General features: G+C 65.4%; 45 protein-coding genes and 2 tRNA genes (1 of these 47 running past the window's edge). 31 read left to right on the top strand and 16 right to left on the bottom strand.

Going from position 1 to position 57,671, the window contains the following annotated elements; translation table 11 throughout:
• Together KIH79_RS05770 and KIH79_RS05765 are read left to right on the top strand one after the other, a co-directional pair.
• On the top strand, positions 1 to 241 hold the 3' end of the coding sequence (locus KIH79_RS05770; RefSeq protein ID WP_219058536.1) for an alpha-L-arabinofuranosidase C-terminal domain-containing protein. 2,147 nt of this gene lie to the left of the window's left edge; the window shows 241 of its 2,388 coding nt (coding positions 2,148-2,388); the start codon falls outside the window, past its left edge; its stop codon occupies positions 239 to 241.
• A gap of 187 nt (positions 242 to 428) precedes the next feature.
• Positions 429 to 2,114, top strand: coding sequence for an MFS transporter (locus KIH79_RS05765; RefSeq protein ID WP_236023644.1), 1,686 nt, complete (start codon positions 429 to 431; stop codon positions 2,112 to 2,114).
• Between the two features lie 605 nt (positions 2,115 to 2,719).
• Here KIH79_RS05765 and KIH79_RS05760 read toward each other — a convergent pair.
• The 4 genes from KIH79_RS05760 to KIH79_RS05745 form a co-directional block, all read right to left on the bottom strand.
• The gene (locus KIH79_RS05760) at positions 2,720 to 3,568 is read right to left on the bottom strand and encodes a hypothetical protein (protein ID WP_219058535.1); all 849 of its coding nucleotides are present in this window, start codon (positions 3,566 to 3,568) and stop codon (positions 2,720 to 2,722) included.
• A 235-nt stretch (positions 3,569 to 3,803) separates the two neighbouring features.
• Positions 3,804 to 4,760 (bottom strand): EamA family transporter, encoded by a 957-nt coding sequence (locus KIH79_RS05755; protein ID WP_219058534.1) that lies wholly within the window; start codon positions 4,758 to 4,760, stop codon positions 3,804 to 3,806.
• 46 nt (positions 4,761 to 4,806) lie between these two features.
• A complete protein-coding gene (locus tag KIH79_RS05750) occupies positions 4,807 to 6,666 on the bottom strand; it encodes a PH domain-containing protein (RefSeq protein WP_219058533.1) in 1,860 nt (619 codons plus the stop codon).
• Positions 6,666 to 7,364 (bottom strand): PH domain-containing protein, encoded by a 699-nt coding sequence (locus tag KIH79_RS05745; protein ID WP_219058532.1) that lies wholly within the window; start codon positions 7,362 to 7,364, stop codon positions 6,666 to 6,668. The genes KIH79_RS05750 and KIH79_RS05745 overlap by 1 nt, the downstream gene beginning before the upstream one ends.
• A gap of 179 nt (positions 7,365 to 7,543) precedes the next feature.
• On the opposite strand from KIH79_RS05745, the gene KIH79_RS12840 reads away from it, so the two are divergent.
• The 3 genes from KIH79_RS12840 to KIH79_RS05730 are packed head-to-tail and all read left to right on the top strand — an operon-like array spanning position 7,544 to position 9,802.
• The gene (locus KIH79_RS12840; protein WP_219058531.1) at positions 7,544 to 8,335 is read left to right on the top strand and encodes a DUF805 domain-containing protein; all 792 of its coding nucleotides are present in this window, start codon (positions 7,544 to 7,546) and stop codon (positions 8,333 to 8,335) included.
• Entirely contained in the window at positions 8,332 to 9,315 is a 984-nt protein-coding gene (locus KIH79_RS05735) for a hypothetical protein (RefSeq protein ID WP_219058530.1), read from the top strand. The genes KIH79_RS12840 and KIH79_RS05735 overlap by 4 nt, the downstream gene beginning before the upstream one ends.
• Positions 9,245 to 9,802, top strand: coding sequence for a hypothetical protein (locus tag KIH79_RS05730; RefSeq protein WP_219058529.1), 558 nt, complete (start codon positions 9,245 to 9,247; stop codon positions 9,800 to 9,802). Before KIH79_RS05735 ends, KIH79_RS05730 begins: the two co-directional genes overlap by 71 nt.
• On the opposite strand, the gene KIH79_RS05725 is transcribed toward KIH79_RS05730, so the two are convergent.
• Positions 9,799 to 10,530: a response regulator transcription factor gene (locus KIH79_RS05725; protein WP_219058528.1), complete on the bottom strand. Its 732-nt coding sequence runs from the start codon at positions 10,528 to 10,530 to the stop codon at positions 9,799 to 9,801. The two genes, KIH79_RS05730 and KIH79_RS05725, sit on opposite strands and share 4 nt — an antisense overlap.
• A gap of 126 nt (positions 10,531 to 10,656) precedes the next feature.
• On the opposite strand from KIH79_RS05725, the gene KIH79_RS05720 reads away from it, so the two are divergent.
• Together KIH79_RS05720 and KIH79_RS05715 are read left to right on the top strand one after the other, a co-directional pair.
• Entirely contained in the window at positions 10,657 to 11,892 is a 1,236-nt protein-coding gene (locus KIH79_RS05720; RefSeq protein ID WP_219058527.1) for a CPBP family intramembrane glutamic endopeptidase, read from the top strand.
• A gap of 102 nt (positions 11,893 to 11,994) precedes the next feature.
• Entirely contained in the window at positions 11,995 to 13,170 is a 1,176-nt protein-coding gene (locus KIH79_RS05715; RefSeq protein ID WP_219058526.1) for a beta/alpha barrel domain-containing protein, read from the top strand.
• 55 nt (positions 13,171 to 13,225) lie between these two features.
• On the opposite strand, the gene KIH79_RS05710 is transcribed toward KIH79_RS05715, so the two are convergent.
• The 5 genes from KIH79_RS05710 to KIH79_RS05690 form a co-directional block, all read right to left on the bottom strand.
• Entirely contained in the window at positions 13,226 to 14,998 is a 1,773-nt protein-coding gene (locus tag KIH79_RS05710) for a DUF2264 domain-containing protein (RefSeq protein ID WP_219058525.1), read from the bottom strand.
• A gap of 76 nt (positions 14,999 to 15,074) precedes the next feature.
• On the bottom strand, positions 15,075 to 17,864 hold the full coding sequence (locus KIH79_RS05705; RefSeq protein WP_219058524.1) for a glycoside hydrolase family 2 protein: 2,790 nt from the start codon (positions 17,862 to 17,864) through the stop codon (positions 15,075 to 15,077).
• 194 nt (positions 17,865 to 18,058) lie between these two features.
• Entirely contained in the window at positions 18,059 to 18,553 is a 495-nt protein-coding gene (locus KIH79_RS05700; protein ID WP_033493367.1) for an inorganic diphosphatase, read from the bottom strand.
• A 72-nt stretch (positions 18,554 to 18,625) separates the two neighbouring features.
• Positions 18,626 to 18,955, bottom strand: coding sequence for a hypothetical protein (locus tag KIH79_RS05695; protein WP_219058523.1), 330 nt, complete (start codon positions 18,953 to 18,955; stop codon positions 18,626 to 18,628).
• A gap of 153 nt (positions 18,956 to 19,108) precedes the next feature.
• The gene (locus tag KIH79_RS05690; protein WP_420829357.1) at positions 19,109 to 21,376 is read right to left on the bottom strand and encodes an alpha-1,4-glucan--maltose-1-phosphate maltosyltransferase; all 2,268 of its coding nucleotides are present in this window, start codon (positions 21,374 to 21,376) and stop codon (positions 19,109 to 19,111) included.
• A gap of 316 nt (positions 21,377 to 21,692) precedes the next feature.
• On the opposite strand from KIH79_RS05690, the gene KIH79_RS05685 reads away from it, so the two are divergent.
• Positions 21,693 to 24,215: a peptidase gene (locus KIH79_RS05685; protein ID WP_219058521.1), complete on the top strand. Its 2,523-nt coding sequence runs from the start codon at positions 21,693 to 21,695 to the stop codon at positions 24,213 to 24,215.
• Between the two features lie 152 nt (positions 24,216 to 24,367).
• On the opposite strand, the gene KIH79_RS05680 is transcribed toward KIH79_RS05685, so the two are convergent.
• Positions 24,368 to 24,444 (bottom strand) — tRNA-Met (locus tag KIH79_RS05680).
• A gap of 170 nt (positions 24,445 to 24,614) precedes the next feature.
• On the opposite strand from KIH79_RS05680, the gene KIH79_RS05675 reads away from it, so the two are divergent.
• The 10 genes from KIH79_RS05675 to nucS all read left to right on the top strand — a co-directional run bounded on the left by KIH79_RS05675 (position 24,615) and on the right by nucS (position 34,320).
• Entirely contained in the window at positions 24,615 to 25,649 is a 1,035-nt protein-coding gene (locus KIH79_RS05675; RefSeq protein ID WP_219058520.1) for a homoserine O-succinyltransferase, read from the top strand.
• Between the two features lie 510 nt (positions 25,650 to 26,159).
• Positions 26,160 to 26,972 (top strand): F0F1 ATP synthase subunit A, encoded by an 813-nt coding sequence (atpB, locus tag KIH79_RS05670; RefSeq protein ID WP_219058519.1) that lies wholly within the window; start codon positions 26,160 to 26,162, stop codon positions 26,970 to 26,972.
• 129 nt (positions 26,973 to 27,101) lie between these two features.
• A complete protein-coding gene (atpE, locus tag KIH79_RS05665; protein ID WP_033493409.1) occupies positions 27,102 to 27,332 on the top strand; it encodes an ATP synthase F0 subunit C in 231 nt (76 codons plus the stop codon).
• Positions 27,333 to 27,391: 59 nt separating this feature from the next.
• A complete protein-coding gene (locus KIH79_RS05660; RefSeq protein WP_219058550.1) occupies positions 27,392 to 27,913 on the top strand; it encodes a F0F1 ATP synthase subunit B in 522 nt (173 codons plus the stop codon).
• Positions 27,914 to 27,995: 82 nt separating this feature from the next.
• Positions 27,996 to 28,823 carry a F0F1 ATP synthase subunit delta gene (locus KIH79_RS05655; RefSeq protein WP_219058518.1) on the top strand — a complete coding sequence of 276 codons (828 nt, stop codon included), beginning with the start codon at positions 27,996 to 27,998 and terminating at the stop codon, positions 28,821 to 28,823.
• Between the two features lie 91 nt (positions 28,824 to 28,914).
• Entirely contained in the window at positions 28,915 to 30,594 is a 1,680-nt protein-coding gene (atpA, locus tag KIH79_RS05650; RefSeq protein WP_219058517.1) for a F0F1 ATP synthase subunit alpha, read from the top strand.
• 3 nt (positions 30,595 to 30,597) lie between these two features.
• Positions 30,598 to 31,524, top strand: coding sequence for a F0F1 ATP synthase subunit gamma (locus tag KIH79_RS05645; RefSeq protein ID WP_033493416.1), 927 nt, complete (start codon positions 30,598 to 30,600; stop codon positions 31,522 to 31,524).
• A gap of 4 nt (positions 31,525 to 31,528) precedes the next feature.
• A complete protein-coding gene (gene atpD / locus KIH79_RS05640; RefSeq protein WP_219058516.1) occupies positions 31,529 to 33,016 on the top strand; it encodes a F0F1 ATP synthase subunit beta in 1,488 nt (495 codons plus the stop codon).
• Positions 33,016 to 33,324, top strand: coding sequence for a F0F1 ATP synthase subunit epsilon (locus KIH79_RS05635; RefSeq protein ID WP_219058515.1), 309 nt, complete (start codon positions 33,016 to 33,018; stop codon positions 33,322 to 33,324). The genes atpD and KIH79_RS05635 overlap by 1 nt, the downstream gene beginning before the upstream one ends.
• Positions 33,325 to 33,525: 201 nt before the next feature.
• Positions 33,526 to 34,320 carry an endonuclease NucS gene (gene nucS / locus KIH79_RS05630; protein ID WP_219058514.1) on the top strand — a complete coding sequence of 265 codons (795 nt, stop codon included), beginning with the start codon at positions 33,526 to 33,528 and terminating at the stop codon, positions 34,318 to 34,320.
• Positions 34,321 to 34,462: 142 nt separating this feature from the next.
• On the opposite strand, the gene KIH79_RS05625 is transcribed toward nucS, so the two are convergent.
• Positions 34,463 to 35,491, bottom strand: coding sequence for an FKBP-type peptidyl-prolyl cis-trans isomerase (locus tag KIH79_RS05625; RefSeq protein WP_219058513.1), 1,029 nt, complete (start codon positions 35,489 to 35,491; stop codon positions 34,463 to 34,465).
• A 144-nt stretch (positions 35,492 to 35,635) separates the two neighbouring features.
• Between KIH79_RS05625 and KIH79_RS05620 the strand changes: the two genes are divergently transcribed.
• From KIH79_RS05620 to KIH79_RS05610, 3 genes are all read left to right on the top strand, one after another.
• On the top strand, positions 35,636 to 37,090 hold the full coding sequence (locus KIH79_RS05620; RefSeq protein ID WP_219058512.1) for a hypothetical protein: 1,455 nt from the start codon (positions 35,636 to 35,638) through the stop codon (positions 37,088 to 37,090).
• On the top strand, positions 37,087 to 38,103 hold the full coding sequence (locus KIH79_RS05615; RefSeq protein ID WP_420829356.1) for a DUF8094 domain-containing protein: 1,017 nt from the start codon (positions 37,087 to 37,089) through the stop codon (positions 38,101 to 38,103). The genes KIH79_RS05620 and KIH79_RS05615 overlap by 4 nt, the downstream gene beginning before the upstream one ends.
• A 221-nt stretch (positions 38,104 to 38,324) precedes the next feature.
• The gene (locus tag KIH79_RS05610) at positions 38,325 to 39,296 is read left to right on the top strand and encodes a tetratricopeptide repeat protein (RefSeq protein WP_219058510.1); all 972 of its coding nucleotides are present in this window, start codon (positions 38,325 to 38,327) and stop codon (positions 39,294 to 39,296) included.
• A 97-nt stretch (positions 39,297 to 39,393) separates the two neighbouring features.
• Here KIH79_RS05610 and KIH79_RS05605 read toward each other — a convergent pair whose 3' ends face one another.
• A complete protein-coding gene (locus KIH79_RS05605; RefSeq protein WP_219058509.1) occupies positions 39,394 to 40,008 on the bottom strand; it encodes a CYTH domain-containing protein in 615 nt (204 codons plus the stop codon).
• 87 nt (positions 40,009 to 40,095) lie between these two features.
• Between KIH79_RS05605 and KIH79_RS05600 the strand changes: the two genes are divergently transcribed.
• The 5 genes from KIH79_RS05600 (at position 40,096) to KIH79_RS05580 (ending at position 46,245) form a co-directional block, all read left to right on the top strand.
• Positions 40,096 to 40,171: transfer RNA gene (locus KIH79_RS05600), tRNA-Arg, on the top strand.
• 724 nt (positions 40,172 to 40,895) lie between these two features.
• Positions 40,896 to 41,285 carry a Rid family detoxifying hydrolase gene (locus tag KIH79_RS05595; protein ID WP_033493429.1) on the top strand — a complete coding sequence of 130 codons (390 nt, stop codon included), beginning with the start codon at positions 40,896 to 40,898 and terminating at the stop codon, positions 41,283 to 41,285.
• A gap of 270 nt (positions 41,286 to 41,555) precedes the next feature.
• The gene (locus KIH79_RS05590; RefSeq protein ID WP_219058508.1) at positions 41,556 to 42,581 is read left to right on the top strand and encodes a glycerophosphodiester phosphodiesterase family protein; all 1,026 of its coding nucleotides are present in this window, start codon (positions 41,556 to 41,558) and stop codon (positions 42,579 to 42,581) included.
• Between the two features lie 50 nt (positions 42,582 to 42,631).
• A complete protein-coding gene (argS, locus tag KIH79_RS05585) occupies positions 42,632 to 44,446 on the top strand; it encodes an arginine--tRNA ligase (RefSeq protein ID WP_219058507.1) in 1,815 nt (604 codons plus the stop codon).
• Positions 44,447 to 44,622: 176 nt separating this feature from the next.
• Entirely contained in the window at positions 44,623 to 46,245 is a 1,623-nt protein-coding gene (locus tag KIH79_RS05580; RefSeq protein WP_219058506.1) for a diaminopimelate decarboxylase family protein, read from the top strand.
• Between the two features lie 143 nt (positions 46,246 to 46,388).
• Here KIH79_RS05580 and KIH79_RS05575 read toward each other — a convergent pair whose 3' ends face one another.
• Together KIH79_RS05575 and nagE are read right to left on the bottom strand one after the other, a co-directional pair.
• Positions 46,389 to 46,829: a PTS sugar transporter subunit IIA gene (locus KIH79_RS05575; protein WP_219058549.1), complete on the bottom strand. Its 441-nt coding sequence runs from the start codon at positions 46,827 to 46,829 to the stop codon at positions 46,389 to 46,391.
• Between the two features lie 86 nt (positions 46,830 to 46,915).
• Complete coding sequence (gene nagE, locus KIH79_RS05570) at positions 46,916 to 48,427, bottom strand: N-acetylglucosamine-specific PTS transporter subunit IIBC (RefSeq protein ID WP_219058505.1); 1,512 nt, start codon at positions 48,425 to 48,427, stop codon at positions 46,916 to 46,918.
• Between the two features lie 377 nt (positions 48,428 to 48,804).
• Here nagE and KIH79_RS05565 point away from each other — a divergent pair, with 377 nt between their 5' ends.
• From KIH79_RS05565 to KIH79_RS05550, 4 genes are all read left to right on the top strand, one after another.
• Positions 48,805 to 50,118 carry a homoserine dehydrogenase gene (locus KIH79_RS05565; protein WP_219058504.1) on the top strand — a complete coding sequence of 438 codons (1,314 nt, stop codon included), beginning with the start codon at positions 48,805 to 48,807 and terminating at the stop codon, positions 50,116 to 50,118.
• A 202-nt stretch (positions 50,119 to 50,320) separates the two neighbouring features.
• Complete coding sequence (gene thrB / locus KIH79_RS05560) at positions 50,321 to 51,319, top strand: homoserine kinase (protein WP_219058503.1); 999 nt, start codon at positions 50,321 to 50,323, stop codon at positions 51,317 to 51,319.
• Positions 51,320 to 51,425: 106 nt separating this feature from the next.
• Positions 51,426 to 52,910 carry a Maf family protein gene (locus tag KIH79_RS05555; protein WP_219058502.1) on the top strand — a complete coding sequence of 495 codons (1,485 nt, stop codon included), beginning with the start codon at positions 51,426 to 51,428 and terminating at the stop codon, positions 52,908 to 52,910.
• A gap of 355 nt (positions 52,911 to 53,265) precedes the next feature.
• Positions 53,266 to 55,497 carry an alpha-galactosidase gene (locus KIH79_RS05550; RefSeq protein WP_219058501.1) on the top strand — a complete coding sequence of 744 codons (2,232 nt, stop codon included), beginning with the start codon at positions 53,266 to 53,268 and terminating at the stop codon, positions 55,495 to 55,497.
• Here the strand turns inward: KIH79_RS05550 and KIH79_RS05545 are convergent.
• Positions 55,476 to 56,687: an aldose epimerase family protein gene (locus KIH79_RS05545; protein ID WP_219058500.1), complete on the bottom strand. Its 1,212-nt coding sequence runs from the start codon at positions 56,685 to 56,687 to the stop codon at positions 55,476 to 55,478. The genes KIH79_RS05550 and KIH79_RS05545 overlap by 22 nt on opposite strands.
• Before the next feature lie 573 nt (positions 56,688 to 57,260).
• On the opposite strand from KIH79_RS05545, the gene KIH79_RS05540 reads away from it, so the two are divergent.
• Positions 57,261 to 57,521 (top strand): endonuclease domain-containing protein, encoded by a 261-nt coding sequence (locus tag KIH79_RS05540; RefSeq protein WP_219058499.1) that lies wholly within the window; start codon positions 57,261 to 57,263, stop codon positions 57,519 to 57,521.
• The last annotated feature ends 150 nt before the right edge of the window (positions 57,522 to 57,671 follow it).

Here is a 57,671-nt window from a genome sequence, read left to right as displayed (position 1 = left end):
CCGCATCGTCAACGCACTGCCGGAGGCGGCGGACGTCGACCTGACGCAGGTGCTCGACGAACTCGGCGTGAGCGAGGCTGCGCGCGCGAACGCGACCGCCAACGTGCTCACCGGCGACGATCCGTACGCGGGCGACAAGGGCGCCGAATCGCCGACCCGGCCGACGGCCCACGAGGCGGACCTCGCGTCCGGCACGTACACGGCGCCGGCCTGGTCGTTCACCACGCTCGTCATCCGCTGAATTCCTCCGCGGCATCAGCCGAGACTAGACTGAAGGGAGCGCATGCGCCGCCCACGCGATACATGGGTTGCGCATGCCTCCCTTTTGTCATGCCGAAGCCGGCATTCGGTCGAAGACGTCCAAACCGGACGTCTCTGGCCAACCGCATCCGACCAACCGCATCCGACCCGACCAAGGAGCACCACCGTTGTCCGCCCCGACCGACGCAGCCGACGTCTACGGCACAACCATCGACATCGCAATGGACACCAGCGCCGACGTCTTCGACGCGACCGTCAACGACAAGACGGGCGCTGGCAGCGGCGGCAGCAAGGCGCTCGCCGCCGCCGTCGCCACGCCCGGTCCGCGCAAAATCACCATGCGGCAGGCCATCGGTTTCGGCATCGGCGACTTCTACGGCGGCGGACAGCTCACCGTCTGCGCCACCTACCTGACGCTGTTCTGGACCCGCTTCTGCGGCATGGACATCGGCACCGCACAGACCGTGGTCGGCCTGAGCGCCATCATCAGCGCGTTCGCCGCACTCCTGTTCGGCGTCTTCGACGACAACCTCTACCGCTATCCGATCGGCCGGCGGTTCGGACGGCGCCGGCTCATGCTGCTCGTCACGTCGCCGCTCATCCTCACCGGCGTGCTGCTGTGGATCCCCGGACTGCCGGTCGGCGTGTACTTCGCGACCTACGCGCTGTGGGTCGTGCTCGGCCAGTCGTTCGCCACCGGATACAATCCGCTGCCCGGCGAAATGACGCCCGATTTCAACGGGCGCACCAAACTGTCCACCACGCGCCTGTTCATCTCCACCGGCGCGGGCACGCTCATCCCGCTCGCCGGCAGCGCCGTTCTGGCCGTATTCGGCGAAACCAAGCCCGACGGGTACATGGCATTCACCATCACCACCACCGTGCTGTTCGCGCTCGCCGTGTTCGGCGCATGGCGGTTCACGTGGGAAATGACGCCGGAGGAAGCCGGATTCGGGGCGTACGCGCGCGGTGAGATCCGCGACGGGCATATCGGGCTGGCCGGCTGGTGGCGGCGCGCGCTCAAGGTGCTGCGCGAATACGCGACCACGCTGCGCGTCTCCGTGTTCCGCAAGCATTTGGCGATCTACCTGCTCGTGCAGGTCTCGATGGACGTGTTCGGGCAGACGTTCGTGTTCTTCGTGGTCTACAACTGGAACCACACGGCCGCGTTCGCCTCGCTGCTGCTCGGATGCCTTGCGATCTCGCTGCCGCTCATGCCGTTGTTCGGGCTCGGCATGACCAAGCTCGGGCCACGCCGCATGTATGCGATCAACTTCGCCGGATGCCTGAGCGGGCTGGCGTGGCTGTTTGTCGCGTGGATGCTGGCTCCGGGGGCCGGCGCGGGATCGGGCGACGTGAGCTTGCCGGGAACGTGGTGGACCGTGTTCGCCGTGGCCGGCGCGGTGTGGTTCTTCGCGTTCAAATCGCTGTGCGGATACCTGCCGTGGGCCGTGTTCCCGTACATCGCCGACGTGGATCAGATCGTGACCGGACGGTACCGTTCCGCCACGTTCTCCGGCATTCAGTCCTCGTTCCGCCAGCTGTGCTCGGGACTGGCGACCATCGCGGTGGGCGCGGTGCTCTCGTTCGTGGGCTTTGATGCGACGCGCGCCGCCCAGACGCCGGCGGCCCGCATCGGCCTCGGTGCGGTGCTGCTCGGATGGTTCGCGTTCGCCATGATCGTGTGCTGGATCATTTCCTCGCGTCTGACCATCGACAAGCGCACCGACGGCATCGTGCTCGCCGAAATCACCCGTCTGCGCAACGGCGGCAGTAAGGCCGACGTGACGCCCGAAACCCGACGCGTCGTCGAATCGCTCACCGGCCTGCCCTACGAGCGGTGCTGGCGTTGAGCGGCGTGGGCGGCACGTGGGCGGTGCGAGTGACGTGCGGCAGAGCGGAAGGCGCAACCCTCATTCGACTGAATGGATGACGGCGCCCTCTTTCTGGCAGATGACGGCGTCCGGCGTATGGACTCGTGCATGACTCATCCTTAAATCCATCCATAATCCATCTATCTGGGTTGAGTGCGGTACTTTTTCGATCATGCGGACATCTATCTTCGTCGAGTGTGGTACGTCTGTGTACCATCAACGAATACAAAGGCCGAAAAATGGCGGATTGGCAGCGTCGGTACTCGTAATGTCCTTGATGACCCACCACACTCAACGAAGATGGATGTTCGCTCGACCGGAAAAGTACCGCAGTGAACGCAGATAGACGATAACAATGGGGCCGACAAAAGAACGTGATGGGCTCGCCGCCGTTTTTCGGAGGATATCGTTGCGGATCAACAAGCGCGGGCATGGCTGTCCATAGGCCTGTCCCATCTGCACAACGCAATGCTGTTTTGTCTCTCAGCCACGGCATCGCATGTCGGGTGGCTCCGGCGACACCATGATCAGCAATCGCCAATCGGTCTGCTCGATGAACCGGTTGAAACCCGTTGCCGAAGATTTCAGCCGGGAAGATAACGAAACGATCGGCCGTCAGCGCAGCGGGCGATCGACCGGCATGCGGATATCTTCAGCAAGTGGCCCGATTTGTCCGCAATGCGCGCTGCCACCCGTCGGGCGAGGGCCTCTTCGCTGTCTTTGGCGCCGAGATCAAGACTGGTGACTTGGACGTACGACCATCCAGCGTCTTCGATGCGTTTGCGACGATTGCTGTCGGTCAACCATTGGGAGGCATGATGCCTGCCATCATATTCAACCGCAACCCGCCATTGCGGGAACGCCATGTCAAGTAGCAGCGTCCTGCTGGTTTGCGGATCCTGAATGGCATGGTTGACTTCCGGGCATGGCAATCCGTACCGCATCAGCGTCAACCGTGTCCGCGTCTCCATGGACGAGTCCGTTCGTTCCCTCATCAGACGCAACGCTTTCACGCAGTTATTGAAGCCTCGGGGCAATCTTCGCTCGGCGGGATATTCGGCTTTCCATTCCCTGAATCGCTGCAGAGCCGATTCGAAGTCGTCCAAGCCTGCTCGTCGCAGCCGCAAATCCCTTCTCATCATGGAATCGCCGAGTACCACCAATTCCTCAAGAGCGAGGCGCGAGGCCATCATCATCCAGGTATGAACGGGATCCACGCAGGTGAGGCGTTCCACCTCTACCGTTGCCAAAGGGCCCTCCCACACCACAAAGCGCACGTCCCTCAGCCGTGGACGGTCTCCCGCTTTCCTCACGCAGGCGACGAGATCATCCGCGTTGATGCCGGACATGCGCGGCTGTTCCACGGACAGCAGATCCAATGCCGTTGACATCGCAAAAACGAGTTTGTTGCGCGTACGGCGTTGCGCCTGCATGCAGGTCCGCATACGTCGATACTTGAGTTCTGACAAGGATGTCAGTGCATAGGAACCGTTCCCGTTCATGATTTGACTGTAGAGGAACATGACTGGTGATGCCAGCGCTTGCCGGATGATTGTGGATATGTGGAGAAAAACGCGCTATCCACATGGTCTGTCTGGATTGTGCATAACTCGCTCCGGTTCCCATGGTCAGCGCCACGGCCTTGTTCCGATCCATGGACATGGCGGCCTATTTGCCCGAACGGGGCAGATGACGCTGCCGGGCGAGATCGAAGGTGTAGATCGCGAGCGCGAGCCAGATCACCGAGAATGAGACGAACCGGTGTGCGGGCACCCGTTCGCCCAACACCAGAATGCCGAGAATGAGCTGAATGGTCGGCGTGATGTATTGGGTGAAGCTCAGCAGCAGAAACGCCGCGTGCTTGACGCCGTACGACGTGAGCACGAGCGGGATCACGGTGAGCAGGCCACAGCCGGCGAGCAGCGCCCACACCCACCACGGTTCGCCCGCCGGCACGCCGAACCGCGGCTGCGCGGCGAGCGCCGCGAACGCGATCGGCGAGAGCACGCCGGTTTCGAACGTCAATGATTCGAACGGATCAAGCGGCACGAACCGTTTGATCAGGCAGTAGCCGCTGTAGCTGAACGTCATGAGCATGGCCACGCCCGGGACGTGCCCGGTGTCGACGACGTACAGCGCCGCGCCCGCCAGCGCGACGAGCATGGACACGATGCCGAGCCGCGTGGTGCGTTCCCGCAGCAGCACAAGCGCGAGCAGCATGTTGATGATCGGCAGGAGGAAGTTCGCGGCGCTCGCCTCCGACGTGCGTCCGATCGAGACGAGATAGATGTAGACCACCCAGTTCACCGTGACGAGCACGGCTGCAGCTGTTGCCATCCAGAAAATACGCTGCGTGCGCCACATGGCGCGTACGCTCCGCACGAACCTCGCCCACCGGCCGGACGCGAACATGAACAGCAGCATGACGATGGCCGCCGTGAGGATGCGGTACAGCATCACGTTCATGGACGGCACGCTTGCCAGCGCCGCCCAGTACAGCGGAAACATGCCGTAGAAGAAGGCCGCGAACAGTGTCGCCGCGACGCCCTTCGGGGTTTGCGTCACTTGGTCGCGGCCGGCGCCGATGGTGTTGCTTGCGTTCTGCTGATGCTGCTCGTTGCTCACCGGACGATGATACCGCGGCGGCGAGCTTGTCAATCGGCGTTGGCGTTCACGCCTCCGCCCACGCCGCCAGCCGATCGGCGTCGGCGGTACGCAGGAAGCGGAACCGCAGTTCGTCGATGTCATTGGTGACGAACAGCGGCATTCGCAGGGTTTCGATGCCGCGCGGCTCGCGCCACAGCGCCGATGTGCGCGACACGGACTGCACGCGTGACCGGCGGGTGACCATCATGTACCGGCTTAGACCGCGCGTTCCGGTCGCCACGATGCGGTGGGGAAGTGTCATGGCCGGGGCGCTCTCCAGCGTTTTCGCATCGGCGGTCCCGCCAGCGGAAACCGCGGAGGCCGCAGGATTCGCCGATCGGACGCAGTCGTTGATGAGGGGAATCGTCGTCTTGCCCTGCGGCTGTGCTGTGCCGCCGGTAACGTTGCCCGCAATGTCGCGCGCGTCGTTCGTCTTCCTGTCCGTCATCTCGCCCGGCAGCGCATACCCCTCGACCCGAGCGCGCAGCCAATCGCAGACCGTCCACAGCGCGGCGGCCAGCGTTACGATCGCCGTCACCGGCCATGCCCACCATCGGCCCGTCCAGCCGTACGTCAGCATCACCCCGACCGTCCCGGCGACGGTCAGCAGCCCGCACGTGATCGGTAATGTCACGTAATACCGCGTCAGGCCGCGGCCGGTGCGACGCATCGGCAGATCGTCGCGCACATCCCACTCCGGTAGCATCGCGCGCAGGATCGCGGTCACGCGGCGCGTGCCCACGACCGGCAGGATGTCCGACGCATCGGAACCGGACGCATCGTCGTCGCCGGAGTTCGTCGACGCGCTCAGGCCGAGACTGACCGAGCACAGCCGGAACGGCCGGCGCAGCAGTGACTGGCGGATCACGATCGTCTGAATGCGGCTGACCGGCAGCGTGGACGTGCGGCGTGTGAACAGACCGCGCACGATCACCAGGTCGTCGCCGCGACGCCACACTTCGAACCCGTAGAACCGCAGCATCGCCGCAACGACGCTCACGGCCATGACCACAACGACGCACGCCGCCGCGAACAGTGCGATCGACAGGGCCCCGCGCGCGACGATCGCGTCGACCGACCGCGTGGCCGAACGCATCCAGTCGCGCGGGATCAGGTCATGGATTTGGTCGAAGAACGCGTACATCGCCAGTGCGGCGGTGAGCGCGCCGATGTTGGTGACGGCAAACAGGATGATGTCGCGCACGGACGCGCGGAATACCGGCCGGTCGGAGAACGCTGAGATGCGAGGGATGCCGTCGCGCGCGGGGATGTCGTTGTCGGTCGGCTTACGTGACGCCGGGGTTTGCGATGCCGATGCCGTTGATGCCGATGCCGTTGATGGTGATGCCGTTGCTGCGGGTGCCGCCGATGCGGGCGACTGCGCGGCGGATGCCGGTGCCGATGCGCTGGCCGCGCGCAGCGACTCCAGCTCGAGCTGCAGCGCGACCGGCACCGCGTCGAGCGTGATGTTTGCGTCCGATCCGGCCGCCGTGATCGTCAGCCGCGTCACGCCGAACGGCTGCAGGTACATCGGCGACGCGCTGTCGATCGTGTGGATCGCGCCGTATCCGATCGTGCGGTGTTTGCGCGAGAACAGGCCCGTACGCAGCTCCAGCGCGTCCGCTCCCAGCCGGTAGCGCGTGGTCAGCCATTCGGTGACGGCCGGCACGACGAACAGCGCCAATGCCAGCACGACGGCGCCAGCGAAAATCCAGTCGGACCAGCCGTTGCGGATGATCCGGTAGCCGACGACGGCGAGCAGCACGCCGATCGCCGACTTGACCGAGCCGGCGACGCCCATGATCAGCGCAGCCGGATGCAGCATGCGCCATCCGTCATCGTGACGGCCGGGATGTGCTGGATCGTTCGTCTCAGTCGTGCACATCACAAGTCCTCCTTCGCGACGGCGACGCGTTCGGCGATAAGCGCCGTCACACGTTCCGCCTCGGCCGTTTCGAGCGATTCGATCTTGTGCTCGCCGACGGCGGTGTGCACGCTGATGGTCGTCAGACCGAACCGGCGCAGGATCGGGCCTTGCTCGGTGTCCACGTGCTGCACGCGGTTGTACGGGATCGTCGTGGTTGTGCGGAACAGCCAGCCGTCTCGGATGCGCAGATAGCGGTCGCCGATCATGAAGCGGTTGAACGCGTAGCGGTAGCGCGTCTGCAGCGGCTGCGACGCGAGACTGAGGATCGCGCCCGCGCCGACCAAACCGATGACGAGCGGCTGCCAGAAATGCCACCAGCCGTTGAACCAGCAGATCGCCGCCGCGACCGCGCATCCGGCGAGCCAGCATGCGCAGCTGACCGCCTCGCCGATCATCCAGACCTGGTCCATGCGTTCGGGCAGCTTGCGCCACTCGTTCGTGTGGTTCCACGGGACGGACTGTGAGGGATCGTGCCTCGGCGGTTCGGGCGTTGCCGGTTCGGATGGCATCGGTATGGGCGCCGTTGATGCGGGCCTCGCCGGTTCGGCGACGGGCGGAGCCGCGGTTGCCGGGATGTTGGATGCTGCGGATAGGGCGGTCGTTTGCGGTGGTGCGCCGGTGTCGATGATTGGTTTCGGCGATGCGGTGTCGTCCATGAGTTCCCCTTCTGCGGATGCGCGTGCGCACGGTTGACGTACGGTTACGATGCCTTCACTCTAGACGAAGCGGATGCGGCTGCGACGATTGGGTACACGCTTGTTGACTAGGGGACGAGGTGGACTGGACAAATCGGCGGGAATGCGGTTGAGTGGAGACCGTGAGCAAGGGAGATCCCGTGACCGAGTCCAACATGTTCCCGCCGGAGAAACGTTCGCCGGCGTCGTTATCTGCATCGTCGACGTCGTCTGAGTCGTCGACGGCACTGTCCGGCGATCCGGTGTCCGGCGATTCGGTGTCCGGCGATCCGTACGGCACTGGTCCGTACGCGGCGAATCCGTACGTGACGTACGCCCAGTCGCAACGGGTCGGGGCAACGGCGTCGGACGCGCGTCGTCCCGCGCTGTGGGAGCCGTGGTACGGGATCGGTTTCCGCGCGGCGACCGTGCGGATGTTCCGCAAGACGTTCGTGTTCCACGGGCGCGCGTCGCGCGGCGAATACTGGTGGGCGTGGCTGTTCGGCATGCTCGTGCAGGCGGTCTGCATCGCGATCGCAAGCGTCGCCATGCTGTGGGCCGGCGTCGGGACCGCGGTCTGGGACGACGCGGGAACCGTGGCGCAGCTCGTCTGCTGGCTGCTGCTGTTTCTGCCTGACCTGTCGCTGTCCGTGCGCCGGCTGCACGACGAGAACCTGCGCGGATGGTGGGTGATTCTGCCCACCGCGCTGCAGCTCGGCGCGTTCGCGGCGTTTTTCGCGGTGCTGTTCGTCGGCGGCATGATCGACGGATACGCCGGGGGTGACGACGGTTCGCTGCAGGTGACCGTCGTGGCCACGCTGACCATGCTCGGCATGCTGTTGCTGGCCTTGCTCGCGTCGGTGCTGCTCATGATTCTGCCCAGCGACTCGCGCGGCGCGCGATTCGACCGGCCGCCAGCGGTGTCCGATACGGCCCGCGAGGAGGCGCGATGACCGGTCCGGCTGACTGCAACCGTCCGCATGACGACGATTTGCGCGACGGCAATCCGCTCGTCGGTTGGCGCGCGTGGTGGCGCGAGCCGCACTTTCTGGAGAAAAACACGATGTTCGGCTGCGTGCTGATCGTGCTCGAACTGATCGTCATGCCGCCCGATTCGCCGGTGCAGATGCTGCTCGCGCTCGCGTGGCTGGGACTCATCGCGGCGATCCCGTTCATGCGCGGCGTGCCGTGCGCGCTCGTGCTGCTGGCCGCTGTCGTGGGATGCTCGTTTTTGCCAGGACAGGGCTGGTGGACCAGCGGTGGCACGGCGATCATGACCGCGTTCCTCGCCGTCGGCTATCTGCTGCCGCGGTGGGGTGCGGTCGCGGCGGTATTCGGCTACGCGATGATCGACGCGATCGGTTTCTCGTTCGCCGGCACCAATTCGATCGGCGGCCGCGCGATCCGCGGCGTCATCGGCGCGATCAACGACATCGTCGCCGACGATGCAGCGACGGGCGGCGCCGCGGCTCGCAAACAAGCCATTGCAGCCGCGCTGCCGCAGTATTCGGTCATCGTGCTCGTGTTCACGTTCGTGCTCGACCTGATGATCGTCGGGTTTCTCGTCACGTTCGGCGCGGCGTTCCGGCGCACCGCCGACGCGAACGAGCGGGCCGCGCGCAGCGAACGGCTGTTGCGCCGCATCACGCGCGAACAGGAGCTCGCGCACATGATCCACGATTCGGTGGCCAACGACATGTCCACCATCGCCATGCTCGCGTGGCGGGCGAAGGCCGCGGTTGCGGCAGACTTCGATGACATCCGAAAACCGCGCCAAGGCGACGGACGATTCCGCGGATTCGTCGGGCGTCCCAGCCGTTCCAGCCGTTTCGGGCATTGCCGGCTCCGGGGATCTCGACGCGATGCTCGACACCATCTACGAACGGTCGCACCATGCGCTCGACCGCGTGCACGAGGTGATCGACGTGCTTAACGGCACGCGGGAACCGGTGACTAATCCGGATTTGTCCGAAGGAATTGCCGCGCATGAAGAGGGCATGGAATCTCCGTTCGAAGCGCAACTGGAAAAGTACGTCGAAGATCAGGATCGCACGATGGCCATGCTGGGCATTCGGGGTACGTCCCAAGTGCGGTGTACGGGCTCGAAGACGGTGTCGCCAGCCGTGAGAAGAGCGACGATGAACCTTCTGGAGGAAATCTATGCGAATCTGGTGCGGCACTGCGCGATGCGGGCGGATCCGGCATACCACTTGTTCGTCACTATCGACGATCGGCGTATTCGCATCAACGAGGTCAACGTGCTCGCGGACGAATCCGATTCCTTGACCCATGGTCACCGGCATGGCAGCGGTCTTAGTCTTCATCGCGCGTCCATCGAGGCGTTTGGCGGCACGTTGCATGCCAGTGCGCAGGATGGCGCGTGGACGATCGACGCTGAAATTCCGATTGTGGCCAACTAGCGACTTAACCAGATCGCGATGGCGTGGGCGAGGGAATGGGCGCCGAGCTTGTCGACCGCCCGGTGCGCGTGCGTGCGCACGGTCGAAGCGGCCACGCCCCAACGCGAGGCGATCTCGTCGTAGCTGAGGCCCTGCGACAGCAAATGCAGGGTTTCGGACTCTTTGGCGCCAAGCTTGGGGCGGTTCCCGGTGTTGGCATCGACATCGGTCTCGGTGCCGGGCGTGATGGCCGCTTCGGGCACGGTTGAAGCGGCCGCGGTTCCCGTCACGACGACCGCCGCATCGGCGGCGCGGAACATGCCTGCGAACTGCGGCGGGGCAAAGGTTCCGCCGGTCGCCACCGTACGCAGCGCCTTCGCCAACTGCGGAATGTCCGCCTTCGATACGATGCCCTGCGCACCCGCCTTGGCAGCGCGACGTGCATACGCGTCCGTCGGAAACGCGGTGATGGCGAGCAGCGCCACCCGGTTGGTGCGCTGCCGGATCATACGGCATACGCTCACGCCGGTCGCGTCTCCAAGCGACATGTCCACCAACAGCACCTGCGGCCGCGTATCCGGATCGAGCGTCCTGTGCACCGCCTCGTCCGCGGTTTCCACGCCCCACAGCCATCTCGATTCCGGCAGCAGCTGCGGCATGATCCCCTTCAATGCCAGCAGCGCCATGCGATCGTTGTCCACCGCTGCCACCGTCACCGGCACGCGTGCGGACCCTTGTGTTTCGACCATGAATCCCATCCTAATTGTTCGGGGTTCGTCTTGCCGTCATTGCTTGGACGGGTCATGAACGTTCGCTGGTAGACATGTGTGGATATCGTCACGATTCGTTCAGCAACGACGGGTAGCCTGAACGGCATGAGCACCAACGAACCTCAGCCCCAGCATCAGCCGGATTCCGGCGCACCGTCGCAGCCGACGCGGTCGCAACCGTCCGCACAATCCCAGCAGTCGCAGCAACCGCAATCGTATCCGCCGTATCCGCAACAGCCGCAGTATCAACAGCCGCAATACCAAGCTCAGTCGTCGTATCAGCAGTACCAGCCATACCCCTACGCCTACCCGCCGCAGCCGCCGGTCGACCCGGAAACGGTCCGCCGCCGCACCCTGCGCAAAACCGTCGGCCGCGTCGCCGGCCTCGCGCTCGCGTATCAGGCCATATTCACCGCCACAAGCCTGATCGCGGGCATGGTGATCGGCCTCGCCGCCGCCACGTCCCGTTACGGTTCGCAAGCTATGTCCGGCATGTTCTCCGAGCAGGAACTGTCCCAGTTCGAGCAGGAGATCGCCCGGCAGACCGTGCAATGGACCGGCGCGCTGTACATTCTGGCCGTCGCGGTCGGCTTCGCGTTCATGCTGCTCATGCGTCATCGCACGATCCTCACGCGCGCGTTCTGGACCGGCGACCCGCGCGAGCCGCATGCCGCGATGCGCCCCGCGTGGCTGCTTGCGTTCGCCGCGATGCTGGTCGGCGTGCAGGGCGTGTCCATTGTGATCCAGGTCGCGTTTGCCGCGCTCGACACGCCGCTCGCGTCACCCACGTCGGAGGGCATCGAGGAGTCGGCCGTCACGGTGAGCATGTGGCTGTACATCGGCCTGATCGGGCCGGTCATCGAGGAACTCGTGTTCCGCGGAGTGGTGATGAAGGAGCTCAAGCCGCTCGGCAGGAATTTCGCGATCCTCACCTCGTCGCTCATGTTCGCGCTGTTCCACGACGACGTGGTGCAGGGCTTGTTCGCGTTCGCGTGCGGTCTGATCTTCGCGTTCGTCGCGATGGAGTATTCGCTGGTGTGGTCGATCGTGTTGCACGTGTTCAACAATGCGGTCATCGGCGGCGTGTTCAGTGCGATCGCCGACCGGTTCGGAGATACGGGCAACGTCGTGTACGCGGTGTGTTTGGTGATCGTCGGCGTGGGCGGCCTGATCTGGGTGCTGCTCAAGTACGGCTGGGGATTGCGCGAGTACGTGCGCGTCAACCGGTCCGCGCCCGGCACGTACTGGGGCTGGACGTCCGGCCTGTTCCTCACGCTGGTGATCCTGAACGTGCTGATTGCGCTTGTTTCGTTCGCGATGGCGATGGCCGGCGCGGCATGATCGCGTGATCGGCGGCCGGTCTGGGCGTGTGCGGAGGACGGCTTGTCTTACAGTGGAATGGACCGATTTTCCGCATGCTGTTTGCCTGACGTTGGGAGTGCCATGAGCGATTTCGAACCGTTCTACGATGTGAACCTGAGCTACGACGACAATTACGCGAAGGGCCCGTTCGGCGCGTTCGCCGCGGCGCTTGCGGCGGACGCGGACGGGACCGCCGCCAGTGCGGACGCCGCCGGTGCGGTTGCCGACGAGTCGGCCGTCGACTTCCTCGGTCACCAGGTCAACCTGCCGTTCGGCATCCCCGCCGGCCCGCTGCTCAACGAGCGGTTCACCACGGCCGCGTTCCGCGCCGGCTTCGACCTTGCCACCTACAAGACCGTGCGCTCGCGCGCGTGGGGCTGCAACCCGTTCCCGAACGTGCTCGCCGTGCATCCGCAATCCGCCGACGGCTCGCTCATCCCCGGCAGTGCCGAACTCGACGAGGGCGTGCTCGCCGACACCCGCTACGAGCAGCCGATCTCCATTTCCAACTCGTTCGGCGTGCCCTCGCGCGACCCGGACGAATGGCAGCCCGACATGAAGCGCGCCATCGCCGCCGCAGGTCCGGGCCAGCTGCTCATCCCGAGCTTCCAGGGCTCGCGTACGGAAGGCATGACCACCGACGACTACATCGCCGACCATGTCGCCACCGCGCGGCTTGTCACCGAAACCGGCGCCGACCTGATGGTCATGAACACGAGCTGCCCGAACGAGGGCCACAACCGTCTGCTGTGCCACGATCCGGCGCTGGTCGGGCGCATCACCGAGGCCGTGAAGAACGAGATCGGCGACCGCGCGCTCGCGATCAAGCTCGCCTACATCCCGCCGACCGAAGTGACCGGCGGCTGGGGTCCGGAGCGCACGATCGTCGACGATTCCGCGCTCGAGTTCATGGTGAAGGAAACCGCCGAGCGTGGCACGGTGCAGGCGTTCTCCGCGATCAACACGATTTCCGCACGACTGGTCGACGCGAACGGCGAACAGGCGCTGCCGGGCGCGGGCCGCGACCGCAGCGGCGTGTGCGGCCGTGCGATCCGCCGCGCCGGCCTCGACATGGTGGCCCGTCTGGCCGCGATCCGCGAGAAGCTCGGACTGGACTACACGATCATCGGTTTGGGTGGCGTGGTCTCGCCCGAGGATTATGCCGCGTACCGCGCGGCCGGTGCCGACGCGGTGATGAGCGCCACCGGTGCCATGTGGGACGCCGACCTCGCCCGCAAGATCAAGGCCGCCCGCTGAATCCCGATGCGTGACGTGCGCCGCGGCGGCAGCGGCGCATCGGAGCGTTATGGCGTTACGGCAGGTAGTCGAAGGCCGTGCGGACGGTGACCGGCTTTCCTGCCGTGATGACGTATTCGATCGCCGGGATGGCGGTTTTCGGATGCACCAGATTCGTGTTCGGATCCGCTTCGATGATCAGCGGTTTCGGCTGCGGATCCGCGTTGTCCGCGCCGTCACGGTCGTCCGGACCGTCCGTCAGCGCGGCGGCGCTGCAGAACAGCCCGTCGCAATCGCACCGCGCATTCAATCCCCCAACCGCCCGCGTCGGCCGCCGCAGATCGTCGTTGTTCACCGCAAAACCGCAGTCGTATGCGGTGCAGTCCACGTCCGACATGATCCGATGCGTGCGCACGTGACCGTGTTCGGTCGCTTCCACCGTCGTTTCGACCCGCACGCCGCGGCACGGCGACCAGCGAATCGCAAACCCGCGGGAATCCGCGCGCAGCAGCTCGGCGACGCCCTTGCAGTACACGAATCCGTCGATGCGGAATGCAAGCATGCTGTCGGGCGCGTTCTCGCGCACGTTCATCATCGAATGCGCCACCGAGAACCCGAACGCGCTCGAATACGCGAACTTCGAATACTTGTCGATATCGTGCGCGCGACGGTCCGCGCCGACCAGCCCCGGCGTCAGCAGCACCACGTCGCCGTCCGACCCGCGTTGGACGATCGTGTGCGTCGCCTCACTGTAATGACGCGGCTCCAGCTGCGGCATCGGCGCGGCCGGCACCCGCCAGAACTCGTGATCGGCCGGCAGCGCGAGGAACAGGAACGCCTCGAGCCCCCAATACGGCGAGCCCGGCGCGTTGTACGACTCCTGCATGCGCAGGTTCGGGTATCCGTAGCCGATGGTGAGTACGCCCGCATTGTCGAAAATCGGGCGGTTCAGCCAATCCGCCAGATGCCGGGCGATGATGCCCTTGAGCACCGGCAGCGGGAACACGTCGATGCCGGCGACAGCGCACGCGGAGAAGAACGCGACTTGCGCGAACCGGTAGGTCTGCGAACGGCCGAATGCGGGGGCGGGGCCGTCGGGCGAGAACCAGTGGATGTAGTCGCGGCCGAACTCGTAGGCGCGTTCGCGGAACCGGCGCGCGTTGTCCGGATCCTCGTCGGCCATGAACAGCGCATAGAGCACGCCGAACGTCACCAATACGAACGGATTGTAGTAGTCCTTGTCGCCGTTCGCGCCGTCCGAATACCAACCGCCGCGGTCGTACAGACTGTTGATGAACTCGACTCCGGCCTTGAGTTTCGCGGCATCATACGGCATGCCACGCTTGAGCAGCGCCACGTTGGCGATGATGCGGAAGAACGTCCAGTTGCTGGACAGGCAACGGTGACGGTTGATCTCGTTGAGCCAGTCGGCGAGGTTGCGTTTCGCCTCGTCGCCGAGCGGATCCCACACCTGCGCGGGCGCGAACAGCATGCCGAACGCGATCGACGCCATTTCGCAGAACTTCTGGTCGTAGTCGTGGCAGGGATGCCAGTAGTCGGGATGGTTCGGGTCGGTGCCGGCGGTCAGGCCGTCGCGCACGATGCGCTCGAAGTCGGCGTCGCGGCCGCCGCCGGCCCAGAACGGGGTGAGCCCCCACAGTACGCGCGAGAACGCCTCCATGGGAATGGTGTCGTTCTCGTACCAGGTGCTGGTCGAACCGATGTCGAGACGTGCGCCGGAAGGCGAGTAGAACGGTTTGACCGGGTCGATGATGCGTTTGAGCACGGCGCACGCACGATCGCGGGTGCTGAAATCGTCGACGGTGATGCGCAGTTGGCGGGGACTCATTGGTATGCCTGATTTCTGGATGATGGTGTTGCGGATGATGTGGATGGGAGCTGCGGTCCGCGTTCAGTCGGCGTGTTCAGTCGGCGTGTTCTTCGACGGTGAACACGGTCTGCGTGCCGTCCGGCGCGGTGACGACGGCCTTGTCGGCCGGGGTCAGGCCGGTCGGCAGCGTCGCGTAGAAGTCGATCGTGCCGGAGCCGTTGAAGGAGAATGCGGCGCGCCACTGTTCGGGCGTGATGTCGTGCAGCGGACGCTCGGCGATCATGCGGCGGTTCTCGCGGTCGAGCGCGAAACCGCTGTCCGGGCGGGCCCACAGCGACCACGGGATCACCGTGCCGGTGACGCGCGCACGGCCGTCGGCGCCGGCCGCGTCGCCGTCGACGGCACCGCTGTCGGCCGCGTCGATCAGCGTCTTGGCCGACTGCCCGCCGTTCACGCGATCGTCGTCCGCCAGCCGCGTCCAGATCACCTGATCGGCCCAGACCGTCGCGTCGTCGGGCGCACCGGCTGCGTCATCGTGCGTGTCAGTTGCGCCGGCTGCATCGTGCGCGCCGGTCGTGACGGCAGTGCCGTCGTCGTACGCGCCGTACGCCCAGATCGTGTACGTGCCCGGCTCGTCCAGCAGCCCGTCCACGGTGAACACGCCGTTGCCCTGCGCGACCGCATCGTACGCGACCTGCGCGCCGCCGTCATGCGCGACGCGCAGCCACACGCGGTCGAGATTCGAATACACGCGCACCGTGCTCGGTCCCTCCGCGCGCGCCGTGTACCGCCGCGACGCGATGTACACGAACGGATCGAGCCGGTTCCAGTTCGCCTTGTGCAGGTAGAACGCGTCCTTCTTCACCCGCCGGTTCCACGTCACAAGACCCTTGTTGTTGATTTCGAACCGTCCCGCCTCGCTCGGCCGGTGATCTACGCCGAAATCGAACATGTTCCACAGCGACGTCGACCACAGCCAGTTGTGTGTGTTGATGTACGCCAGCGCCTCCTCGTGCTGCAGTGACTGGTATTCCTCGGGCTGCCAGTAGCTGTTCGGACGCGTCTTATGCGCGTTCGGATGCAGCTCGTGCTGGTCGACGCTCGCGCCCGTGCCGTACTCCGACAGGCCCAGCGGGCGGCGTTCGATCGAACGCTTCTGCTCGATGAGCGCGCCGAAACCGGGCTGCGAATACCAGCCGGGATACATGTTCCACGAGATGATGTCGCTCGCCCAGTCGTCGCGCTCGCTGGCGGTCTCGTCCTGATCGGCGGCCTGCGTGGTGTAGCGGGTCGCGTCCTCCGCGTGCGCGAGATCGTTCAATTCGCGCGACAGCTGCGGCATCGCGATCCACTGGTTCGCGGTGTTGTGGTTGCCGACCTCGTTCTGCAGTCCCCAGAAGCAGATCGACGGGCGGTTGCCCTGCTGGCGGATCAGTTCGACCAGCTGCTCCTTGGTCACGTCCGCGAAGCGCTCGTCCTCGCCCACCCAGTCGATGAACGGGATCTCCGCCCACACGATCACGCCATTCGCGTCGCACAGGTCGTAGAAGTAGTTCGCGTGCGGGTAGTGCGCGAGGCGCAGGTAGTTCACGCCCATCTCGAGTATGAGCGTGAAATCCTCGAGATGTTGCGCGTCGTGCAGCGCGTTGCCGAGCCCCTCGCGGTCCTGATGCCGCGTGACGCCGCGCAGCGGGTGCGACCGGCCGTTGATGAAGAACCCGTCGTTCTGACTCACGTGGAACCAGCGGTAGCCGACCTTCTCGCTGACCGAGTCGAGCGTGGGCGTGTCGGTCGTGCCGGTGTCGGCTGCGCTGGGGTGGGGTGCGGCGTCCGCATCGATGAGCGTCATGCGAACGTTGTACTGGTAGGCGATGTCGCTGTTGTCGGCGTTGTGCGAGTAGTCGATCGGCTCCCACAGGTGGGGATTCACGATCTCGACCGCACGATCGACGGGCGTGCTTGCGTGCGGTGCGATTTCGACGTTCGTCGTGTCGCCGGCCACGATGCGTCCGTCCCGGTCAACGATGGACGTGGCCACGAGCATGCGACGCAATCGGTCGGAATCATTGACGACGTTCGCATGGACTTCGGTCAGGCCGAGGTGCTCGGGCCGTTCGATCGACTCGCTGCGACCCGCGTTCGGCGTGACGACGCGCAGTCCGGACGCGCCGTGGTCGTCGAGCGCGAGATGCACGTCGGCGGTCTGGATGAGTCTCGCCGGGCGATAGATGCCGCCGTAGAAGTTGAAGTCGGCGAACAGCGGGGCGACGCGCAGGTCGCGGCGGTTGTCGACGCGCACGGCGATCACGTTGTCGCCCTCGTGCAGCACGTCGGTCAGGTCGAAGCGGAACATCGCGTAGCCGCCGAGGTGTGCCGGGTCTCCGGTGTCGCGGGTCGTGTCCTGCGGATCGGAGCCGAGCGGGGCGAGCGCGCGGCCGTTCACGTACAGCGAGGTGATTGAGTTCACGCCGTCGAACTCGAGATATGTGCGGCGGTCAGGGGAGGCGGCGATCGTTGTGGGCTTGATGACGGTGGCCCGGCCAGCGTCCGTGGTGGCGGCAATGACGTGTAGATGCGCGCGATACCAGCCGACCGTGCGGTTCATGTTGCCGCGCACGCCGTCGTTGGTATCGAGTGCGTTCCAGGTGTGGGGGAGGGTGACGGGCTCCCAGCCGGCCGCGTCCGAATCGTCGCAGTCAGGTGCGGCGGCGATGGATGGTTCAAGGATGTCGTCGTTGCCGTGCCCGCAGGTGAATCGCCAGCCGAGGTCGGCGAGGTCGACGACCGTGCGTTCCGGCCCGTGGTTGAGCGTCGCGGTTTTTCCCGCGTCATGAACCCGATAACGGCTGGTTTCGGTCTGCGCGAGCGGAATGATGTGCGTCATTGAATGAACCCCTTCGTTATATGTATCGATATACATCCGATTATTGTACGCGGGTCGCCTTGCGGATGACGGGCTCTTCACATGTTGTTCAGATGACAGACTGAAGGCAATAAAAAAAGGATTCTTCCGTGCTACGGAAGAATCCCCTGAATGCTATCGGCGAACCGCCGGACGGCGATTCATCGAGTCGCGGCTCACTTCTGCGAAGCGGCGAGACGCTCGCGCGCTTCCTTGATTTCCTTTTCGGCCACGTCCGCACCGGTCCAGTAGTCGCCCGGCTTGACTTCCTTGCCCGGCTCGAGAGCCTTGTACTGCTCGAAGAAGTGCTTGATCTCGGCGAGGTGGTACTCGTTGACGTCCTTGACGTCCTTGATGCCGTCGTAGCGGACGTCGGCCGGCACGCACAGCACCTTGTCGTCGCCGCCCTCTTCGTCCTCCATGTGGTACAGGCCGACGGCGCGGCACTCGATGACGCAGCCCGGGAACACGGAGTTCTTGACCATCACGAGCGCGTCCAGCGGATCGCCGTCCTCGCCCAGCGTGCCCTCGATGTAGCCGTAGTCATCCGGGTAGCCCATCGCGGTGAACAGCTCGCGGTCGAGGAAGACGCGGCCGGTCTCCTGATCCACTTCGTACTTGTTCTTGGAACCGCGCGGAATCTCGACCACGACGTTGAAGGTTTCTGCCATGTTGTTCTCCTTGAGAATCGACAGTTATATTGACATGCACCACAATACCGCGTTTGCTGGATGCGGCGCGAGTCATTTCAGCTTGATTTCGGTGCCGTCCGTGCCGATGAAAGTGACGGACATGGGCGGATCGTCAAGATTCGGACCGCTGATGAGCAGGTGGGTGTCGTCGGGCAGGTCGTATCGATAAACGTAGTTGCCGCTACCCACGTCCTGATGCGGATACTGGCTGAAATCGTCCCACGATACGTTGTCGATGCCCTTGGATGAGACCACGTCGTTCACGTATCCCTCCGGCAGAGAGGGAGTGTGCGGGGCATGAAAAAAAGTGGAGACGCAGATCGCCCAGATGATCAGCACTGCCGCCGATGCCAGTGCCAGGATGGTTTTCTTATGCTTCATGGGAGGTCCTTTCCTCGGTGATTCCAGTGTATCGGTTGGAGGGGGAGGCGACTGGCCGGGCGTGGCGGAAGGAGCCGAAGAGACGGAAAAGGGCTTCCTGCATCTGCAGGAAGCCCTTTCATGTTGCCGGGGTATGCCGCTTGATGAAACCGGCTAGCGCACGACGGTGAAGATGTGCGCCACGTCGGCCCACGGGGCCAGCGAGACGAAGTTGTCCCACTTCCAGTCGAACTCGCGGCCGGTCAGCTCGTCGCGCAGATGCGCGCCTTTTGCCGGATCGACGTCGAAGTCGGTCATTTCGAAGTGCACCTCGTCCTGATGCGCGTTGTGACCGTCGAGGTTCACAACGACGATCAGCGTCTCGGCCTTGCCGGTGCCGGTCAGCTCGGCCGGCGTGTGGCGTGCGAACGCGAGGATGTTCTCGTCGTGCGTGCGCAGCAGGCTCAGATTGTGGTAGCCGAACGCGGCCTTGTGCTCGCGACGGATGCGGTTCAGGGACGTGAGCAGCTCGGCGATGCCGTACTTGTCGGCCTTGGCCCAGTCACGGACCTTGACCTCGTACTTCTCGTTGTCGATCTGCTCCTCGAATCCCGGGCGCTGCTTGTTCTCGATGAGCTCGTAGCCGTTGTAGATGCCCCAGCTCGGGGAGCCCATGGCGGCGAGTACCGCGCGCACCGCGTGGCCGGCGATGCCGTTGTCGCGGATGTAGGCGGTGAGGATGTCCGGCGTGGTCGGCCAGAACGTGTTGTGCTGGTAGTAGCCGTCGTCGCCGTTCGTCTCGAGCAGGTACTCGGACAGCTCCTCCTTGGTGTTGCGCCACGGGAAGTAGCAGTGCGACTGCGTGAAGCCCACGTAGCTGAGCGCGCGCATCATGCCCGGGCGGGTGAACGCCTCGGCGAGGAACAGCACCTCCGGATGCTTCTTGGTCACGGCCGCGATCACGTCCTGCCAGAAGCGCACCGGCTTGGTGTGCGGGTTGTCGACGCGGAAGATCGTGACTCCCGCCTCGATCCACAGGTTCATGATCCGCTCGACTTCCTTCTCGATGCCGGGCATGTCGGCGTTGAAGTCGATCGGATAGATGTCCTGATACTTCTTCGGCGGGTTCTCGGCGAACGCGATCGTGCCGTCCGGCTTGGTGCGGAACCAGTTCGGATGCGCCTTGACCCACGGGTGGTCGGGCGAGCACTGCAGCGCGAAGTCGAGCGCGATTTCGAGGCCCAGCTCGTGCGCCTTGGCGACGAGCGCCTTGAAGTCGTCCATCGTGCCGAGCAGCGGGTCGACGGTGTCGTGGCCGCCGAACGACGAGCCGATGCCGAACGGCGAGCCTGGATCGTCAGGGCCTGCGACGAGCGAGTTGTTGCGGCCCTTGCGGTTCGTCACGCCGATCGGGAAGATCGGCGGCAGGTACACGACGTCGAAGCCCTCGGCCTTCGCGCGTTCAAGACCGGACACGGCCGTCTTGAGCGTGCCCTGCACGATCTTGCCGGTCGCCTGATCGACGTACGCGCCCTCGGAACGCGGGAAGAACTGATACCATGCGGCGAAGCTGGAGGTCGGACGCTCGACCTTGAAGCGCTGCGGTTCGCTCGGCGAAATGCCGTCACGCAGCGGGTTGGTCTCGTGCAGCGCCTCGATGGCGGCGTTGTCGGCGGCGGCAAGGCGCTCCTCGGGGCTGAGCGTGCGGTCGGCGGCCGTCTTGGCGGCCTCCTTGAGCGTCTTGCGCTCCTCCGCGTTCAGCTTCGCATCCTTGTCGACGGCCCAGCGGGCGAGCAGTTCGGCGCCGGAATCCAGCGCGTTCTCCACGTCGTCGTTGACCTTGACCTTGATACGCGCGTCGTGCAGCCACGAGGCGTACGTGTCCTCCCAGCCCTCGACGGTGACCGTCCACTCGCCGAGCTGACGCTTGACGGCCGCGAATTCGGGATCCCACGGTTTGACGTCGGAACGTTCGCCGCACTTGAGTTCGGCGGACCAACGGTCGAGGCCCTTGTTCACGCAGGTCATCGGCACGCGTTCCATCTCCTTGCCGCGCGGGTTGCGCACGATCAGAGTGGCGCCGACCTTGGTGCGGCCTTCGATGAAGACCTGGGCCGTGACCTTGAACGGCTCTCCGAGCTCGACGCGGGCCGGATAGATGCCGCGCTCCTCGCCCGGGGTGATGTCCAGCACGTTGACGCGGCCGAACTGGCCGGGCTCGGTGACGGGCAGGGTCTGCGCCGGCATTTCGCCGACCGCCGTGGTGGAGGGAAGCTTGGCCGCCGCCTTGCGGGTGCGCGTGGTCTTGCCTGCGGTCGTCTTGCGGGTGCGGGTGGTTTTGGCTGCCTTCTCGGCGGAGTCAGACTTCTTCGTCGCGGGGGCGGAGGTCGTGGAGGTGCTGCTGGTGCGCTCAACTTCAGCGCTAGTCTGTGCATTTTCCATACGGCCCATTCTAGGGTGGTGCGTGTGACGTGGAACAGCGAATTTGTGCATAAAATCGCCGTTTCTGAGCTTGAATCGGTTAAATGTGGATAACTTTTCTGTGAATTTGCCGAAAGTTGTCCACAACACGCCGGCAAAGCGACCTTTCGACCACATGGTCCGGAATTCGGACGGTCGGCGGCGGGATTATGGCATGCTACTCGAACCGGCGTCCGCGTGGCTGCGGACGCGACGGCGAACGGCCGGCAACGTAGGGTCATTCGCACGACATCGCATGCCGGCGGCGGATGCGAAGCCGGCGGGAAAGGGGAGAGACATGACGGTACGCAACGGGGCACCCAAACTGATCTGCATCATCGTCGCGGCGGTGCTGGCCATGCTCGCGTTCGGTCTGACGAACCGGACGGCGCTGGCGGAACAGTCGCTCGACGATTCGCCGAGCGGCATGTACATGACCTATCCGTCGCCGGAAACCGGCAAGCCGACGGCCGTCGGCGTAATCGCGCTCGACAAGAACGGCAACTATTACTACTGCAGCGAAATCGGCGAAAACGTCGACTATGTGATCTCCGACACCACGATCGTCGACGACAGCGACGCCGCGCGCAGAGTCGCCTGGCTGATGGACCGGTATTCGACGACGGTCGGCACCGGACGGCTCGTGTTCGCCTCGATCGGCATGTTCGTGCACGATTACTTCGACGTGAACCAGGAACGGTGGCAGGCGCATCGCGCGGAGATGGTGAAGAAATACCCGCACATCGAGGAGCGGATGGAACGCCTGTGGGAGGAGGCTGGGCGCAACACGGTGTCCTCGGCGGTCGTCGAACAAACCTACGCCAAGGGCATACGTGAGGGCGACGTCATCGCGCGCATCGTCAACGGCTACGACGAGCCGGTGGCCGGCATCTCCTACACGATCACGCTGAACGGTCCGGCGGTGTTCGTGGACAACGGCGAGGCGACGATATCGGGAGTCACGGGAGACGGTCCGATAACGCACGCATGGCGCGCGACGGCCGTCGGCGAGGTGAGCGTGACCCCGACTTACGACGTGCCTGCGCTGGAGTACATGCCGGGAGCTCAGGACCTGATCAGTCTGTCCGACGAGACGACCACACGCGGCGGCGATGTGGTCCGGTTCGCCGTGCGCAGGGATTTCGAGCCGACGATCGTCACCACGACGGCGCAGGGCGCGGTCGAAGCCGGCGACTACGTGCACGATGATGTGACCGTGCTGCTCGACGGCGAACGCGGCCAATGGCTCGACGGCGAGGCGGTCAACGCGACCGGCTGGTATTTCGACGGCATTCCCGCCGCGCGCGTGGACGACGATCTTGCGCCGGATGCGGGAGAGCGCGCAGAAGCGTTCGTCAAGCGGATCGGCGAGTCCGGGTATGCCCCGGCGGGCTATGGCACGGCGACGTTCACCGGTTCCGGACAGACCGTGCGCGTGCGGGCGATGACCGAATTCGGCGGCGACGAACCGTACCGCGCCGCGGGCGACGGTCTGTTCGGCACGTGGGTGTGGGCCATCGAACGGGACGAGCAAAGCGACGCGATGCGCGAGTATCTGGAGCATGACATCGTCACGCCGTTCCTTGATCCGGCGGAAACCAATGTGAACCGGCCTGAGATCGCCGTCGAATCGACCGTCGCCGAGTCCCGGGCGACGGTGGGCGACGAGCTGAGCGACACGATCACGATCGGCGGATTCCCCGACGACCATGGATCGTTCACAGGCGACGCGGCGCTTGGATTGGGTGCGGACCGCACCCATGCGCAGGTGAGCGTATGGTGGGCCGGCGATGCGGACGATCCGTCGAAGGACGACGACTGGCGACCGTCCGGGACGCAGGTTCCGACCGAGGACGAGCATCATCGTCTGATCGGCACGTGGGACTATCCGGCCGTGAACGGACGCATCGTCGTGGGCGGCGGCCAGCCGGACGCGCACGGCGATCCGGTGCATATCGTGGCCGAAACGCACGGCTGGTACGTGTTCGTATGGAGCTTTGCCGGCGATGACCGGGTGCCGGCCGCGTCCAGCGCATACGACGACGCGTGGGAGCGCACGCGAGTCACGCCTCCCGAAGAACCCGAGACGCCTCCGGAGACGCCACCGGACGAGCCCGGGGAAGAGACTCCCCCGCCGGACGAGGAGACGCCGCCGGATGAGCCGGAGGACGACGAGCTGGTGCTGAACACGCAGGTCGATCCCGAACATGCGACGGTGGGGGAGTCGTTCCGTGATGTGGCGACGATCCGCGGCGCGCTGCCGGACGGTGCGTACGTGACGTTCAGCGCGTGGGAGGCGATTGGGGACGGCGAGTTGCCCGGACTGAACGGCAAACTGCTCGATGAGGCGAAGGTCGAGCCGATCGCGGTGTGCGCGGACGGTGCCACCGCGGACGGTGCCGATGATGCTGTCGGCGAGGCTGCGGGAGACGCCGCCGACGGTTCCGTGACGGGAGACGAAGCGACAGGCGAGAACGGACTCGATTCGTCTGACTCGTTCGGCCTTGTGGACTGCGATCGGTCGACCGTGTGGTCGGCGACCAGCCCCGCGGTCAGCTCGTCGGCCGCCGGACTCGTGCACTGGCGTGCCACCGTGTTCTCCAAGGACGGCGACGTGCTCGTCACCCATGCGCTCGGCGTCGAGGGGGAGGTCGTGACCGTGACGGAGGAACCGGAAGAGCCGGTGGAAACCGTCGAAGAGACGCCGGAGGAGCCATTGCCCTTCACCGGATCCGATTTCGGCGTCGTGCTGTCCGTGGCCTGCATCGCGTTGCTTGCCGGGCTGTCCCTGCTCGCGGCCGCCCATCGGCATCCTGCCTGATCGTGCGCCGTGGTCTGCCCGATTGCGGCGGCGGGTGGTATTCCTATGAACCCCGTTTTTTGGCCGATAATCCCTATGATCCGGTTTCCGGGCCGCTGGATGGCGAAGATAACGAAAAAGGCTGGGAACCTTGCGATTCCCAGCCTTTCGGTTGGTAGCGGGGCATGGATTTGAACCATGGACCTCTGGGTTATGAGCCCAGCGAGCTACCGAGCTGCTCCACCCCGCGACGGCTTGTCATTCAGACAGCTCAATCTAATTTACCGGTGAATGAGCATATGTCAAATCGGCGTGTCGCGATCGGAGAACGGGGAGAGAACGTGGATTGATAGCCTGTCATAACGCGGAAGAATAACGCGCCCGGCATCCCGTCGGCGGGATGTTGCCATAATAATGGGTATGCCTATCAAGATCCCCAGCGGCCTGCCGGCCCGTGCCATCCTCGAATCGGAGCGCATCTTCGCGCTCGAGAAGCCCGAAGCGGAGCGCCAGCGCGTGCGTCCGCTCAAGCTGGTGATCCTGAACCTCATGCCCAAGAAGATCGAGACGGAGACGCAGCTGCTGCGACTCATCTCGAAGTCCCCGCTGCAGGTCGAGATCGACTTCATGAAGACCTCCACGCACGAGGCCACGCATGTCTCCGCCGACCATCTGCTCAAGTTCTACGAGACGCTCGACGCGTTCAAGGACAACTACTACGACGGCTTCGTCGTCACCGGCGCGCCGGTCGAGCACATGCCGTTCGAGGAGGTCGACTACTGGGACGAGTTCAAGCGCATCCTCGACTGGGCGTCCACGCACGTGTTCTCGACCATGTACCTGTGCTGGGGCGCGATGGGCGCGCTCAACTACCGCTACGGCGTGCGCAAGATCGACTATCCGCAGAAGATCTTCGGCGTGTTCCCGCAGTACCTGCAGGACGAGTACTGTTTCCTGACGAACGGCTTCGACGAGATCGCGCTGCAGCCGCACTCGCGCCTCGCCGGCGTGAACGAGGACGACGTGCGCGCGAACCGCGACCTGCAGATCCTCACGTGGGGTCCGCAGTCCGGCCCCGGCCTGATCGCCACGCGCGATTTCTCCGAGGTGTTCGCGCTCGGCCACTGGGAGTACGGCAAGTACACGCTCGCCGAGGAGTACGAGCGCGACATGAACAAGGGCATGACGAACGTGCCGTTCCCGAAGAACTACTTCCCGCACGACGACCCGTCGCTCGAACCGCTGTTCAGCTGGCGCGCGCACGGCAACCTGCTGTGGCGCAACTGGCTGAACTGGGTGTACCAGACCACGCCGTACGACCTGACCGAAGTGCCGCAGCTGCGTCGCGAGAAGCGTCTCGGCACGGACCGTTCGATCCGTCACGAGCCGGGTTCCCCGCGCAAGGACGGGTTCGCGCCGTTCGTGCACGACGGCTACGGCGTGATCGCCAGCTGACTGCGTGCGATTGCCGCGCGTGGGCGCCGTGCGGCGGCTGCGCTGCCGGCGAGTGCGCGGCTGATGCATGCACGGCGTGAAACACGGGCCGGCTGCCGCACGTTCCGGTGTTCGTACGTGCGGATGTCCGCGGAATGGACGCATGTGTGTCCGCGGGGCGGACGTCCCGTATGTCCACGAAGTGGACGGGCGGATGACCGAGTGGCGAACTGCGGCGGCCATGCTCCATTGCCTTGACTGTGAGCGTTAACAAGACATATGACAGGCGGATGTCCGATAATCGTGCCGATGCGAAACGCCGGCGGAATGGCAGGTTTCCAACAATCGCCGGATTTGTCCGAACACGGGCTAATAATCACACACAGCCATTCGGAGTCGAATGCACAACGTCGACTCCAAGCCGCGCTGCGCAGACCCTGAAATCGGGGAGACGGAGGTAACCGGAGCGTCACATTCGCCCCACCCCTTGGGCTAAACTGACACCGGAATCAAGAAGCAGGAGGCGTGATTATGGTCGGTTCATTCGGCACCGGTATGCTGTTGGCGGCCGAGACGGGCGCGCATCTTCCGTCGGTCGATGACTTCCTTCCTCCGGAGATCCTGTTCCAGGGCACTCCGTTCGCGATCAATCGCATCATTCTCATCCGCATCGTCGCCACGATCGTGCTGCTCGCCGTGCTCGGCGTGACCGCCAGCCGCGCCAAGCTGATCCCCGGCCGCTGGCAGGGCGTCGTCGAAATGGGCCTCGACTTCGTGCGCGACAAGATCGTCTATGACATCATGGGCGAGACCCGCGGCAAGCGCTACGTGCCGATGATCACCACGCTGTTCTTCACGATCTTCGTGTTCAACCTGTGCGGCATCGTGCCGGGCATGAACATGGCCGCCACCGCGACCGTCGTCATGCCGCTCGTGTTCGCGCTGTGGACGATGGCGCAGTACTGGATCGCCGCCGCCCGCTCGCAGGGCCTCGGCCATTACCTGCGCCACGAGCTGTTCACGCCGGGCGTGCCGTGGCCTGTCTACATCCTGCTCGCGCCGATCAACATCCTCGAGCTGCTCGTCATCCGTCCGGCCTCGCTGACGATCCGACTCTTCGCGAACATGGTCTCCGGCCACCTCATGGTCGCCACCTGCCTCGCGTTCGCGCAGTACTGGATGGTCGACGCGGCCAGCAAGCTGCAGGGCGTCCCGGTGGGCGCGCTGTGGTTCGCCGGCGGCTTCGCGATGACCTGCTTCGAGGCCTTCGTCGCGTTCCTCCAGGCGTACGTGTTCGCGATCCTGTCGACCGTGTACATCAACCTGAGCTTCCCGGAGGAGTGACCCCAGCGGTCCTTCCGGGCATTCCGCACGTTCCGCGACGCGTCTCGCCAAACCGCAGTCGCAATCCGCGGAACGCAGGCGGAACCCAAGATTTATAACGTCACCTCGTACGTTAGAAAGGAAACAGAAATGGATATCATCACCCTCGCTGAGGTCGCCGGCAACCTGTCCGTCATCGGCTACGGCATCGGTACTCTGGGCCCCGGCATCGGTCTGGGCATCCTCTTCGGTAAGGCCATGGAATCCACCGCCCGCCAGCCCGAGATGTCCGGCAAGATCCAGACCATCATGTTCATCGGCCTGGCTCTGGTCGAGGTGCTGGCCCTGATCGGCTTCGTCGCCGCCCTGATCATCAAGTAAGCATCGGGCGAACGCACGAAACAACGATCCATGTCCAACAATGAAAGGAGGGCTTCATGATGACACTGGCAGAAGGCGGAATCGATCTGTTCATCCCCGAGACCTATGACATTGTGTGGTCCCTGATCATCCTTGTCATCGTTGCGCTGTTCTTCTACAAGTTCTTCCTGCCGAAGTTCAATGCGATCTTCGACGAGCGTGCGGCAAAGATCGAAGGCAACATCGCCAAGGCCGAACAGGCCAAGAAGGACGCTGACGAAGCGAAGGCCAAGTATGAGGCCCAGCTGAGCAACGCCCGCGTGGAAGCCTCCAAGATCCGCGACGACGCCCGCGCCGAAGCCTCGCACATCATCGCCGACGCCCGCTCCCGCGCCGAATCCGACGCGGCGCAGATCACCGCCAACGCGCAGCGCTCCATCGAGTCGCAGCACCGTCAGGCCATGGTCAGCCTCAAGGGCGAAGTCGGCACGCTCGCCGCTGCCCTTGCGGGCAAGATCCTCGGCTCCAAGCTCGAGGACGCGGACGTGCAGTCGAGCATGATCGACAATCTGCTCGACGAGATGGACTCCGACAAGAAGTGACGCGGTGACCGTCCGTCACGTCAGTAACGCACGTCACATACGTCACGCAACAACGCAAACGTCAAGGAAAGGGAGGTGACCAATGCGAGGAGAAGCATCGCGCATCGCCGATCGCGTCTCACGTGACTCGCTGGCACCCAAGCTGCGCGAGTCCGGTCTGGACGCATGGCGCATCGGGAACGAACTGTTCTCGCTGACCAACGTGCTCGATCACAACGTCCAGCTTGAACGCGCGCTCACCGACCCGTCGCGCCCGGTGGCGGACAAGGTCGCCGTGCTGAACACCCTGATCGGTGGTCAGGCGCATCCGATGACGATGGAGATCATGACCGATCTGGTCGGTCGCCGTTGGAGCCGCGTGTCCGACATCGCCAACGCCGTGGAGGACTTCGGCGTGGACGGCATGATGTACTACGCGGACGCCACCGGCACCACCCTGCAGGTGTCGATCGAACTGGCCGAACTGCATTCGGCGCTGATCGGCATGCCGGTCCTGCGCTCCGAGCTGTCCGACGACAGCGCGCCCGCCGAGGCCCGCACCAAGCTGCTCAACAGCCTGATCGGCTCCAGCGATCTCAACAAGGTCACCAAGCGCCTCGCCGAACACGCGACCTGCAACCTGCGCAACCGTCGCTACCTGCAGACCGTGCAGTGGCTGATCAACAAGTTCTCGCGCCACATGGGCGAGTCGATGGTCACCGTGACCACCGCCACGCCGCTCAAGCTCGAGCAGATCAAGAAGCTCACCGCGATCTACACGAAGAAGGTCGGCCGCCCGGTGCACATCAATTCGGTCGTCGATCCGTCCGTGATCGGCGGCATGCGCGTCCAGGTGGGCGACGAGGTCACCGACAACACGGTGGTCGCGCAGCTCCAGCATTTGAACCGCACCGTTCAGGCCAGCGCCTGACGACGAATATCCCGTCGAATCCGAACGTGCCCGAACACCACGGACGGCCGGCAGGATCCCACAGATTTACCAATAACAACAAGGAGTGATCATGGCAGAACTTACCATTGATCCCACCACGATACGCAAGGCGCTCGATGAGTTCGTCGAGTCGTACAAGCCGTCGGACACGCCCACCCAGGAAGTGGGCTACGTGGCCACGGCCGGCGACGGCATTGCGCACGTGACGGGACTGCCTGGTTGCATGGCCAATGAGCTGCTGACCTTCGAGGACGGCACGCTCGGCCTGGCGTTCAACCTTGACGCCCGCGAGATCGGCGTGGTTATCCTCGGCGACTTCGCAGGCATCGAGGAAGGCCAGGAGGTCCGTCGCACCGGCGAAGTGCTCTCCGTGCCTGTTGGTGACGGCTATCTCGGCCGCACCGTCGACCCGCTGGGCAACCCGATCGACGGTCTGGGCGAGATCAAGGACATCGAGGGTCGTCGTATCCTCGAGGCTCAGGCCCCCGACGTGATGCACCGTCACCCGGTCGACGAGCCTATGTCCACCGGTCTGAAGGCCATCGACGCGATGACGCCGATCGGCCGCGGCCAGCGCCAGCTCATCATCGGCGATCGTCAGACCGGCAAGACGGCCATCGCGATCGACACCATCATCAACCAGAAGAAGAACTGGGAATCCGGCGATCCGAAGAAGCAGGTCCGCTGCATCTACGTCGCCATCGGCCAGAAGGGCTCGACCATCGCTTCGGTGCGTCAGAGTCTCGAAGAGGCCGGCGCGATGGAGTACACCACCATCGTCGCCTCCCCGGCTTCCGATTCCGCCGGTTTCAAGTACATTGCCCCCTACACCGGTTCCGCCATCGGACAGCACTGGATGTACCACGGCAAGCACGTCCTCATCGTCTTCGACGATCTGTCGAAGCAGGCCGAGGCGTACCGCTCGATCTCGCTGCTGCTGCGTCGCCCGCCGGGGCGCGAGGCGTACCCGGGCGATGTGTTCTACCTGCACTCCCGTCTGCTCGAACGCTGCGCGAAGGTTTCCGATGACCTCGGCGGCGGCTCGATGACCGGCCTGCCGATCGTCGAGACCAAGGCGAACGACGTGTCCGCCTACATTCCGACCAACGTGATCTCCATCACCGACGGTCAGATCTTCCTGCAGTCCGACCTGTTCAACGCGAACCAGCGTCCGGCCGTGGACGTCGGCATCTCCGTGTCCCGAGTCGGCGGCGCGGCGCAGACCAAGGCCTTAAAGAAGGTCTCCGGCACGCTGAAGATCTCGCTGGCGCAGTACCGCTCGCTGGAGTCCTTCGCGATGTTCGCGTCCGATCTGGACGCCGCGTCCAAGGCCCAGCTGAACCGCGGCGCGCACCTGACCGAGCTCCTCAAGCAGCCGCAGTTCTCGCCGTATTCGATGGAACAGGAAGTCGTGTCCGTGTGGGCCGGCACCCATGGCAAGATGGACGATCTGCCGCTGGGTGACGTGCTGCCGTTCGAGCATGCGCTGCTCGACTGGCTCGACCACAACACCGACATCCTCACCACCATCCGTGACACCGAGAACTTCACGCCCGACACCGAAGCGGCCCTCGACAAGGCCGTGGACGAGTTCCGCGCGACCTACGTGACCAAGGCCGGCAAGCCGCTGGTCGAGAAGAAGAAGGTCTCGAAGAACCCGACGCCGGTCGAGCAGGAGAAGATCGTGGCCAAGGCCGAAAAGCCGGAGCACGATCCGAACAAGCACCCGATGGCCGGAGAAAAGAAGTAGCCCATGGGATCGCAACTCGCATTGAAGAGCAGGATCGCCTCCACGGGTTCGTTGGAGAAGATCTTCAACGCCCAGGAGATGATCGCGTCTTCGCACATTGCCAAGGCACGTGACGTTGCCCTGAACGCGAAGCCCTATGCCGATGCGATTTTCGATGCCGTGCAGGCTGTGGTAGCCCATTCGCATATCACGCATCCGATCGTCAAGAAGGAGGAGGACAACCCGAAGGTTGCCGTCCTCGCCTTGACGTCGGATCGTGGTATGGCCGGCGCGTACACGTCGTCGATCATCCGCGAGACGGAGGATCTGCTCAACCGTCTCGAAGCGGACGGCAAGCAGCCGGAGCTGTACGTATACGGCCGCCGCGGTGTCACGTACTACAAGTACCGCAACCGCGACATCGCCGATACGTGGGAGGGCGATACCGACAAGCCTGGCGTCGAAGTCGCCGAGGCGATCTCCACGGCACTGATGAACGCCTACATGAAGCCGGCCGCCGAGGGTGGAGTCTCCGAACTCTACATCGTCTACACCGAGTTCATCAACATGGTGGTTCAGAAGGTGCGCGTGCTGCGCATGCTGCCGGTCGAGGTCATCGAGGCCGAGCACGAGGCCGCTCAGCCCGGATTCGACGCGCCGAGCGATGCCGGCAAGGCCACGCCGCTGTATTCGTTCGAGCCGAGCCTTGAGGAAGTGCTGGACGCCGTGCTGCCGAAGTACATCCAGTCGCGCATCCACGAGTGCCTGCTGGAGGCCGCCGCGTCCGAGACCGCAAGCCGTCAGAACGCCATGCACACGGCCACGGAGAACGCCCGCAACCTGATCGACGATCTGACCCGCAAGCTCAATGCTTCGCGCCAGGCCTCGATCACCCAGGAACTTACCGAAATCATCGGCAGCGCCGACGCGCTGAACAACAAGGAAGAGTAGGAACATGGCTGAGAATCTTCAGACCACAGCACCTGCCGAGACGGCCGCAGAGCCGATCAATGGTCGCGTCACGCGTATCCAGGGTTCGGTCATCGACGTCGAATTCCCGGTGGGCCACCTGCCTGACATCTACAATGCACTGACCGTGCAGCTGACCAACACCGGCGCGCATGAGGAAGGCGAAACCTCCCATTCGATCACGCTGGAAGTCGAACAGCACCTCGGCGATTCGACCGTGCGTTGCGTCGCGCTCAAGCCGACCGACGGTCTGGTCCGCGGCGCGACCGTCGTCGACACGGGCGGCCCGATCTCCGTGCCGGTCGGCGACGTGACCCTCGGCCACGTGTTCGACGTGACCGGCCACGTGCTCAACAAGAAGCCCGACGAGACCATCAAGGTCACCGAGCGTTGGCCCATCCACCGCAAGCCGCCGGCATTCGACCAGCTGGAGTCCAAGACCCAGATGTTCGAGACCGGCATCAAGGTCATCGATCTGCTGACCCCGTATGTGCAGGGTGGCAAGATCGGTCTGTTCGGTGGCGCCGGCGTCGGCAAGACCGTGCTGATTCAGGAGATGATCCAGCGAGTCGCGCAGAACCACGGCGGTGTGTCCGTGTTCGCCGGCGTCGGCGAGCGTACCCGTGAGGGCAACGATCTGATCGGCGAGATGGGCGAGGCCGGCGTGCTCGAGAAGACCGCACTGGTCTTCGGCCAGATGGATGAGCAGCCGGGCACCCGTCTGCGCGTCCCGCTGACCGCACTGACGATGGCCGAGTACTTCCGCGACGTGCAGAATCAGGACGTGCTGCTGTTCATCGACAACATCTTCCGCTTCACGCAGGCCGGTTCTGAGGTGTCCACGCTGCTGGGCCGTATGCCTTCCGCCGTGGGTTACCAGCCGAACCTGGCCGACGAGATGGGTGCCCTGCAGGAGCGCATCACCTCGACGCGCGGCCACTCGATCACCTCGCTGCAGGCCATCTACGTGCCGGCCGATGATTACACCGACCCGGCCCCGGCCACGACCTTCGCCCACCTCGACGCGACCACCGAGCTTTCCCGTGACATCGCCTCGAAGGGTATTTACCCGGCCGTGGACCCGCTTTCGTCGACGTCTCGTATTCTTGACCCGCGTTACGTCGGTCAGGCCCACTACGAGTGCGCCAACCGCGTCAAGGCGATCCTGCAGCGTAACAAGGAGCTGCAGGACATCATCGCCCTGATCGGTATCGACGAGCTCTCGGAAGAGGACAAGACCACCGTCAACCGCGCCCGCCGCATCGAGCAGTTCCTCGGCCAGAACTTCTACGTGGCCGAGAAGTTCACCGGTCGCCCGGGCTCGTACGTGCCGGCCGACGAGACCATCGAAGCCTTCACGCGCATCTGCGATGGCGTGTACGACGACGTTCCGGAGCAGGCGTTCTCCGGCATCGGCGGCATCGACGACCTCGAGAAGAAGTGGCACGACATGCAGAAGGAGCTTGGTGAGTGATGGCCGGATCCTCAAAGACCTTGATGCAGGTGAATATCGTCGCCGCTGACCACCCGGTGTGGCACGGCGAGGCGAAGTCGGTGACCATCCCCGCCTCCGAAGGCGAGATGGGCATTCTGGCCGACCACGAGCCGGTGCTGACCGTCATCAAGGGCGGTTCGCTCACCGTGGTCGACCCGGCCGGCGAACGCCACGTGTTCGAGGTCACTGACGGATTCATCTCCTTCGACTCGAACAAGCTCACCGTCGCGGTCGAACGCGGTCGCGACGTGGTCCGCACCTCCGGTACGGACGTCGCCGCCGAGTAGTTTTCGCTCGGCTCGCGTATGTTGACAGCCTCCTTCGCATAATGCGGGGAGGCTGTTTTCGTCATGCGTACCGTGCAGGTGTGCAGTCGATTCGGGCGGCGGGGCGCGCCGTATGGCAGGGGACGCAGTGGCGGTTTTCGCTTGGTGGCGTGGTCTCAGGGAGCGGTATCTGCCACGCGGGTCATGCTACAGTGTTGCGACGTGCGAATTATTGTTGCTGACTGCTCCGCCGAATACTCCGGTCGTCTGACCGCCTCGCTGCCGCCGGCCAAGCGCGTGCTGCTGATCAAGGCCGACAACAGCCTGCTGATTTTCTCCGAACTCGGTTCGTACAAGCCGCTCAACTGGATGGCCGCGCCGTGCACGATCCGCGAAATCGTGCCGGATGCCGTTGCCGACGACGAGAGCGCCTCGGACGGAGCCATTGCGAGCGTTTCGGACGATGCCGATACCACGGATGCAGACGACGTCGCCCCGGTAGTCGGCAAGGACCCGTCCGAGCTCACGCCGACCAAGCTCCTGCGCGTGTCCGCGGACAAGTCGAGTGACATCCTCGAAGTCGCGCTGTACCGCGTGTATTCGGACGACACGTACGATCTGGGCGAGGATCCGGGACTCGTCAAGGACGGCGTCGAGGATCACCTGCAGCGCTATCTCGCGCAGCAGATCACGCGTATCGGCGAGGGCGCAAAGCTCGTGCGCCGCGAGTATCCGACCGCGATCGGCCCGGTCGACATCATGGCCACCGACGCGAGCGGCATGCACGTGGCGATCGAGATCAAGCGGCACGGCGGCATCGACGGCGTGGAGCAGCTGACGCGCTACTGCAAGCTGCTCAATCGCGACCCGTTGCTCGCCCCGGTGCGCGGCATCTTCGCCGCGCAGACCATCACGCCGCAGGCGCGCGTGCTGGCCGAGGACCGCGGCTTCGAGTGCCTGATCCTCGACTACGACGAGATGCGCGGCGTCGAGGACGATTCGCTGCGCCTGTTCTGAGCGTGGGCGTGCGCGGCAACCGCGCGCGAGCCCACACGAACAACCGCATCAAAAAAGGGAACCGGCCGCAAGCCGATTCCCTTTTTGCCGTTGTGCCCTCTAGCGATTGCCCGCCGGCCAGTGCCTGCCGGCCAGACACCGATCAGTACGCGGCGAGAATGTCCACCACGAACACGAGCGTCGAATTCGCCGGGATCGAGCCGGTGGCGGTGGAACCGTAGCCGAGGTCCGGAGGGATCACGATCAGCACCTGCGAGCCGACCGTCTGGCCGATCAGGCCATCCTTCCAGCCTTGGATGATCTGGCCGCTGTCGGACAGGTCCGCGTCGAAGGTCGTGTCCTTGTCCCACGAGGAGTCGAACTGGGTGCCGTCGAGCAGCCAGCCCGTGTACTTGACCTTCGCGGTCATGCTGTTGGTGAGCTTCTTGCCGGAGCCCTTGATGAGCGTCTGCGCGAGCAGCTTCTTGCCGTTGCCCTTGTACCCGTTCATCGTGATCGACGGCTTGCCGTCCTTGGCGCGCGTCACCTTCGGCAGGTTCGACGGCACGTCCGTGACCTCGTCGCCGGTGGCCTTCGTGTAGTCCTTCGACGTGGAGACGATCGTGAGCGCCATGATGTACGACGTGCCCGACGAGTTGGAGTCGTTCACGCCGAACGCGACGGTCGAGTTGACCTTCTGCTTGAGGAACAGCTCCTTGTACGCCGCGGCGAGGCTCGAGCTGGTCATGTCCCACGAGCAGTCGGGCGTGTTCTTCTCCCACGTGCTCATGAGCTGGGAGCCGTCCTTGACGTTGATCGCGATGCCTTGCACGCACACGCGGTCGTCGGCCTCGACGGTCTTGCCGTTGCCCTCCTGCAGCACCGCATAGGAGTTGTTCGCGACGGTCATCGGCGTGCTCGCGAGCTTGATGGTCGGCTTCTTGCCGAGCTCGCCCGTGGCCGTGACGCCGGAGATCTGGTCGAGGTCCTTGAGCGAGGACGTGTCGCCGGACGACGAAGACGACGAGTCCTTGGAGGACGAATCGGAGGAGGAAGACGAGGACGAGCCGTTCGAGGAGTCCTTGGACGACGAGTTGGACGAGCCGCACGCGCCGAACGCCAGGCACAGGCCCAGCGCGCACACGCCGGCCAGAACGTTGCGGAAATGCTTGGATGTTGTCGTATTGCGCATAGGCACCACCCTAGCGCCAAACCTTGATTTGCCGCGCGTTCAGCCGCATCCCCACACTCTTCACGAGCAGGATTGTAGAATGGTCTGGATATGACTGCGAACGAACAAGAACCTCAGCAAGAACATGCGGACGGAGAGAAGGGCATGTCGCCTTCCCGCCGTGCGTGGATCATGCGCGGACTCGTGACGCCCGTCTTCGGCCTGCTGGCCGTGACCTGCATCGTTTTGGGCCTGTTCAATGCGACGATCTGGAAGCCGAGCAGCGAGATTACCGCACGCGGTTCGGTGCGGGGCGTCCACTACATCGCCACCGACCCCGGCGTGCTGCCGTTGGTCGACGACTCCGCCACGTTCACCGTGACGTCGTCGGGCGGCGGCGAAGTGTGCGTCGCGCTCGGCTCCAGCAAGGACGTGAACGGCTGGATCAACGGCGAATCATACGCGCGCGTGACCGGACTGGACGATTGGACGACGCTGTCGACGGAAGTCGTCGCGGCGAACAACGAAGGCTCGTCTGCCGACGATCAGTCGAACGACGTGCCGTTCAAGGAATCGGACATGTGGACGCGCGTGGTGTGCGGCGAAGGCAAGGCGACGATCAAGACCACGATGTCGTCCAGCTCACGCCAGATCGCGATCGTCGACCTCGGCGGCACCGATCCGGCGACCGTGTCGCTGCACTGGGTGCGCGAAACGCTGCCCGATTTCGCGATGCCGTTCTATTTCGCCGGCGGGCTTCTCGCGCTCATGGCCGTGCTGACGGCGTCGCTGTTCGCGGTGCCGCCGCACAAGCGTCGCAAGCGCGTGATCGAAAGCAGGCTCGCGCAGGAGGAAGTGACCGTCGCGCAGGCGATTTCCGGCAGTCTCGCGCGGATCATGCCGTCCAGCCGGCCTCGCCGCGAACGTCGTCGTCATGCGGGAAGCGGCATGCGCGGCGAGCTGGCGGAGTCCGGCGCGACGATCGACGCGTCCGCATCGCACGACGACGCGCAGCCGGCGCAGCCGACGATCATCGACCCGTCGTCGCGCAATCTCGTCGCCGATCAGGCCGCGCGCAACGCGGAACGTGAACGGGCCGCCGAACAGAACGGCCACGATGATCATGCCGTGCAGCCGGCGCAGTCCGATCTGGTGCTGCCGGACGGCGCGGCTGCGGACGACCGGTTCGCGCCGGCCGAACAGCCGGAGTCGGCGCTGCGATTTGACGCGGTGGATCAGGACGAGCCGGTGGCTCCGGCCACGGCCGGCGATCGTCCGTCGCACGACGACGCGTCCGGTGATCACGCCCCGGCCAACGGGACGAACGCCGCCGGCGAACCGTACGGGGAAACGCACGTGGCGCGCGTCGCACAGTCGACGATCGAAGAGCCGGCGGCCGTGCAGCCGCCGCGCAGAAGACGGCGTCATTCGGGCGCGACCGGTCACGCCGAAGACACGGCCAACAACGACGTGACGTCCGTGATCAGCAACGAGGAACTGCAGGCGTACTTCGCCCGACTCGCGCAGGAAACCTCGGGAGCGGCGGCAACGGACGGTGACGCCGGAGCGACCGGTGCAGACGATGGCAGCGACAACGGCGGACAGGAGGAACGGCAGTGATGAAGCGCATCAGAAACGCGGCGGCGGCCGCGCTCGCCCTCGTCCTTTCCGTCTCGCTCGCCGCCTGCGAGGGACAGGTGCCGCAGGTGACGGCGGACGGCACGTCGTCCGCAACCAGCGCCAAGGCCACGCCGGACCTGAGCGAGGCGCAGGAAAAGAACATCCGCAAGCAGATCCTCATCACGCTTGGCGCGGCCAACGATGCGAAGGACGCGAGCGGACTGTCCGCGCGCATGACCGGCCCGCAGCTGGCCATCCACAGCGCGCGCATCGCGATCGCGCAGAAAACCGGATCGATTTCGCGTTACGCGACGATCCCGAACGACATCGTGCAGACCGTCATCCCCACCGACTCGGGCTGGCCGCGCAGCGTCTACAGCATCACCACCACGACCGATGACCAGCAGTCCAAGCGTCTGCTCGTCCTCACGCAGGACTCGGCACGTCAGAACTACAAGCTGTGGGGCGTGGCGCGACTGTTCCAGGGCACCAAACTGCCAAGCTTCGCCGTGCCGGACATCGGCGCGAAAATGGGCACCGCGAAGGACGCCGGGCTTGTCATGACGCCCGAACAGGCCGTCGAACGCTACGCCGACGTGCTCACCAACGGCGCGTCCAGCCAGTTCGCGTCCAGCTTCGCCGACGACGAACTGCGCCAAACGCTCGCCAGCACCACCGAACAGGTGCAGCAGGGCATCTCCAGCAACAAGGGCACGCAGCAGCAGGTCTTCACGCCCGCGCCGGGCGCGATTCAGGTGATGCGCTCGTCCGACGGCGGCGATCTGGTGGTCGCGCAGATCAACCTCGAATGGACGCGTCAGGCGGGCGAGGGACGCGAATCGCTGCCCGCGAACGATCAGGAAAACGCGCTGTTCGGCAACGCCAAGGCCACCAGCACGCTCAAAGCGACCTATGTGTTCGTGGTGGCCATGTACGTGCCCGAGGCGAACTCCGGCAAGCAGGTCACCGCGGTGGGCGCGGACCGCGAGGTCGTCAAGGTCGAGGCGAAGTGAGCGTCTTGCGACGGGCAGGCGTCTCACGCTGAGAGTGCAAACGCGCGTTTGCACGGGGAATGAACCGGCACTGGAACTATAGTGATTCCAGTGCCGGTTTTTCGTTGCCGGCGACAATCGGGAATCCGCCCGTTCGCGCGATATGCATCGTGTGTGCGGGGCGGCGACGCGCATGCAGACGCAATGCGTGCTGCGTGCGCAGGCAATGCATGGGAGGCAATATGGCGGATCAGCAGGAGTTCCATCCCGGCGTGTCCCTCGCGGGAGCCGTGGATCTGGAGGCGCTGAAGCATCAGGTGAAGGCCGAGCCGGGACAGGCGGGCGGCGCGCCCGCGGCCGGCGGATACGTGATCGACACCACCGAAAACACGTTCCAGGCGATGGTGCAGACGTCGGCCACGTTCCCGATTCTGCTGCTGCTGTGGGTGCCCACCGACGACCGTCTGTTCCCCATGGCCCGTGCGCTCGGCGACGCGGTCAACAAGCTCAACGGCCAGATCCAGCTCAGCCGCATCGACATCGCGTCCAGCCCGTCCATCGCGCAGGCGTTTCAGGTGCAGGGCGCGCCCGCGTTGTTCGCGCTCATCGGCGGCCGCCCGATGCCGATCCTCGAGGGGCTGCCGTCCGACGAGGAACTGAAGCAGATCACCGATCAGGTGCTGCCCAAGCTCATTCAGGCCGCGCAGCAGGCCGGCGTGACCGGCACCGCGCCGTACTCGGGCGATCCCGCAGCGGACGGTGCCGCTGGTTCGGGCGCGGGTGCCGCTCCCGCCGAGCAGATTCCTCCGGAGCACGCGGAGGCGCATCAGCTGGCGCAGGCCGGCGACTATGCCGGCGCGGCCGTCGCGTACGAGAAGGTGCTCGAATCCGACCCGAACGACAAGATCGCCGCGCGCGAACGCGCCAAGGCGCTGCTGCTCGCCCGTTCCGCGGATGCGGACGTGCGCGAGGTGCGGGCCGCCGCGGCCGCGCATCCCGACGACGTCGACGCGCAGCTGGCCGTGGCCGACGTGGACATGATCGGCGGGCAGATCGCCGACGCGTTCGACCGTCTGCTCGACTATCTTGCGGCCGGCCACACGGACGAGCTGGAGCCGGTGCGCAAGCGTCTGCTCGAATACTTCCTGATCCCCGATCCGGCCGACGAGCGTCTCAAGCGCGCCCGTCGCCGCCTCGCCACGCTCATGTACTGAGTGTTGGGGTGGATTCCTGCGGAGCCGGGTGGGGGAGCGTTATCGGCCGTAGGCCGACAATAACGGCATCATGCGATAGCGTGATTCCATACGAGCGTCACGCCATGCGGTTGCGGCCGAACAGTTGCTGGAACTGCGGGCCGTCTTCGGCGAGTTCGCGCTCGAAGTCGGCCCGCCAGCCGCCGAACGGGCGCGCGGCGAGACCGTCGTTGCTGAAGCGCGGCTGATCGGTGATTTCGGTCACGCAGAATTTCGGGATGACGAGGTTCGTGACCGGTGTGGACCGTTGCGCCGATGCGACCACGAGCGGAGCGTTCGGGCCGCCGAACACGTCGATGCTCCAGCCGTCCTCGTTGAGCCACACGGAATACCGGTTCTTGATGATCGGCGCGCCGCCGCGCATGATCAGTTCCGCCGCGATGCGCGAGTCGATCTCGCGTTCCGCCTCGTAGCGCGTGCCGCCCACGGACGGCCCCTTGACCGTCACGTATGCTTCGCGGAAATCGTCACGGTACAGGTCGAGCACGGCGAGCGGATCAAGGTCGGGCGTCATCGTCACACGCACCGCACGGGTCGTCAGGCGCACGCGCAGCGCGTAATTGTCGTCATGAACGTAGTAGCTCTGCACGATCAGCGCCGGAGCGTCCCCATCGTCGGCCTCCGGCGGCAGCGAGCGGCAGAAGAACCGCCGTTCGTACTCGAAATCGTTCATATTCTCGTCCATGAAACCAGTGTAGGCATGTTTCGGCGTGGTGCGCGTGCATTCGGTCAGGGCGGCGTGTAAAGTAGTGGCGTGCTTGGGTCCGTAGCTCAGTGGATAGAGCGTCTGTCTCCGGAACAGAAGGTCGAGGGTTCGATCCCCTTTGGGCCCACCAGAATGGCGTAATTTCAAGGATTTAAGATTCTTGGAATTACGCCGTTTGTCGTATCGGGTGCATATCGGATACATTGCTGTCGCACGGTACCCCCGTTCATCGTTCAGGATCGGCGGTCTGCTGCTCGATCTAGTTGCTTGCCTGCCTTTCTGCATCATCGTCATTTTTTCTGCATCATTGAAGGGTAAAATGATGCAGAAAAAATGACGATGATGCAGAAAAGTGCGAGGCGCGGCAATGCCAGCACAATGCGCGGGGCCTGTTTATATGGCATGTCATGCTTTGTCGAAATGACATGAAGCCGACAGAATATGACACGGCATGGTGTCAGATCCGGCAGGTTTTCCGAGATTCTTTCCTGGCGTGACAAGACGCCATGTTGGACGGTCCCGGCCGATAAACCGTTTTGCTTGGAATTCCAAGGTTTCGAGGATTATTGGGTTTGTCATATCTTGCTCTTGCACGGCTTTCCTTATGTTGTGTGACAGCTCGGCTGTCACGCTTTGCCAAGAATGTCTCATTCTTCCAATGAGTGACCATCATGCCTGTTCCCTCATGCGGACACCCGCCGCCGGGAACCGACGCGGGAGGGTTATATTGAAGCCAAGTGCGGGGTTCCGTGCGGGCGACAAGCGGCGATCGGCAAACGATGGGCGCGATAGACGAATCAACGTCGGCCGGATGGCAGGATCATCGGCCGGCGACTGGTCAAAGGAGCAATATCATGAGCGAGAAGATGGAAGCGGTGGCCACCTCCGAGGCGCCGGCGGCGCTGGGCGCGTACAGCCAGGCGGTCAAGGCCAACGGATTCGTGTTCGTCTCCGGCCAGCTGGGCATCGACCCGGCCACCGGCGAACTGGCCGGCCCGACCGCGGGCGAGCAGGCCGCGCAGGCGCTCAAGAACATCAAGTGCATTCTCGACGCGGCCGGCACCGGCATCGAGCACGTGTGCCGCGCCACCATCTACCTCAAGAACGTCGAGGACTTCAAGGAAGTCGACGCCCGTTACGCCGAGGTGTTCATCGGTTCCGTCAAGCCGGCCCGCTGCGCGTTCGGCGGCAACGACATCCCGAAGGGCGCGCTCGTCGAAATCGACGCCATCGCCGTGCTGTGACGCTGCGCTCCGACGATTCGTACCGCGGCACGATCGGGCATCATTCTTGGGACTGATGGTTGTCGCGCGAGTCACTGCGTAGGCTGAAAGCCGTCGCCGATTCCTGCCGGTTCGCGCCGGTAAGGATCGGCGGCGGCTTTGTCATATGCGTTGCCATATGCGGTTCGATTACGTTGCGTTGCGCGCGATATATAACGGTCCGTACGCGTGCGTGACGATTGACGGAATGATAATCGGCGAAACGACGGTCGGACGGAAAGGCGGGGAGTGATGCGCAGGTTGAATGCGGGCGGACGACGCGGCGTGTTCTCAATCGTCGCCATCGTGCTCGTCGCGGCGATGCTGGTGTGCGACGTGGCCGTCGGTCTTGGCCGGCTGATCGACGTCGCGCATTCCGGCATGAACGGCACGGCGCCGGCCGTCATCGCGCATCGCGGCGACGCGCGCGCTCCCGAAAACTCGCTTGCCGCCATCCGCGGCGCCGACGCGATCGGTGCGGACTATGCGGAAATCGACATACGTCTCACCGCCGACGGCGAACCCGTTGTCTTCCACGACCGCGCGACCGGACGACTGAGCGCGGCCGGACGCAACGTGCTCGTCTCACGCACGCGGCTGCGTCAACTGCAGCGCATGACCATGCGGCAGAACGGGCGGAACTATCGCATCCCCACGCTGTATCAGGCATTGCGCGCGGCGCAGGGCACGCGCGGCCATCTCGGCCTGCTCCTGCACGTCAAAACCGACGACCGGCACGCGCGCGCCGTCGCCGACACGGTCATCCGCTCGGTCGAAGCGGCGCGGTTCACCAACAATCTCATGATCATGTCCACCAGCCGGGAGGCGATCGTCGTGTTCAAACAGCGCGAACCGACCTGGCGCGTCGGCCTGTGTGCGAGCGGCGAGCCACAGCTCACCGGCTGGGATATCCGCGATCTGCGCACGCGGCTGCTCGACCGGCTCGCGCGCGGCGGCAGGGCCGGACGCGGCGGACGATCCGGCGGCAAGCACGGCGGCGACGGAGCGGTCGGAGGCAACGTCGACAGGCACGGCGACGTCGCGCGCGGCGGCGACTGGAACGGACGTGCGCTGCCGATGGACTTCGTCGTCGTGCGCGCACGCGAGGCGACGCGCACGTTCCTGCGCGAGGCGCGGCGTCACGACGTGCCCGTGTACGTGGGCGCGGTGAACGACGCGCGCACCGCACGATCGTTGATCAGACAGGGAGCGGCCGGATTCCTCGGCGAAGACGTCGAACAGCTGCGCCGGGCGGCCGGCGCATACGCGCTGGCGTGACGTGCGCCGGGGCGAACGGCCCTGTCAGGCGGGCCGGTAGACTGGGGAGAATGAGTCCTGAAGCCCTGAGCGAACTGATTTCGCATATTGCCCATGAACTGGTTGCGTCCGGCAAGGCCGGCAACCTCACCGACGATCTCATCCCGCCCGTCGAGAAGCTCACCGTCATGCGCCCGAAGGATCGCGCGCACGGCGACTGGGCCTCGAACGCGGCCATGCAGCTGGCCAAGAAGGCAGGCATGAAGCCCCACGATCTGGCTGAGCTGTTCGCCGCCGACCTGACCGCGGCCGACGGCGTCAAGTCCGTCGAAGTGGCCGGCCCCGGCTTCATCAACATCACGCTCGACTCCGCGTCCGCCGCGGCCGTCGTCGATCAGGTGCTCGACGCGCCCGCCGACGAGCGCGGCTTCTCCACGTTCGGCAAGAACACGCATCTGGCCGGCAAGACGCTCAACCTCGAGTTCGTCTCCGCGAACCCGACCGGCCCGATCCACATCGGCGGCACCCGCTGGGCCGCCACCGGCGACTCCATGGCCCGCGTGCTCGAGGCGAACGGCGCGAAGGTCGTGCGCGAATACTACTTCAACGACCACGGCGAGCAGATCAACCGCTTCGCCAAGTCGCTCGTCGCCGCCGCACACGGCGAGGAAACGCCGATCGACGGCTACAAGGGCGCGTACATCAACGAAATCGCCGACCGCGTGATCGCCGAGGCCGAAGCCGACGGCGTGGACGTGCTCGCCCTGCCGCGCGTCGACGGCGGACTCGACAAGGACGGCAACCCGCTCGGCGAAGGCGATTCCGAGCAGCGCGAGGAGTTCCGCAAGCGCGCCGTGCCGATGATGTTCGACGAGATCCGCAAGTCCATGAAGGACTTCCGCGTCCATTTCGACGTGTGGTTCCACGAGAACAGCCTGTACACCGACGGCGAGGTCGAACGCGCGATCGACGTGCTGCGCAAGCGCGGCGACATCTACGAGAAGGACGGCGCGACCTGGTTCGAGTCGACCAAGCACGGCGACGACAAGGACCGCGTGATCCTCAAGTCCAACGGCGAATACGCGTACTTCGCGGCCGACATCGCCTACTACTGGAACAAGCGCCACCGCGCGACCGACCCGGCCGACGTGGCGATCTACATGCTCGGCGCCGACCACCACGGCTACATCGGTCGCATGATGGCCATGTGCGCCGCGTTCGGCGACCAGCCGGGCGAGAACATGCAGATCCTCATCGGCCAGCTCGTCAACGTGCTCAAGGACGGCAAGGCCGTGCGCATGTCCAAGCGCGCCGGCAACGTCGTCACGATCGACGATCTCGTCGAGGCGATCGGCGTGGACGCGTCCCGCTACTCGCTCGCACGCACCGACTACAACTCGCCGGTCGACATCGACCTCAACCTGCTCGCGTCGCATTCCAACGACAACCCGGTGTACTACGTGCAGTACGCGCACGCGCGTTCCTGCAATGTGGACCGCAACGCGGAAGCCGCCGGCATCACCTACGAGGGCGCGGACCTCGCCCTGCTCGACACCGAAGCGGACGGCGAAGTGCTCGCCGCGCTCGCCCAGTGGCCGGCGCTGCTCACGCTCGCCGGCGACGCGCGCGCACCGCACCGCGTGGCGCACTACCTCGAGGACCTGGCCGCCGCGTACCACAAGTGGTACAACGTGGAGCGCGTCGTGCCGATGGAGCTCACCGATCCGGAAACCCGCGGCGACGAGGCCGAACGCGAGGCCGTGCGCATCGCCAAGGCTCCGGAACCGGCCCGCGCCGCCGCACGACTCAAGCTCAACGACGCCGTGCGCACCGTGATCGCCGAAGGCCTCGACCTGCTCGGCGTCACCTCTCCTGACAAAATGTAACGGCCTTCGGCCGTTGCTGTGTTTGTGCGGCGCTCACGACGCTTCGCTGTTCGCTGCTACGGACAGTCCACTGGACTGTCCGTCCCGAGAAGATGTAACTTTTTCCCTCGGCTCCCCTTGTCAGGGAGCTGTCGGCGTAGCCGACTGAGGGGTAGTCAGACCCTAAGGACCTACACATGGCAATTACCCCCATTTGGCCGGCCGCCACGGCCATCGACCCGGCGACCGGCGCGATCACGTTCCACGGCCGCACCGCCGAATCGCTGCTCGACGAATTCGGCTCGCCGCTCTACCTGATCGACACCGACGAGGTCGCGAACCGTGCCAAGCACTTCGTCACCGCCGCGGCGCGCGCGTTCAACAACTCGACCACGCACGTGAGCTTCGCCGGCAAGGCGTTCCTGTCCAAGGAAATCGTGCGCCTTGTGCTCGCCGCCGGCATGTACGTCGACACCTGCACGATGGGCGAGATGCGGATCGCGCTCGCCGCCGGCGCTCCCGGCCGACGTCTCGTGCTGCACGGCAACAACAAGTCCGACGCGGAAATCGAGCTCGCCATCAACGAAGGCTTCGCGAAGATCGTCGTCGACGAGCCGAACGAGCCGGCCCGCATCGCCGCGATCGCGCATCGCCTCGGCAAGCGCGCCCGCGTGATGCTGCGCGTCACGTCCGGCATCCACGCCGGCGGCCACGAGTACATCTCCACCGCGCACGAAGACCAGAAGTTCGGCATGCCGCTGCTGCCGGCCGGCGCCGACACGTCCGCGCTGTCGATCCTCGACGATCTGGCCGACGTGACCCCGGCCGCAACCAACGCGCGCGTGGGGGAGCGGCAGGCCGATGCCGCGACCGGCGCGACCGGCAGCGATCGCGCCGCCAAGCCAGAACGCCAGCTGCGCTACGACGTCAAGTATCCGTACGATCTGAGCGGCGAGGAACTGTCCGAACCCGACCGCAAGCTCGCCGAGGCGATGACGGCCGTGGCGAACGGCCCGGCGATCGCCGTGCTCAAGGAGATCCGCCGTCACGAGGACGTGCTCGAGCTGGTCGGCGTGCACTCGCACATCGGCTCGAACATCCACGACGCGGACGCGTTCATCCAGGCCGCCAAGCGCATGATGCTTCTGCGCAAGACGTTCTACGCGACTGACGCGTTCACGCTGCCCGAGGTCGACCTGGGCGGCGGCTATTCCGTCGCGTACACGGACGGTGAGGATTCGATGGACATCGACGCGGAGCTGGGCCGTCTGGCCGACGCGGTCGCGTCGATCAACCGCGCGCTCGGCATGCCCGCTCCCGCGATCTCGTTCGAACCGGGCCGCTGGATCGTCGCGCCCGCCGGCGTCACGCTGTACCGCGTCGGCACGATCAAGCACGTGCTGCTCAGCGCGGACGCGGAAGGCCATCAGCCGACTGACAAGGCCGGCAGACCGATCAGCGAACGCGTGTACGTGTCGGTGGACGGCGGCATGAGCGACAACATCCGCCCGGCCCTGTACGGCGCGGACTATACGGTGCGGCTCGCGAACCGACGCGGTTCGGACGAGTCGATGCTCGTGCGCGTCGTCGGCATGCACTGCGAGTCCGGCGACATCATCGTGCACGAGGACCGTCTGCCGGCCGATTTGAAGCGCGGCGACGTGCTTGCGGTGCCGGTGACCGGCGCGTACGGCCGCACGATGGCGAGCAACTACAATCAGGCGCTGATTCCGGCGGTCGTGGGCGTGTCCGAGGCGGGCGCGCACGTGATGATCCGCCGCCAGACGATCGACGATCTGCTGGGTTGGGATCTCGGCTGATACGAAGCACGGAATCGCTGATGCGAATCGCGTTTGCGTGTGATTCCGGGCGATGCTGAACGCGAGAAGGGGCCTTCCGGATGAACCGGAAGGCCCCTTCTCATATTCGGTTATGGTTCTTCGGTTATGGTTCGCGGAGCGGATCAGGCGAGGGTGCCGACCGGGGTGCCGGCGGCGACCGCGCCGTGGGCGGTGATCGACAGGTCGTTGATGAGCGACGGGTTGGTGAACACCACGATCACGTCGGTGGGCTTGCCGGCGGCCTTGATGGCGGCCCAGTCCACGTCGATGATCGGATCGCCGGCCTTGACGGCCTGACCGGTCTCGACATGCACGGCGAACGGCGCGCCGCCCAGCTGGACGGTGTCGACGCCCACGTGCACGAGCACCTCCACGCCGGAATCGGTGGTGATGCCCACGGCGTGGCGCGCGTTGGCCACGGTGGTCACCTTGCCGGAGACCGGGGCCACGATCGTGGCCGAGGCCGGCACCACGGCGAATCCGTCACCGAGGATCTTCGCGGCGAACGTGTCGTCGGGAACGTCCTCGATCGCCTTGATCGAACCGTCTACAGGGGCCAGGATGCTGCTGGCGGAACCTGCGGTCGCTGGGGCTGAAACCGGCGCGGGAGCCGGCTTAGCGGGTTGCGCAGCGGCGGCAGGAACCGCCTTTACGCTTTTGGGGCGATGCCCTCGCGGGCCACGATGCGGTTCATCTCGTCGGCCACGAACTGCACGTCCGTGCCCACGATGATCTGCAGGTTGGTCTTGTCGATCGGCTTGACGGCCGGCACGCCGGTCTTCTTGATGGCGTCCGTATCGACCGCGGAGGCGTCGCGCAGGATAAGGCGCAGGCGCGTGGTGCAGCTGTCGACGGAGACGACGTTGGACTTGCCGCCGAGCGCCTCGTACAGGCGGGAGGCGAGCAGTGTGTACTTGTCGTCGCCCTTGGCTTCGGTGATGGCGGCGTCGGCGACGGCCTCCTCAGGCTCGCGGCCTGGGGTCATCAGGTTGAACTTCTTGATCGCGAAGTCGAACACGAAGTAGTAGATGACGGCGAACACGAGGCCCTGCAGGATCAGCATGTACGGCTTGTGCGCGAGCGGCCAGCTGAGGATGAAGTCGACGAAGCCGGCGGAGAAGTTGAAGCCGGACGTCCAGTTCATCGCGGCGGCGACGGCCACGGAGATGCCGGTGAGCACCGCGTGCACCACGTACAGCGGGAAGGCGACGAACATGAAGGAGAACTCGAGCGGTTCGGTCACGCCGGTGAAGAACGCGGCCACGCCGGCGGCCAGCATGAGCGAGCCGATGGCCTTCTTGCGCTCCGGGCGGGCGTTCTTGTAGATTGCGAACGCGCCGGCCGGCAGGCCGAACATCATGATCGGGAAGAAGCCGGCCTGGTACATGCCCGGGTGGTAGCCGGCGATGGTGACCGGGTCGCCCTGATAGGCGGCGCCCTGCCAGAAGCGGGCGATGTCGTCGATGCCGGCGATGTTGAACCAGAACACGTTGTTGAGCGCGTGGTGCAGGCCGGTCGGGATGAGCAGGCGGTTCGCGAAGCCGTAGATGCCGGCGCCGACCGCGCCGAGCGACATGATGGCCTCGCCGAAGGCGGTCAGCCAGCCGAACACGAGCGGCCAGATGAACAGCAGGATCAGGGACACGACCGACATGAGCGCGACCGTGACGATCGGCACGAGGCGCTTGCCGCTGAAGAAGCTCAGTGCGGCGGGCAGCTTGACCTCGTGGAACTTGTTGTACATGGCCGCGGCGATCAGGCCGGCGAGGATGCCGATGAACACGTTGCCGTTGTTCATCTTGGAGAACGCGTTGTAGGTGTTGAGCGCCGTCTCCTGCATCTTGGCCGCGTCCGCGTAGCCGAGGAACTTCGACGCCGCGTCTGGAACCAGCAGCGTCATCGGCGTCAGGAAGCCGACGAGTCCGGCGAGGGCCGCCGCGCCGTGCTGGTCGCGGGACATGCCGAACGCCAGACCGACGGCGAACAGGATGCCCAGATTGTTCAGGACCGCGCCGCCGGCCGTGGTCAGGAACGTGGAGACCACGTCGCCGCCGGTGAAGCTTGCGATCCAGTTGCCGATGCCTACGAACAGCGCCGCCGCCGGCAGGCAGGCGACGGGCAGCATGAGCGAACGGCCCATGCGCTGGATGTACTCTTTCATTCCAACCTCCCTCTGAGGGTTTTGGCGATGACGTCTTTCTTCTGTGTTTTGCCGCTGAAGTTCGTCGTCAAACAGCCTGGCGCCATCGTTGGTACCGGACCTTGTCGCAGCGGTTTTCATCGCTAAACAACCATGGTACGGCACTGGGAACGCACTTTAGGGACATTTTGTTAAGTTTCTTTACGCTCGCGTTGCGGCCGGGAAAACTCGGTGTCCGTGAGGGCTACTCGCGCTTGGAAGCCGGGCTGGACAGACATCTGATGTTTTTTAGTTAGGAACGTTGCGCTGCGGCGTGTCGAATTCGGTTCGTAGGATGGTGGAGGAATTGTGATGGCCGCGACGCGGCGTCATACGTGACTTTCAGGGAAAGGATGCCTGTGGCACAGCAGAACGAAACCCCCATCCGCGTGGGACTTCTGGGCGCGGGAACCGTCGGATCGCAGACCGCGCGTCTGCTCGTGGAGCAGAAGGACGAACTGGCCGCCCGCATCGGCCGGCCGATCGAACTGGTCGGCGTCGCCTGCCTCGACCCGGACGAAGTGAACTATCCGTGGATCGACAAGTCGCTGCTGACGACCGACACGATGAAGGTCGCCACGAACGCGGACATCGTCATCGAGCTCATCGGCGGCACCGGCGCGGCTCGTACGTTCGTCATGGCCGCGATCGAATCCGGTGCGTCCGTCGTGACCGCCAACAAGGCGCTGCTGGCCAAGTACGGCCCCGAAATCTACAACGCGGCCGCCGCCAAGGGCGTCGACATCTACTTCGAGGCGGCCGTGGGCGGCGCGATCCCGTTCCTGCTGCCGCTGCGCGAGTCGCTGGCCGGCGACAAGGTGACGAGCATGCTCGGCATCGTCAACGGCACCACCAACTACATCCTCGACGAGATGACCACCAAGGGCCTCCAGTTCGACGACGTCCTCAAGGATGCGCAGGCCAAGGGCTACGCCGAGGCCGATCCGACCGGCGACATCGAGGGCCACGACGCGGCGAACAAGGCCGCCATCATGGCCACGCTCGGCTTCCACACCAACGTGACCATCGACGACGTGTCGGTCGAGGGCATCACCAAGATCACCGCCGACGACATCGCCGCCGCGACCGCCGAACACAAAGTCATCAAGCTGCTCGCCGTCGTCGAAAACGGCGAGGCGGGCGTCTCCGCGCGCGTCTACCCGGCGCTCATCCCCGAAACGCACCCGCTGGCCTCCGTGCACGGTTCGTTCAACGCGATCTTCGTCAAGGCCGAGGCGGCCGACGATCTCATGTTCTACGGCCGCGGCGCCGGCGGCGCCCCGACCGCCTCCGCCGTCGTCGGCGACGTGGTCGCCGAGGCGCGACACATCGCGCAGGGCTGCACCGGCCCGACCATCCCGATGTACAACGACCTGCCCAAGGCCCCGATCGAGGCGAGCCGCGCCGCGTTCGCCGTGCGCTTCCTCATCCACGACAAGCCGGGCGTGCTGGCCGCCATCGCCAAGGAATTCGCCGACAACGGCGTGTCCATCAACGGCGTCAACCAGGACCTCAAGCCTACGCTCAACGACCCGGGCTACGACGGCGAGATCCAGCAGCTGCGCATCGTCACGCACCAGACCGACGAGGTCACGCTGCGCAAGACCGTCGAGGCCGTGCGTAAGCTCGACTTCGTGACCGGCGAGCCGTCGATCCTGCGCGTGCTCGACTGACGGACGCCGCAGCGAGCGTAACGCACTGAGGCATGCCACGCAGGTCTTCCCCGACGAGTGAAGGCGGTGGCGTGTACGCTCCCTCAGTCACGGCTACACCGTGCCAGCTCCCTCAGCCGAGGGAGCCGAGGCTCGCTGCGCTCGCATTGGCTTGAGCCCCGTCATCGCGCGGCGCTCGATTCAGTTTTTCATAGGGGGACATATGGAACCGATCTGCAGACAGGTCAAGGTCAGCGTGCCGGCCACGAGCGCCAATCTGGGCTCCGGCTTCGACACGGTCGGCCTGGCGCTCGACTACCACGACGAGCTCACGTTCACGCTGAGCGCCGACCCGTCGAACCGCGCCGCGCAGGTGCTCATCTACGGCGAGGGCGAGGACACGCTGCCGCGCGACGAAACGCATCTGGTGGTCTCCACCTTCCGCCGCGCCTGCCAGACCTTCGGCCTGGGCCGCGTGGGCTTCATCCTCGAGGCGCACAACAACATCCCGCAGGCGCGCGGCATGGGCTCGTCCGCCGAGGCGATCGTCGCCGGCATCGCCGCGGCCGCCGCGTTCGCGCACGACGACGACCTCAACCGCGACGCCGTGTTCGAACTGGCCGCCGCGATCGAAGGACACCCGGACAACGTCGCGCCGGCCGTCTACGGCGGCATGACCGTCTCGTGGAACTTCGACACGGCCGAAGGCGTCGGTTCCGTGCCGATCCCTGGCGGCGAGCCGCTCCACGGCGGCTTCCACACCGTCAAGTACCGCGTCGACCCGAAGATCCGCACCGCCGTGTTCGTGCCCGACTACGAGCTGAGCACCGAAAAGGCGCGCGAGGCGCTGCCCGCCGCCGTGCCGTACAAGGACGCCGTGTTCAACGTGTCGCGCGTGGCGCTCATGGCCGCAGCGATGAACCCGGGAGCGCTCGCCGCGTCCTCCGACCCGAACGCGCTGCTGTTCGCCGCCACGCAGGACCGCCTGCACCAGCCGTACCGCAAAGACCTCATGACCCCCTCGTGGGAACTCATCAAGGCCCTGCGCGCCCGCGGCTACGCGGCCATGGTTTCCGGCGCGGGCCCGTGCGTGCTCGTGCTGCACTACGGCGACGAGGCCGAGGCGATCGAGCACGTGGCCGGCGACCGTCTGTCCGACGGCCACTGGCGCGTGCTGCACCCGACCGTCAACGCCAAGGGCGTGGAAATCGAGCGCAAGTAATCCCGTGCGGTAGCATGGCTGGAGAACCCGGGGCGCGGTCCGTTGGTGCGGGTCGCGCCCCGGTCTGATTATTCCGAGCGTTTCCGAGCGAAAAGTGAGGCCGGTCATGTCCATTCCGCTGATTCTCGCATCCAAGTCGAAGCCGCGCCGCGACGTGCTGTACTCGGCCGGCATCTGCCCGACCATCCGCGTCTCCCACGTCGACGAGCCGGCCGCGCTGGTCGACGCCGCGCGCGAGGAGGGCGTGGACGTCGAGTCGCTCACCGTCGACAAGCGCGTGCTCATCCTCGCCTCGGCCAAGGCGCACGCCGTGTATCAGGCGTACCGCAACGTGGCCGACGCGGCCGCCGCGGCGACCGGCGAGCGCGTGATCGCGTACCCGCTGCAGTCCGCGCAGCTCGCTCGGGAGACGGAACGCGACGGATCCGCTGATGGTACCGTCGACGTCGACGACGTGCCGGGAGCCGTGGCCGCGGCCGGAACGTCCGCCATGGACAAGTCGGCGGCCGACGGCGACGCCGATGCGACGACGCGCGACTTCTCCGGAGTGGACGTGCCGACGGTCGCCGAGCCGATCTCGAACGTCGTCGCCATGCAGCCCGGGCTCACGCGCGCCGAAGTCGGGCCGTTGATCGTCGGCTGCGATTCGATGTTCCTGTTCGACGGCGAATGCTACGGCAAGCCGCACAGCGTCGACGTGGCGCGCGAACGGCTCAAGGCGATGCGCGGGCGCACCGGCGAACTGTGGACCGGCCACTGCCTGATCGACTTCGCGTCCGGTCGTGCGGTGCGCGGCACGAGCTACGCGAAGATCCACTTCTGCGATTATTCCGACTTGGACATCGAACGCTATCTGGCGACCGGCGAGCCGCTCGAAGTGGCCGGATCGTTCACGCTGGAGGGCTTTGGCGGCGCGTTCATCGACTCGATCGAGGGCGATCCGCACGGCATCATCGGCATCAGCCTGCCGCTGCTGCGCCGGCTGACCGGCGAGCTCGGCGTGGAATGGACCGACCTGTGGAACGTGGACCGCGGCGAGCTGTTCCCGTCCGACAAGGCCGATCCGCGCGGGCTGACCCCGCCCAAGGAGAACGTGCACCAGCCGGGAGACGGCTGGATCGACTGCGCGTGCGGACGCCGGCACTGGGGCACGAACGGCGCGTCCGGCGTGCTTTTGGCCCGGCGAGACGCGGCCGGCAACGTGACCGACGTGGTGATGCAGCACCGCGCCGCGTGGAGCGCCGAAGGCGGCACGTGGGGCATTCCGGGCGGCGCCACCGCGGACGGCGAGTCGCCGATCGAGGGCGCGCTGCGCGAGAGCTACGAGGAGGCGAACATCACGCCGGAGGACATCGAGGTGGTCGGCTCCTACCGCGAGGACCACGGCACGTGGGCGTACACCACGGTGTTCGCGTTCGAGAAGCCCGGACACACGGTGACGCCGCGCGCGAACGACGACGAGAGCATGGAGATCGAGTGGATCCCGATCGACGAGGTCCCGAACCGCAAGCTGCTCACCGCGATGAAGACCGACTGGCCGCGCTTCCGCGCCCGGCTCGACGCGATCGCGGCCGACCGCCGCGGCGAGTGAATCGCGGAATCGCGCTGCGCGCGATGGCATCGGTTGTTGACCGCGACGCTGTGACGCTTCCCGGTCAACCGGTCGAAGTTTGTCTCTGATTGGCGTGACATTGGCTCCGGTACGGTCGGCTTACTGGCCACAATGTCACGCTACGAAACCAATTCGCGTGACATTGGTCCCAGTACTGCCGATCTATCCTCGGCGATGTCACGCAGGCTCCGAAATATGAAGCGCTGATCAAGAAAGTTATCGTTAACTCTTGGGGTGGTCCTAGACTGGGACGCGAACGGCGCGCCGGTGCCGGACGGCAGCGGCACGCGCATCCAGAAACACGCAGCGACATCACCTCAGGAGCATCGAAGCCATGGCTGAACCGCAGTCGTTCCCCAACCTCATCACCGTCAACGCCGACCCCAAGAGCCAGGCGCCCGTCCAGTTCCACCTGCACAACGGGCGAATCAGCGTCGTCCTCGGCGTGCTCGAAGGCAAGCTCGTCAACCTGTACACCGGCGCGCCCGTGCCCGCGGCGGGCGACTTCGGCTACCTCGTCGACGACCGCTTCCGCGTCCAGTCGTCCACCGTCGAGGAAGGCGCGTCGCGCTACGCCGAACACGAACGCTTCGCCTACCCCGAATTCGGTCGCGGCGACTATCGCCACCCGGCCATCGAAGTCGGTCAGCCGAACGGATCGCACGTCACCGACCTGCGCTACGTCGGCCACACAATCACCGGCGGCAAGCCCGCGCTGCCCGGCATGCCGTCCACGCACGCGGCCGACGACGAGGCCGCGACGCTGTCCATCGAACTCAGGGACGAGCTCATCGGCCTCACCGTGACCCTGCAGTACACGATCTTCCGCGACGAACCGGTCATCGCGCGCAGCGCCGTCATTCGCAACGACGGCGACCAGCAGCTCACGCTGGAACGCGCCGCCAGCCTCAGCCTCGACCTGCCCGACAGCGACTACACGATGACCGAATTCACCGGCGCGTGGGCGCGCGAACGCGAGCCGCACACGCAGCCGCTGCACCCCGGCATCCAGCAGATCGAATCGCTGCGCGGCGCGTCCGGCCCATACTTCAGCCCCAACGCGATCTTCGCGCGGCCCGCCACCACCGAGGACGCGGGCGAGGCGTTCGGCCTCGCGTTCGTCTACTCCGGCAACTTCGACCTGCACGCCGAAGTCGACACGTACGGCGCGACCCGACTCCAGCTCGGCATCAACCCGCTCGGATTCCAGTGGGCGCTCGGCCCCGGCGACGAATTCGCCACGCCCGAAGCGCTGCTCGGCTACACGGGCAACGGCCTCAACGCGCTGAGCCAGTCCTTCCACCGCATCGTGCTCGACCACCTGCAGCGCCCGCAGTGGGCGCGCCGCGAACGCCCGGTGCTCATCAACAACTGGGAGGCCACGTACTTCGACTTCACCGAAGACAAGCTGCTCGAACTCGCGGGCCTCGCCAAGAAGGCCGGCATCGAACTGTTCGTGCTCGACGACGGCTGGTTCGGCGCGCGCACGTCCGACCGCGCGGGACTCGGCGACTGGGTGGCCAATCCGGACCGCCTGCCGGAGGGCATCGCCGGCATCGCGCGTAAGATCAACGCGCTCGGCATGGACTTCGGCTTGTGGTTCGAGCCGGAAATGACCAACAAGGACTCCGACCTGTACCGCGCCCACCCCGACTGGATCATCGCCACGCCCGGCCGCGGCCAGTCCGTGTACCGCAACCAGTACGTGCTCAACTTCGCCAACCCGGCCGTCGTGGACAACATCTACGGCCAGATGCACGCGATCCTCTCGACCGCGAACGTGGCGTACATCAAGTGGGACATGAACCGCTTCATCTCCGAGGCGTTCGACGCGACGCGCGGCGCCGAACACCAGGGCGAGATCATGCACCGGTACATCCTCGGCGTGTACGCGCTGTACGAGCGCCTGTTCGCCGCGTTCCCCGACCTCATCATCGAAGGCTGCGCGTCCGGCGGCTCCCGCTTCGACTACGGCATCCTCGCGTACTCGCCGCAGGCGTGGACCAGCGACGACACCGACGCGATCGAACGCCTGTCGATCCAATACGGCACCAGCTACTTCTTCCCGGTCGCCACGATGGGCGCGCACGTGTCCATCACGCCGAACCACCAGACCGGCCGTTCCGAGTCTCTTGCCACGCGCGCCAACGTGGCCATGTTCGGCACGTTCGGCTACGAAATGGACCTGACCAGCGTGCCCGAATCCGATCTTGACGAGATCGCCAAGCAGGTCGCGTTCTTCAAGGAGCACGCGTCGCTGCTGCACAACGGCGACCTGTATCGCCTGCGCGCGCCGTACGGCCACCGTCAGGCCGCGTGGATGAGCGTGTCGGCCGACCGCGCGCACGCGATCGTCGGCGACTATGTGATCCTCGGTGTGCCGAACCGGCCCAAGTCGCGCCTGCTGATGCGCGGACTGGACGAGACTGCCTCGTACCGCGTCATCTCCTCCGATGGCAAGTTCGACGCGACGCGCACCGGCGGCGAGCTCATGCACATCGGCATCGACGACACCGACCTCGGCCCGGATTTCGCCTCGCGCGTCTACCTCGTCGACCGTGTGTGATCGCCGACCGTGTCAAACCGCCAACGGATCGCCAGATGATAGCGGCTGCCGGCCGGCAGCAGCGGCGAGCGCTCGGAAGGGTCGTTGACGGCGTTCGGCACGAAACCGGGTTCCAGCGCGTACCCGGCCGCCGGGCAATACGTTCGGCCGCCGGTGCCGGGCACGCCGTCCAGGAACCCGGCGCTGTACAGCAGCACGCTCGGCGCGTTCGACAGCACGGTCATGCGAATGCCGGTGCGTTCGCTTGCCGCGACCGCGACCGTGCGCAGTCCGGTGCGGGGGTCGAGGGAAGTTGCGTGCGGCAGCCGCCCGTGCGCATCCTCGAACACGAATGCGTGATTGTAGCCGCGTGCGGCAGCGAGCTGTGTGTCGCCGGCCTCGAATCCGGCCCGCATGGCGTCGCCGATGCGCCTCGGCGCGCGGAAGTCCATGGGCGTGCCGTCGACCGGCTCATGGGCGAGCGGAATGAACCGTTCGTCCGTGGGGCAGTAGCGGTCGGTGGGGATGCACAGCGTCTGGTCGAGCATGTCGCCGCTCGACTCGCCGGCGAGATTCCAGTAGGCGTGACTGGTCATGTTGGCGATGGTGCCGCGCGTGCAGTCGGCGTCGACGTCGCAGGCAAGCGTCATGCCGTCGACCGCGTAGCGCACGCGCACGTCCATGGCGCCGGGGAAACCCTGATCGCCGTCAGGCGAATGCAGCACCAGCGTGAGCGAGCGTTCGCTGCGATCCGCGACGGTCCATAGCCGCCGATCATAGCCGTCCGGTCCGCTGTGCACGTTGTTCGTGCCCTCGTTGGCGACCGGATGGCAGACGGTGCCGTCGATAACGCACGTCGCGTCGGCGATGCGGTTCGCGTTGCGTCCGATGATCGCGCCGAGATAGCAGTCGTCGGCGAGATAGTCCGCGGCGGTCGGCCGGCCGAGCAGCACGTTCGTCGCATGCCCGTCGCGGTCCGGCAGGGTTACGGTCATCAGCCGGGCGCCGTAATCGGTGACGGTGACGGCGAGGCCGGTTGCGCCGCCGATGGCGAACGATTGCGGCAGCGCCGGTGCGGCCGAGGACGCGTCGGTTGCTGCGGATGCGGCCGGGGCGACCGTCGGAACGATGGCGGGGGAGACCGTGGAATTGACTGCGGGAACGACCGTGCTGGCGGCCGCGGAATGCGCATGATGCGTCGAAGAAGACATGCTTCGACCATAGAACCGCCAAACGCGGCAGCCATATCGTCAAGTTGCCGCCCAGTGCCGGAAAACTGCGCGATGCAGCGTCGACACCCGACTGCGACCGTTGGTGGTCGTGCATAACGGCTCTTCGTATTGTGTTGTGTATGGTTGGCTGTCCGGTGGTATCGGAATCACGCTACGCGTGATGCCGTGTTGTCGTGAGATTGCGCGGCAGCGCAATCTCAGTATCGCGCGATCGCGCGATGGAATCGGTATTGTGCTCATGCGCAATGCCATGTTCCCGGCGGCGGCTCGGCCGTCGCGTTTGGTTTTTTCAACACACTGCGGTGTTGGCGGTAGCCTCGGCCCCCTCGGCTGAGGGGGCTCCCGGCGAAGCCGGGTGGGGGAGCGTCGCGGCGCTGTGCGCCGCCAACCGGCACGGCATCGCGCGCAGCGCGATTCCGATGCCACACGCGTATCCGCTGCACTCAGCCCATGAGGGAATACGACAAGGCCAACACGCCTCTAGCCAGACGACTGCGCAGGAACATGACCCCATGGGAGCGCAAACTCTGATACCGATTCTTAAACACTCATATGTTGCGCTGGCAGCGTCAGACCCCGATCGGCCGGTACATCGTCGACTTCTATTGTGCGAAGGCCAGGCTTGTGGTCGAACTCGACGGTGGTGGACACTACACGTTGGAACAACAAGCGAGAGATGCCAAACGTACCAAGGATCTGGAGGCTGAAGGCCTGCTGATGCTGAGATTCGCGAACAATCAGGTGGATCGCATGTTCAATGAGGTATGTGTGAAGATTGACCGGGTGGTGGCAGCAAGGATTGTAATGCGATAAGAGGGTGTTGCGGCTCTGGTATTGGAATCGCGGTACGCGCGATGCTGTGCCGGTTGGCGGCGCACAGCGCCGCGACGCTCCCCCAGTCGACCTTCGGCCGACAGCGTCCTGCAATTATGGACTCGCTTCGCGAGCGTTATTGCTGGCTCG

This window comes from Bifidobacterium miconis (genome assembly GCF_019331735.1).
Lineage (GTDB): Bacteria > Actinomycetota > Actinomycetes > Actinomycetales > Bifidobacteriaceae > Bifidobacterium > Bifidobacterium miconis.
The sequence above is the reverse complement of the archived record's forward strand: the minus strand, read 5'-3'. Positions and strand labels throughout refer to the sequence as shown.

Excerpts from the sequence above, each read along its gene's own strand:
- KIH79_RS05760 (WP_219058535.1), bottom strand. The coding sequence starts at position 3,568 with ATGCAGGCGCAACGCCGTACGCGCAACAAACTCGTTTTTGCGATGTCA.
- KIH79_RS05750 (WP_219058533.1), bottom strand. The coding sequence starts at position 6,666 with ATGTGCACGACTGAGACGAACGATCCAGCACATCCCGGCCGTCACGAT.
- KIH79_RS05745 (WP_219058532.1), bottom strand. The coding sequence starts at position 7,364 with ATGGACGACACCGCATCGCCGAAACCAATCATCGACACCGGCGCACCA.
- KIH79_RS05735 (WP_219058530.1), top strand. The coding sequence starts at position 8,332 with ATGACCGGTCCGGCTGACTGCAACCGTCCGCATGACGACGATTTGCGC.
- KIH79_RS05730 (WP_219058529.1), top strand. The coding sequence starts at position 9,245 with ATGCTCGACACCATCTACGAACGGTCGCACCATGCGCTCGACCGCGTG.
- KIH79_RS05725 (WP_219058528.1), bottom strand. The coding sequence starts at position 10,530 with ATGGTCGAAACACAAGGGTCCGCACGCGTGCCGGTGACGGTGGCAGCG.
- KIH79_RS05720 (WP_219058527.1), top strand. The coding sequence starts at position 10,657 with ATGAGCACCAACGAACCTCAGCCCCAGCATCAGCCGGATTCCGGCGCA.
- KIH79_RS05715 (WP_219058526.1), top strand. The coding sequence starts at position 11,995 with ATGAGCGATTTCGAACCGTTCTACGATGTGAACCTGAGCTACGACGAC.
- KIH79_RS05710 (WP_219058525.1), bottom strand. The coding sequence starts at position 14,998 with ATGAGTCCCCGCCAACTGCGCATCACCGTCGACGATTTCAGCACCCGC.
- KIH79_RS05705 (WP_219058524.1), bottom strand. The coding sequence starts at position 17,864 with ATGACGCACATCATTCCGCTCGCGCAGACCGAAACCAGCCGTTATCGG.
- KIH79_RS05700 (WP_033493367.1), bottom strand. The coding sequence starts at position 18,553 with ATGGCAGAAACCTTCAACGTCGTGGTCGAGATTCCGCGCGGTTCCAAG.
- KIH79_RS05695 (WP_219058523.1), bottom strand. The coding sequence starts at position 18,955 with ATGAAGCATAAGAAAACCATCCTGGCACTGGCATCGGCGGCAGTGCTG.
- KIH79_RS05690 (WP_420829357.1), bottom strand. The coding sequence starts at position 21,376 with ATGGAAAATGCACAGACTAGCGCTGAAGTTGAGCGCACCAGCAGCACC.
- KIH79_RS05685 (WP_219058521.1), top strand. The coding sequence starts at position 21,693 with ATGACGGTACGCAACGGGGCACCCAAACTGATCTGCATCATCGTCGCG.
- KIH79_RS05675 (WP_219058520.1), top strand. The coding sequence starts at position 24,615 with ATGCCTATCAAGATCCCCAGCGGCCTGCCGGCCCGTGCCATCCTCGAA.
- atpB (WP_219058519.1), top strand. The coding sequence starts at position 26,160 with ATGGTCGGTTCATTCGGCACCGGTATGCTGTTGGCGGCCGAGACGGGC.
- atpE (WP_033493409.1), top strand. The coding sequence starts at position 27,102 with ATGGATATCATCACCCTCGCTGAGGTCGCCGGCAACCTGTCCGTCATC.
- KIH79_RS05660 (WP_219058550.1), top strand. The coding sequence starts at position 27,392 with ATGACACTGGCAGAAGGCGGAATCGATCTGTTCATCCCCGAGACCTAT.
- KIH79_RS05655 (WP_219058518.1), top strand. The coding sequence starts at position 27,996 with ATGCGAGGAGAAGCATCGCGCATCGCCGATCGCGTCTCACGTGACTCG.
- atpA (WP_219058517.1), top strand. The coding sequence starts at position 28,915 with ATGGCAGAACTTACCATTGATCCCACCACGATACGCAAGGCGCTCGAT.
- KIH79_RS05645 (WP_033493416.1), top strand. The coding sequence starts at position 30,598 with ATGGGATCGCAACTCGCATTGAAGAGCAGGATCGCCTCCACGGGTTCG.
- atpD (WP_219058516.1), top strand. The coding sequence starts at position 31,529 with ATGGCTGAGAATCTTCAGACCACAGCACCTGCCGAGACGGCCGCAGAG.
- KIH79_RS05635 (WP_219058515.1), top strand. The coding sequence starts at position 33,016 with ATGGCCGGATCCTCAAAGACCTTGATGCAGGTGAATATCGTCGCCGCT.
- KIH79_RS05625 (WP_219058513.1), bottom strand. The coding sequence starts at position 35,491 with ATGCGCAATACGACAACATCCAAGCATTTCCGCAACGTTCTGGCCGGC.
- KIH79_RS05620 (WP_219058512.1), top strand. The coding sequence starts at position 35,636 with ATGTCGCCTTCCCGCCGTGCGTGGATCATGCGCGGACTCGTGACGCCC.
- KIH79_RS05610 (WP_219058510.1), top strand. The coding sequence starts at position 38,325 with ATGGCGGATCAGCAGGAGTTCCATCCCGGCGTGTCCCTCGCGGGAGCC.
- KIH79_RS05605 (WP_219058509.1), bottom strand. The coding sequence starts at position 40,008 with ATGAACGATTTCGAGTACGAACGGCGGTTCTTCTGCCGCTCGCTGCCG.
- KIH79_RS05595 (WP_033493429.1), top strand. The coding sequence starts at position 40,896 with ATGAGCGAGAAGATGGAAGCGGTGGCCACCTCCGAGGCGCCGGCGGCG.
- KIH79_RS05590 (WP_219058508.1), top strand. The coding sequence starts at position 41,556 with ATGCGCAGGTTGAATGCGGGCGGACGACGCGGCGTGTTCTCAATCGTC.
- argS (WP_219058507.1), top strand. The coding sequence starts at position 42,632 with ATGAGTCCTGAAGCCCTGAGCGAACTGATTTCGCATATTGCCCATGAA.
- KIH79_RS05580 (WP_219058506.1), top strand. The coding sequence starts at position 44,623 with ATGGCAATTACCCCCATTTGGCCGGCCGCCACGGCCATCGACCCGGCG.
- nagE (WP_219058505.1), bottom strand. The coding sequence starts at position 48,427 with ATGAAAGAGTACATCCAGCGCATGGGCCGTTCGCTCATGCTGCCCGTC.
- thrB (WP_219058503.1), top strand. The coding sequence starts at position 50,321 with ATGGAACCGATCTGCAGACAGGTCAAGGTCAGCGTGCCGGCCACGAGC.
- KIH79_RS05555 (WP_219058502.1), top strand. The coding sequence starts at position 51,426 with ATGTCCATTCCGCTGATTCTCGCATCCAAGTCGAAGCCGCGCCGCGAC.
- KIH79_RS05550 (WP_219058501.1), top strand. The coding sequence starts at position 53,266 with ATGGCTGAACCGCAGTCGTTCCCCAACCTCATCACCGTCAACGCCGAC.
- KIH79_RS05545 (WP_219058500.1), bottom strand. The coding sequence starts at position 56,687 with ATGTCTTCTTCGACGCATCATGCGCATTCCGCGGCCGCCAGCACGGTC.
- KIH79_RS05540 (WP_219058499.1), top strand. The coding sequence starts at position 57,261 with ATGTTGCGCTGGCAGCGTCAGACCCCGATCGGCCGGTACATCGTCGAC.